The following is a 57,055-nucleotide window of genomic DNA, read 5'->3' as shown; positions in this document are numbered from 1 at the left end:
GGCCAAGCTCAGATCAGCTCCGCGTCGCGGTCACGCCCGCTTCGACGGTGGGCGGGCCCGGGCGGCGTAGTAGGCGCGCGCGGCCACCTGCAGGACCCGGCATATGGGCCCGACCCCGAGCGAGCGCCCGTCGACCAACACCAGCACGACGCTACGTGACCTGGCGGCGCTGCGCGCCGGACACAGCACGTCATACACATGGGTGAGCGGCAAACCCAGCCAACCGGCCGTCAAGGGCGAGCTGCCGACCTGCCGCTCACAAGGCCAACGATCGATGGTGATCATGCCGTCTACCAGCGGATCCGCCGCACACGGGACTGGCGGTGGTGCACTCTGTATTCCATGCCTGGCCTCGCCGCCCCTCGTCATCGGCTGCTCGATCCCGATCGTCGGCGATGTGACACCGCGGGCGGGCCGCCTGGCGGTTCGCCGCCCGCGGCACCGCCCGCGCCGCGCAATCCCGCTGCGATCGCGTGGACACTGGCTGTGCCGCGAGGGCGGGGGCTGACCGGCCGGGACGTGGACGGCGTGCGGCACGCCCGTGCAGAACTGGCTCTCCTGCGAGCAATCCGACGTAGTTGGGCGGATGCAACAGCGTACTGGCCGACGTCTTCGGCGTCGGTCGCGAGGAAGGCAGCTAGTCCTTCGAGCCGCCCCGTCGGGCGCCCGCAGGGCCGCGGGAAGCTGGAGCGGTTGTTCGGCTCGATCACCACCGAACTGCTCCCGGAACTACCCGGACACCTCGTCCATGGGAAGTCAGCCAGCGAGCCGCCGAACGGGACACCGGCCTGTGGCCAGCTCGCTCAGTAGCCGCGCCGGGCGAGGTGTCGATGCCTCGCGGATCGGCCATGCTCGATGTGGCCTCGCCACACGGTCAGCTTGAGCAGAAGCGTGCGGGCGACATCTGGAACGTCCACTTCGGGCTCCCCGGCCTGGACAGCACGTTCGCCCTGCTCCTGGACGCCGCGCACCGCGGCCACCTCGCCTACCGCGAGGGTCGGTCCTCGACACCGCCGCCGAGCCTGAGCGCTACCCACCCGGAAACGCTGCAGGACACAGTCACAGATCACGCGATGGCCGCCCTACGCCCCTCCGCCACGCCCCTCACCAGGGCCTGCCGCACACCACTCTGGTGGACGCCACTCAGGGGGCAGCCTGGTTTGGTGAACCGGCGCCGGATCCCGAGCGCGACACACACCGCGCGCCAGTCTTGGCCGATCCGGTAGACCTTGGCGTTGTCGGTGAGCACCCGTAGTACCTGCACGCCGCGTTCGCGGAACCAGGCCACGGCCGGGTGCAGGAACCCGGCGCAGGTGGTGTCGCGTTCGTCGGGCAACGCCTTGATGTAGGCCGGCCGGGAGTGGTCATCCACCGCGACGTGCAGGTAGTCGTAGCCGATCCCGCGCCCGCGGACATCCTCGCGGCGCCCGTGTAGCCGCCGCCAGCCGCCGCCGTCGGGACCCGGCCCAGCTTCTTCACATCCACGTGCAGCAGATCCCCCGGGTGGGGGCGTTCGTAGCGGATCCCGGAACGGCGGCGCCGGACCGGCTCGCCGGTGATCGGGTCGATCGCGGCCAGGGGCGGCACCTGGTGGCGGGCCAGGACCCGGCCGACGGTGGAGGCGACCAGCCCGAGTTCGCCGGCCAGCTACACCGCGCCGCGGTGTGCCCGCTCGCGCAGCGCCAGGATCTGGGCCTCGGTCGCCGGGTCGGTGCGGGTCGGGCTGGTGTGCGAGCGGGAGCAACGCTCTTCCAGCCCCGGCCTCGCCTTCGCCCCCGGTAGCGGCCGATCCACTTGCTCACCGTCGCCCGCGCGACTCCGAGCTGTTCGGCGATGCGGGCTCAGGGCCAACCGGCCAGGTGACGCTGCACCATCAGCCGGCGGGCATAGACGGTGGTGCGGGCGTTACGGTCCGCCATGGAGGGCCTCCTGGGTCCGGAGTAGGTGCCTCAGACACACCCACCTCGCCGGGAGGCCCTCCCCTCGTTCAAGCCGACACGCCGTTGAGCACTGTCAACAACGTCATGGGTCACTACATCTAGGTGCAGGGCCCCGCCGGGCGGTTCACCCTGCGGGCCGCGATCGATCCGCTGCTCGAACGCGCGCAGGCACTGTCGCGCGCCCTGTGACCCGCGATCCCGCCGCGCCGATCAGGCTGGCGGCCGCGGACCTGTGATCGGCGCCCGCAGCGATCTCATGATCGCAGGAACGTCGCCAATGAGTCGTCGGGCTCGTCCCACCACGGGGTGTGGTGCACGGGGCCGACCGAGCCCGTGCACGGCGAGGAGAACGACCTGTCGCGGTAGCCGGTGATGCTCTCCTCCTTGTGGTGCTCCCACGTGTTGAAGTGCTCCCGCACCAGGTCGAGGTCGAACGCCGGGTAGTCAACGCGGTCGAGCAGGTCGCGCACGTAGTCGGTCTGGAAGTCGATCTCGTCGGCGGGGCCGTTGAGGCCTTCCTGGCGCTCGCGCCACGCGGCGATGTCGCGCTCCATCTCCCCCCGGGCGGGCAGCGTGATCCGGCCGAGCACGACGTCGCGGGCGAACCACGCCTGCGCGTCGAACATGTTGAACGTGTAGTACTGGTCCTGCATGCCGAGGTACATCAGCTTCGGGTTGCCGGCCCAGACGACGCCCTTGTAGAGGTCGGGCGGGTAGAGGACGTTGTCGGTGCGCAGCCGCAGGCCGTCCTCGATGAACGGGAACCAGTGCCGGTACCCGGTGCACAGCACGATCGCGTCCACGTCGCGGGTGGTGCCGTCCACGAAGTGCGCGGTCCTGCCCTCCACGCGATCGAGCCGCGGCACCTCGGAGATCCCCTCCGGCCAGCCGAAGCCCATCGCCGCGTTCCGGTAGGAGATCGTGACCGAGCGCGCCCCGTACTTCTTCGACTGCAGAGCGATGTCCTCCGCCGAGTAGCTGCTGCCCACGACGAGCAGGTCCTTGCCGGCGAACTCCTGCGCGTCCCGGAAGTCGTGCGAGTGCAGCACCCGCCCGGGGAAGGTGGCGAACCCGGGGTACTCGGGCGTGTTCGGTGTGGAGAAGTGGCCGGTGGCGACGATGACGTGGTCGAACTCCTCGGTGCGGGTGGAGCCGGCGGGGCGCGACTCCACCGTGACCGCGAAGGTGTCGCGGCCGGGGTCGAAGGAGATCCACCGGACCGCCGAGTCGAACTGGATGTACTGGCGGACGTTGCTCTTCTTCGCCCGCCCGGTGATGTAGTCGAACAGCACCTCACGCGGCGGAAACGACGGGATCGACTTGCCGAAGTGTTCGTCGAACGTGTAATCGGCGAACTCCAGGCACTCCTTCGGCCCATTCGACCACAGGTAGCGGTACATGCTCCCGTGCACGGGATCGCCGTACTGGTCCAGCCCGGTGCGCCAGGTGTAGTTCCACAGGCCACCCCAGTCGCTCTGCTTGTCGAAACAGACGACCTCGGGGACGTCCACCCCACTGCGGCGTGCTTCCTCGAAGGCGTGCAGCTGGGCCAGGCCGCTCGGGCCGGCACCGACGACGGCCACTCGGGCCATGTCTCCTCCTGGTGTGGTCGGGTTCAGGATCGCTGATCTCAAGAGCGGGGACGGGTCTTGTCGGCGTCGTAGAACGGGAACCGGACGACCTGCGCCGGTATCCGCTTCTGGTGGCCGTCGAGCTTTCCGACCTCCACCGCCGTACCGAGCTGTGCGTGCTGCACGGCGATGCGGCACAGCGCGATGTTCTTCCGCAGCACTGGTGAGCGGGTCGCGCTCGTGATCACGCCTACTTGGGACCGTCCGACGTGGACGCAGTCGCCGTGCTGGGCGGGTTCGTTGCCCGCGAGCTCCAGGCCGACGAGCGTGCGCTGCGGGTGCGCCTTGCGCTCGAGCAGTGCCTCGCGGCCGACGAAGTCGTCCTCCTTCGTCTTCAACGGCACCGTGAAGCCGATCCCCGCCTCGAACGGGTCGGTCTGGTCGTCGAAGTCGTAGCCGGCGAACACCAGACCGGCCTCGATGCGCAGGATGTCCAGCGCCTCGAGCCCGAGCGGGGTGAGACCGTGGGGCAGGCCGACCTCCCACACCGCGTCCCAGAGCGCCGAGGCGTCCCGTGGGTGCACCCACAGCTCGTAGCCGAGCTCACCGGAGTACCCGGTGCGCGAGACGAGCAGGGGGACGCCGTTGTGGTCGCCGATGCGCCCGATCGCGAACCGGAACCAGGTCAGGTCGGTGAACGCCGGCTGGGTCGGAGGGGTCCAGACGATCGACGCGAGCAGGTCACGGCTGGCCGGGCCCTGCACGGCGATGTTGTGCAGCTGGTCGGTGGAGTGCTTGACCCACACCCGGTCCAGGCCGAGGCGCTGGGCCTGCTCACGCAGCCAGACACCGTCGTACTCGTCGCCGCCGACGAACCGGAAGTTCGTGTCGCCCAGCCGGAAGATCGTGCAGTCGTCGATCATGCCGCCGGTCTCGTTGCACATCGCCGAGTAGACGACCTGGCCGTGCGAGAGCTTGCGGACGTTGCGGGTGACGGTGGCCTGCAGCAGCGCCTCCGCGTCGGGGCCGAGCACCTCGAACTTGCGCAGCGGCGACAGGTCCATCACCGCGGCCCGCTCCCGGCAGGCCCAGTACTCCTCCTGCGCGCCGTGCCCGTCGAAGCTCCCCGGCAGCCAGTAGCCGCGGTACTCGACGAACTGCCGCGTCCGCGCGGAGGTCCGCTCGTGGAACGCCGTCTCCTTGGTCAGCGTCGCCTCGGACTCGGGCGTGACGCGATGGGCGATGGCCATCGAGAACTTCCTCCTCGCGTCGTAGACCCGCACGTGCACGTCGGTCGGCACCCAGGCGTTGGACGGGTCGATGTCGTCCGGGCAGGCCGAGGACGCGCAGACGAGGTCGGTGGCCGCCCGCATGAGCACGTAGTCGCCGGGTCGCGACCACGGCTCGTCGAACACGAGCAGGTTGTGGTCGTCGAACATCGTGTTGTAGAAGAGGTTCAGCGCCGGCCAGCCCTTCCGGGCCGCCACGCCGTAGCGCGCAAGCTGCGCGTTGAAGTTGTCGGTGCAGTTCACGTGGCCCGGGTAGCCCATGTCCTCGTAGTACCTCGCGTTGCACGCGAGCCCGAACGTGTCGTGCCGCCCGACCGTGTCCCGCACGATCTCCACCAGCGGCTGCGCGTCCTGGTCGTAGAACTTCCCGTACAGGCCGGGCTGCGGGTAGGCGTTGCCCATCAGGTAGCGCGTGGTGGTCGAGTCCAGCCCGCGCTCCGCGCCCTCCTGCAGGCGGCGGGCACCGAAGGCGAGGAAGTCCGAGCACTGCCTCCCCTCGACGTCGATGACCTGGATGTACTGGCCCTCGCCCACCTCGTAGCTGCACGCCGTCGCGGCGTCGATGCGCAGGTCGAGCACCGGCTCGGCCAGCGGCTCCGGCAACACCCGCTCCGCGGCGGGGCGCGCGGCCGCCCGCCGCACTTCCAGCAGCAGGTCCGAGGGCGGGTTGGCGGACTCGGCGTCGACCGGCATCGGTGCGGCAGGGGCGGCGACGAGGACGACGGCGCTGTCCGTCGCGGTGAACGACTCGCGCGCACCCGCGGGCGACCACTCGCCGAACAGCCGGGCGGCGGTCGCGGCCGAGTGGTCGGCCCCGTGCTCGGCCAGTGCGGCGAGCACGGCGCGCGCCCCGTCGCCCGCGCAGCGAGCCAACGCCCGCACCGTGGTGGCCGGCGCATCCTGCGCGACCCCGAGCGCGCGCTCCGGGCCGAGCACGGTCAGCTCGGCGGGCTGCATGCCCTGCCGGTCGACGACGTCTATGCGGTCCCCGGCGGCGAGCCGGACGGCGGTGACGCCGCCCGGCCGCACCCAGTACGTCTCGAGCCTGGGCTCGCGAGGAACGAGACCCGGCAGCAGCAGCCGGGGAGACACCTCCATGACGGGCTCAGAGCTTCTTGACGAACGTCCGCGCCTGGTAGAGCGCCAGCAGGGGCAGCCCGACCATGAGGATCACCATCAGCACCGGGCCTGCCGCATAGGCGAAGAACGTGCTCATCACTTCACCTCGCTGCGCTCGGCCGGCGCTCCAGTCGAGGGCTGTGACGCCGACTCGCTCACGGGCTCACTCGTGGACGCCGACTCACTCTCAGTCTCACCCACGGACGCCGACTCACTCTCAGACTCACCCACGGACGCCGACTCACTCTCAGACTCACTCGCCGGCTCACTCGTGGACGCCGACTCGTTCTCACCCTCACTCGTGGACGCCGACTCACTCTCAGTCTCACCCACGGACACCGACTCACTCTCAGACTCACTCGCCGGCTCACTCGTGGACGCCGACTCGTTCTCAGACTCACCCACGGACACCGACTCACTCTCAGACTCACTCGCCGGCTCACTCGTGGACGCCGACTCGTTCTCACCCTCACTCGTGGACGCCGACTCGCTCTCAGGCTCACCCGCGGCCGCCGACTCACTCGCCGACTCACTCACGGATATCGATTCGCTCGCGGGCGCGCTCATGCCCTCACCCATCAGTCCTGACTGCCGCATGCGGGTGCGCCCGAAATCGTTGAGGCCGAACTTGAACAGCAGCTTCTCGACCCCGCCGGACTTGGCCGGGTCCACGGCCGTCTCCACCTCGTCGAGCAGGCCGCTGGAAAACAGGTCGGTGAGCGTCAGCCGCACGGTGCCGAACCAGTAGTCGCCGGTCACCCCGTAGGCCTGCATCACCTCGTCGGCGATGTCGTAGTCCCACATCGGCCCGCGCTCCGCGAGCACCCGCAGCATGTGGCCCTTCATGTGCATGGTCGCCTCCGTCGATCAGGGGTTGGTCGCCGCACGGGCCCGAGCGCCCGGAACCGCCCGGACGACCTCCAGCACGTCGCGCTTCTCGGTGAAGAGCACGAAGCTGCCGCACACGGCGATCAGCCCGCCGACGACGAACTGGACACCCGGCGCCTCGAGCGTGAACAGGTACAGCCACACCAGCGCGAACGGCCCGTACAGCGCGGCGATCGCCTGGCCGCGGCCCACCCCGATGAGCGGGAAGGACTTGTACCAAGCCACGTAGCAGAACCCGAACGTCAGCCCGAGCAGGACGAGCAGCAACAGGTTGTTCGGATTGGCCAGTGCAGCCCCGGTGACCTCCCAGAGCCGGTTTCCGGCGAGCCCCCAGGCGATCGGCACGGCGACGACCAGCCACAGCGCTACCTCGGCCGTGAAGCGCAGTGTGAGGCCCACGTCGGGATCACTGACATCGAGCGCGCGCCCCGCGATGGCGCCCTCGATACCCCAGCCGACGAACGCGAGCGCACCGCCGACATAGCCGAGCAGGCCGCCCGTCCCCGCGCCGGCGAGCTCGCCGACGATGCCCGGCGCGAAGATGATCACACCACCCGCGACGATCACGATGATGCCCACCACGGCGCGACGGGTGATCCGCTCGTTGTACCAGAGCCTGGCCAGCAGCGCGCCGATGATCGGGTACAACAGCGCGGCGACCGCGGCGAACGCGGCACCCACGTACGCGATAGCGAGGATCGAACCGAAGATCGCGAGCATGCCGGCCAGCCCCGCCGGGGCGTACCAGCGCGAGATGCGGACCCGCCGCATAGTGCGGACGTACTCACCCGTCTTGCCCAGCACCGCCACCCAGAGATACATGGCCAGCAGCACCGCGACGGCGTTCAACGTGGTGATCACCATGGCGGCCAGCAGGTAGTCGCCGGTGGATCCGGCGAGGTCCGCGAACGGGGCCTCGGAGTAGATGACCGTGCCGGGTACGTACCAGGCTCCCCACAGCACGGCGCACCAGACCGCCCAGATGAAGCCCCACCGCACCTGCCGGTTGCGGTACTCCAGACGCAGTTGCTGCAACTTCTCGGTTTCTGGCATGGCGACTCCTTACACGGGACCAGGCGCCCGAAGTGCGCGACGAGGCGCACGGCGTCGAGAAACGATGGATCGGCCGGCGTCGGATGGGTAAGTGCGCATTGCGGGGAGGCCCCCGAGGCATCTCACTACTGCCCACTGCAAGACAGCATTGCCGAATGACTTCGGCTTGTACACCCTCCTGTGGAACGGGATGTGTCGGCGGACACGGGGTGCGCCAGCCAACGCGGCGTGTGCGAGCGCCGGTCAGCGCGGGTGCGCGGACTGCTGCGGGTGCGAGGACTGGTGCGGGTGCGCCCTCCGATGCGAGGCCTCTCCCAGGATGGCCGCGAGCTCCGCATCCGCGGCTTCCTCGCGGACCGGGCCGGTGAACCACTTGCGGGCGGACAAGAAGTACCAGCCGCCGAATAGGAGGAGCGCGCCGCCCACCGTCAGGGGGGCGTAGTTCACCGACTCGAAGGCGAACTCCTCCGCTCCTGGGATGCCGTTGGGCGAGATCGGCAGGAGGAACAGCACGCAGATGAACGCGATCCAGGCGACCGAGAGCGGGGAGATCCACTTGTAGTGCTTGCCGAGGCTCCAGGCGCCCGGCTCGAACCGGTCGCCGGCCTTGATGCGCAGGATGATCGGCAGCCCGAACGCGATGGAGAGGCCGATCACGGCGATCGAGGTGCCGACCGCGTACCCGACCACCCCGTTGACGAGCGTCGGGATCATCAAGGCCCACGCGCTGACGACGATCGCGATCACCGAGTTCACCGGCACCCGCCTGGCGTTGACCCGTCGCCACAGCCGGGACCCGGGCACCGCATGGTCGCGGGAGAACGCGAACATCATCCGCGACCCAGACGTCACACACGCCGTGCCGCAGAACAACTGCGCGCCCACGGTGATGAGCAGCATGAACTCCGCCCATGCTTCGTTGGTGGCCTCGGCCCAGATGTAGACCACGGCCTGGCCGCCCGCATCGAGGGTGCCCTGCACGTCCGACACCGCGAACGTCACCGACAACAGCAGGACGAACCCGAACACCACCGACGCGCCGACGGCCCACACCATGCCCAGTGCCGTGGCGCGGGACGCCGAGCGGGTTTCCTCACTCATGTGCGCCGAGGCGTCGTAGCCGACGAGGGAGTACACGTTCAGCAGCAGCCCGATGCCGAACACGTACCAGATGGCCGAGTCGGGGAACCCGGAGTTGTTGATCACCTCGCCGAACACGAACTCGACTGACTGGTGATCGGTGGGAACGATCAACAGGACGACGACGATGAGCCCGACACCGGCCATGTGCCACCACGACGAAAACACGTTGAGCCGGGACAGCACATTGACGTCGAGGAGGTTGAGGCTCAGCTGCACCGCCGCGATCACCGTCATGACGACGAAGATCGTGACGTTGTCGGTGCCGACGAGGCTCGGGAACCACAAGTTCAGCAGCGCCGTCGTGAAGGTTGCCGAGGCGTACTGGACGGCCGCACAGACCGCGATCAGGCCCACCAGGTTGAACCAGCCAGTGAACCAGCCCCACGCGGGCCCACCCAGCTTGGAGGCCCAGAAGTACAGCGCGCCCGCCGTGGGCATCGAGGAGGCGATCTCGGCCATGGCCATCGCGACGAGCACCGAGACGGGGCCGACGATCAGGCAACCCCACATGATGACGGCGGGGCCGCCGTTGTGGAAGCCGATGTAGTACGAGGGCAGGTATCCCGTGAAGATGGAGATGATCGTGAATGAGATGGCGAAGTTGGAGAACCCGCCCATCTTGCGGTATAGCACCTGCGAGTACCCCAGCCGCAGCAGGAGTGCCTCGTCGCTACGGGCGGTCTCGCGGTCTCTCGTCAGATAGGTGGATGGGCTCGACATTCTGCTGCCTCGGTTCTTCTGGTCTCGGGGGCTCGGGGGAGTCGGAGGGGCAGGGGAGCAACCCCTCGAGGGGCAGGCCGATGGCCGCGCTCAACGAGGGCGGTCCGGTGCGGGTGCCGCGGGGGGAGCGACTCGGCGTCCTGCATGGCCGCGCTGAGCAGGGAGGTGGCCGCCGCGAGGTCGCCTGCGGCCACCTGGGAGCGCGCCGTTCCCATCCGGACGTGGCAAGTCGACCCGATCGAGCGAGAGGGCCGCAAGCCGCCCTCCCCTACCACTCCAGCCACAGTTCGCGATCACGACCGTCCAGTCTCTCGACCTTGCGGCGAGAAAGACGATCTTGCGGCGCAGGTCGGTCGGTTGGACAGGTTGTTCGCGCGGGCAGCCGCGCGGTTCTTCCGGGTGGAGCCGCGGCGGCGGGCGCGGTCGTTGGTGTCGGGGTTGCTGGCGCCGTTGGCGGGCAAGAACGGGCGGCCGTTGGCCGAGGTCGCCGGGGACACGACGCCGGACGGGATGCAGCAGCTGCTCAACGGGCCAATTGGGATGTCGACGGGGCGCGCGACGACCTGCGCGGTCGGGTCGTCGAGCAGCTCGGCGAGCCTGGTTCGGTGCTCATCGTGGACGAGACCGGGTTCCCGAAGTAGGGGGTCACGTCCGCCGGTGTGCAGGAGTACTCCGACTGGGTCTTGTATCGAGCGGCGATTCACCGCGCGATGCTTCGTGGGTGACATCTGGTTCCTAGTTCCTGCTCATCGTTGTCGATCCTTGCGACGCTGCTCACCAGATCGAGGACAGACACAGCGAACGGGGCGTGCTTTTCGAACTCGCTCACCACACGCGCCCGAGAAGACCAGCCCGAATGGTGGACGGAGGTGGCGAGAAGAGCCACCGAGATCGGGTGTCACCGACCGAAGGCGTCCTCCTGGAGCAACCCGTGTGACACTCCGGAATCTATGAGAGCCAAGGTGTGGGAGTGCTTCGCCCCGAGGGTCGCCTCGGCGTCTTCCATCGTCGACGCGAGCATCCGGTGTGCGGAAGTGACGTCGCCAGCAGCGGCAAGGGCCAGCGCCAGGTTCATCCGCGCGCTAAGCGTGTTGCTGTGGGTGGAGCCGAGCGTGCGGGAGCACTGCACGACGACCTGCGTGGCCAGCGCAATTGCAGTATCGGCATCACCGGTCACCCGATGAGCCGCGGCGAGCGCGCCGCGGGCGACAAGGGTGTCCGGATGGTCGTCACCGAGCACTCGAGCCCGATCCGAGACGCTGGTGGTGATGAGTTTGAGACCCTTACGCCGCTGTCCCGCTGCGAAGACGGCGACGCTGAGGTTACCCGCTACCGTCATGGTGCAGGGATGTTCGGAACCGAGCGCGGAGCGGCAGCCGACCAAAGCCTGCTCGAACAACGGCACGGCTTCGTCGTAGTGGCCCGCTTCGAACATCTCAGCAGCGACTCCGTTGGCCTGCGCGGCGTCCCACACCATGGGTTGCACTCCTTGAGCCAACTGCGGTGCGCCGCGCATCTGGTGGTCGCGAGTCTGGTAGTAGGGCTCCGACTGATCGTGATCACTCGATCGCATCCGGCCGTCTAACCCCCCTCAGGTGACGTGCATGACGTTGACCCAAACCAGCCGCCCGTGCGAGGTGCCGGACGTTAGCACATCGTCAACTCTGCGTAGTTGAAGCTCCACAGCAAGTGCTCCATGCGGATGCATGCTCCCCCATCGAACGGGTGATATCCATCACGAGCTGCTCATGTCGGACCCAGTCCGCGACGAACACGGTCGCCGGCTGGTGGTGCGCAACGGCTTCCATCACCCGTGCGAGGTGCTGACCAGCGCCGGGGCGGTCGAGGTCATCGCGCCGCGGGTCAACGACCGCCGCACCGACCCCGACACCGGTGCGCGGCGCCGGTTCTCCTCGGCGATCCTGCCGCCGTGGTGCCGCAAGACCCCGAAGGTCACCGAGGTGCTGCCGCTGCTGCACCTGCACGGGCTCTCCTCCGGGGATTTCGTGCCCGCGCTCGGCCAGTTCCTGGGCAGCTCGGCCGGGCTGTCCGCACCAGTGATCACCAAGCTGACCGAAACCTGGAAGGCCGAGCAACGCGCGTTCGCCGCGCGGGATCTGTCCGGGGCGGACTACGTCTACCTGTGGGCCGACGGCATCCACGTCAACATCCGCCTGGAGGAGCACGAGCTGTGCCTGCTGGTCATGATCGGGGTGCGGGCCGACGGGCGGAAGGAGCTGGTCGCGCTCGGCGACGGCTACCGCGAGTCGGCCGAGTCCTGGGCGGCCCTGCTGCGCGACTGCGCCCGGCGCGGGATGTCCGCCCCGGTGCTCGCGGTCGGTGACCGGCGCGCTCGGGTTCTGGGGCGCGCTGCGGGAGGTGTTCCCCCAGACGCGGGAGCAGCGTTGCTGGTTCCACAAGATGGCCAATGTGCTCGGGGCGCTACCGAAGTCCGCGCATCCGGGGGCGAGGAAGGCCCTGGCGGAGATCTGGAACGCCGAGGACCGCCGCCACGCCCTCGACGCCGTGACCCGGTCGGGTTCGCGGGCGGCGTTCAAGCTCATCGAGGCCGCCCAGGACCGCTGGCGCGCGGTCAACGCCCCGCACCTCGTCGCTATCGTCCGCGCCGGCGCCACGTTCGAGGCCGGCGAGCTCGTCGAACGACCCGACGAACACCCCCAACCCGAAGCCGCCTAGAAGATCTTCACCCACATCTTGACAATTGCTCTCTTGATCACTTGACCGTGCACGCGTCGGACGGAGGGCCGAGCATGACGATGTCACCGCAGGAGATCTCTGATCGCCTGGAGATCGAGCAGTTGCTCATCCGGTACCGCCACGCCATCGACCAGCGCGACTGGGACGCCTACTGGACTACCTCGCGAACACCCTCGGAAGGTACGTGCTTACCCTTTTCGAACCCGCCAGAACGACTGATGTTCTGCTGCGAGGCGGGCGAGCTGCGGGATGCTGAGGCCGATCTCCTGCAACAGGATCAGGGTGATCACTGATGCCGTCAGCTCTGCAAGGGCGTAAATCTCCGGAGCGGCGGGGGTCGCCTCCGGTTCATCGACGTCGAAGCGATACACCAGCACATTGCGGGCGTTCGTTGCGGCCGTGCCCACCGGTTCGGCCGAGGCATGAACGGCTCGACAACGTCCGTACCGAGCCGGTCGACAAGCTGCATCAGTCGTTGCTTGAGACTCGGCTCGTTCCAGAGCCGGCTCGCGAGCCAGCCCGCGTGTTCGGGGGAGACGACCTCGATGAGCGCCGCCCCGCATCGCTTCGAACTCCTCGGGAGCCGCATACGCGCCGCCGGGCAACAGACGTCGGTGGAGGCCTTCAGCGGCCGCGACCGCGGTAATCAACCGGTTCTCCACAAAGGACTTACCCATGGAGACCGAGTGGCAGCTACGGGCGCGCATGGCCGAGCGCGGCTTGTTCGCCACTCGGAGCCTGGTACCGCTGCCGGCCGCACGGGGGTTCAACTGCGGCGACGGCGGTGCTCACCCGGAACCTGGCCGGCCCGACCGGGCATACCTGTCAGAAGTCGTAGGCGAACGCGCACGGTGCATTGCGTCCCGCCCGCTGCGGACAGCCAGGATGCGGGCACGAGTGCCCGAGCTCCTCAAGCGGCGACTGCAGAAACGCAGTGAGCTCGAACGCAACCTCGAACGTTGCTCCACGCCTGGCCTTGGGGCAGAAGCCGGCCCCTCGTCGCAGTCGCGTGCCTACCCATGCTACGGATAGGCACGCGACGGCCGAGCCCTCACATACTGGGGTCATGAGTTCCTTAGGATCAGCGTCAGCTCAGGCTCCGGGTTTCGCACGCACCCGAATCGGCGCAATCACCGTGACCACCATCTATGACGGGGCGCTGCCCATCTTCGCCACCGACATGCACGGTGAGCCGTCGGAGCGGATTACCGAGCTCTTGGCTGACGGATTTCTCCCACCGGAGGGCGACCTTCTGACGGCCGTGAACACCTTCCTATTTCAGTCCGGCGGACACACGGTGCTGGTCGATGCGGGCGCAGGCACCTCCCTCGGACCAGCCACCGGTCACCTGCTGGACAACCTCCGGGCCGCTGGAATCTCTCCAGAACAGGTCGGCGACGTACTCATTACTCACCTGCATCCCGATCACGTTTTTGGTCTTCTCACTGCGGACGGACAGGCGGCGTTCCCGTCTGCGACCGTGCATGTGTCAACTCTTGACGCCGGACACTGGCTGAATGACGCTGTCGCCGCGAACGCTGAGGGCGCACAAGCGCAGATCCACCGATGGGCCGTGCAGGCTCTGGTGCCATATCGTGCTGCCGGCCGGTTCTCCACTTTCGCCTATGGCGAGCAGCCGGTGCAGGGTGTGATCGCGGTCGATCTCCACGGCCACACCCCCGGCCATAGCGGGTATCTCGTGGGTGCTGAAGGGGAACAGCTGCTGTTGTGGGGTGACACCATGCACAGTCACACCGTTCAGCTGCGCGCCCCGCACGTTGCGATGGACATCGATAGTGATCGACCTGTTGCTCGCGCCGCCCGAATGCGCATCTTGGATGAGATCCGGACGCAGGGATGGGCGGTCGGCGGCGCGCATCTTCCCTTCCCTGGCATCGGGCGTATCCGCTTCCGTGGCGGTGAAGCCCGGTGGGTGCCGGCGCCGTACCGTCCGTTGGAGTCTGCCTGACCACAGATCCCGCGCCCGAGATTGCCGCCAGCGGAGGGCCGGGTGCCTGATCTCGCTCCTGAGCAGGTGGATGATCCCGGCCGGCGCGAGTCGATCGTCGACCGACCTATGCCCGACGAGCCGGTGCCGACGTGGCGGGCGGGCCTGGCAGCAGTGGAGTGACCCGCTCCCACAAACGAGTCCTGGACAAGCTCGTCGAGCTTCGACGCGGGAGCTGGCCGAGTCCAGCCACTGTCAACAGCAGACACGCCGAGATCCTTCTGAACCGAGCTGTTGCACGTCACTCTCCCGTACCTACCCATAGCATGGGCAGGTACCAGGGTTCGATCGCAGGGAAACTGGCCTCATGAGTTCCTTATTGCCACGGCCTGGGGCCCGGCCCGCTCGTGCCCCGGCCCACGTCTACTGCCGCGAGAACGCGCAACGGCATCCAGTCGCGTGCGTCACAAAGGATCATGAGCATCCGCGTTTTGCATCAAGACCAGTCGTTGAATCCGGCGTGGTTGACACGAACACCTGCGTGGCCAGGGGGCGCGCAGGCGACGAGAGATGATGGAGCCGTCATGGCTGGCAAATCGTCGGCGGGAGAGCTCGGTGAGTTCCTCCGGTCCCGCCGCGCCGCGGTCACCCCGCAGGAGCTCGGCATCATCCCCTCCTACGGCGAGCGGCGCCGAGTGCCGGGGCTTCGGCGCGAGGAGCTCGCCGAGCTGGTGGGGGTCAGCACGACGTACTACACCCGCTTGGAACAAGGCGAGAGCCATCAGGTTTCCGACGCGGTCCTGGACGCCATCGCACGGGCGCTCAAGCTGTCGCCCGACGAGCGCGCACACCTCTACCGGCTGGCACGGGCCCTCCCGCCCGTTCGCGGGACCGGGCACGAGGACCAGGTCCGCGGTCCCGTTCGTGACCTCGTCGCCGGCAGCCTCGGCGCCGCCGTGCTCGTCGGGCGACGGACCGACATCCTCGCCGGCAATGCGCTCGGATACGCGCTGTGGGGGCTCACCGCCGAGGAGATCGCGGCCATCGGGACGCCGCACGCACCGAACCAGGCCCGGCGGGTCTTCCTCAACCCGGCGGCCCGCTCGCTGTTCGTGGACTGGGAGCACCAGGCCGAGGATCTCGCCTCCTACCTGCGATTGGCCGCGGCGGAACGGCCCGATGACCTCGCCCTCCACCAGCTCGTCTCCGAACTCGCCACCGGCAGCGACGACTTCGCTCGGCTGTGGCGCGACCATCCAGTGCGGGACTGCCTGCACACCGTGCGCCGGTTCCGGCATCCCCTGGTCGGAGAGCTGGAGCTGAACGAGGAGATCCTCCGCCTGTCCGACGATCCGGGGCAGCGCCTGATCATCAGCGCGGCCGAGGCCGGCACGCGGTCGGCCGAGCGACTCGCCCTCCTCGGGGCCCTCGCCGCGGGCTGACCTCACCCACACCGCAGTTCACCGGGCAATCGCCCTGACTTCTCACAAGGAACACGCATGCTCGTCGTCTCCTCCGCCACCAGCAACACCGGCTCTGCAGTCGCCGAAGCACTCCTCGCCGCCGGGGCAGAAGATCCGGGTACTCGGCCGCAGTCGCGACCGTCTCCAGCGATTCGTGGACCACGGCGCCGAAGCGGTCGACGTCCGCATCGACGACCCCGAAAGCCTGCGCGACGCCTTCGCCGGCGCCACCGCGGCATTCGTCATGATCGCTCCCGGCCTCATCCCCGACAGCACCGACTACGCCGCCTACCAAGGGCGCGTGATCAGCGCCCACCGCGAGGCGCTCGCCGGGCTCCCCGGTCTCACCCGGGTCGTCAGCCTGAGCGGCTGGGCCGCCAACTACGACGGCGCATCTGGCCCGGTGTGGGGACTCCGTCGGCTCGAGGAGGCCCTCGACACCCTGCCCGGCCTGGAGGTCACCCACCTGCGGCCCGGGTGGTTCATGGAGAACGCTCTGCCGATGGTCGAGGAGATCCGCATCACAGGCACCGCACACGGGCTCATCCCCGCAGACCTGCCCCTCCCCGCCATCGCCACGGCCGACATCGGCGCGGTCGCCGCCGACCTCCTCACCGGACGGCGAGCCGCGCACACCCGCACACTCGAGCTGCAGGGACCCCGCGACGTCACGCTGCACGAGGTGACCGCGGCCATCGGCCGCGCGGTCGGGCGGCCCGACGCACGCTACGTACAGATCGACACCGCGACCATGCGCGATGGCCTCCTCGCCGCCGGCTTCTCCCCCCACATGGCCGACGGCACCACCACCATGACCTGCGACGTCGCCGAACGCCGCATCGCCATGACCCAGCCCAGGGACACCGAGACCGCCACGCCGACGACCTTCGAGGAGTTCCTCGCCCGCGTGATCAACTGACCCGCCGGATCGTGCCGGCGCGCAGGAGCTGACCGGCAGGGCTGCGGCCACCGGCGTCGGACGACGCCGGTGGCCGGACCGTCCTCGGCTCGGCGGGTCGCACGGCTGCGGTCACGACCGATCCGAGCGTTGCTCCACGAAGTCCAGGAACCGGCGTACGAGCTCCTCGGGCTGCTCCTCCGGTATCCAGTGCCCCGCATCGGGGACAACCCCGCCGGTGACGTCGTCGGCGAGGCGAGCGAGCGACTCCGCGACCTGCTCGCCACGCCCCCAACCGGTCGCACCACCGAGTGCGAGGACGGGGATCGCGACACGGTGCTCCTGCGCCCGCCTCGCGTTGTCGCGGGCGTCCTGGGGAAGGGCCCGGTAGTACTCGAATCCGGCGCGCAGGGCACCCGGTTGGGAGTACGTGCGCAGGTACTCGGCGCGCTCCTGCGGGCTGATCACGTCCGGACGGGCTCCGTAGTTGTCGTAGAACCAGCCCAGGTAGATCTCCTCACGTCCGGCGACGAGGGCCTCCGGGAGGCCCGCCGTCTGGTGGAACGCGTGGTGCCAGCGTCGCCCGCCCTGGCTGATGTCGGGGCTGCCGTCGCCGGGAACGGCGACGTCGACGACCGTGAGGCTGCGGACCGGACCGGGGAAGTGCGCCGCCAGCGCGTAGCCGACGATGCCGCCCCAGTCGTGCCCGATCACGTGGTACCGGTCGATCTCAAGCACGTCGCGCAGGAGGGCGCGGACGGCGCCGGCGACGGTGCGGGTGTCGTAGCTGCCGCGCGGCCGCGACGAGTCCCCCAACCCGCGGAGGTCGGGGGCCACGACGCGGAACCGGTCGGCCAGCAGGGGGATCACGCGCCGCCAGCAGTACCAGGTCTGCGGCCAGCCGTGCAGGAGCACCACCGGCTCGCCCCGGCCCGCGACCACGTAGTGCAGGCGGACGTCGCCCACGACGGCCTCGTGGTGTCGGACCGACGGCGGGGTGGCCGGCGCGGTGGCGGATGCCTCGTGCGGGTGCGGATCGGACATGGCACTCCCCTCATCGGCCGCCGGCCGCGGCGGCGTCCAGCTCGGCCGAGCGGGTCAGGGCGGTCTCCGGGGCCAGCCGGATGGCGACGAGCGAGACCACCGCGGTGAGCGCGACGAACGCCGCCACCGCCGTGCTCGTCCCGGCCGTCTCCAGCAGCGAGAGCGACACCAGCGGGACCAGGCCGCCGAGCGCGCCCGTCACCTGGTAGGCGAGGGAGGCGCCGGTGTAGCGCACCCGCGAGGCGAACAGCTCGGACAGGAACGCGCCCTGCGCGCCGTAGAGAACGCTCCAGATGACGACCCCCACGGCGATGGCGACCGCCACCTGCACGCCGCCGCCGGTGTCCAAGAGCGGGAAGAACACGAACGCCCAGGCACCCATCAGCACGGCGGAGAGCGCGTAGACCGGTCGCCTGCCGATCCGGTCGGAAAGCGCACCGGAGCCGAGGATGACAGGCACGGACACCGCGGCACCGATGACCGTGCCGTAGAGCCCGTAGGAGCTGGGCGCCTCCCGCAGGCTCAGGTAGGCCAGCCCGACTGTCGTGAAGACGTAGTACCCGCCGAAGGACACGACGGTGACGCCGATCGCGACCAGCAACCGCCGCCAGTGCAGCCGCAGCACCTCGGGCACTGGAGACGTCGCCGTCGCCTGCTCGGCCTGCATCCTGCGGAACACCGGCGACTCGTCCACGGCGCGGCGCAGGAACACCCCGACGGCGATCAGCACGACGCTGAGCAGGAACGGGAGCCGCCAGCCCCAGCTCTCGAAGGCGGGTGTCCCCACGGCCGCCACGACGCCGAGCACCACACCGTTGGCCAGCAGCAGCCCGACGGGCGAACCGAGCTGCGCGAAGCTCGTGGCCTTCCCCCGCCGCCCTTCGGCGGCGTGTTCGCCGATCAGCAGCACCGCACCTCCCCACTCGCCGCCGACGGCGGCACCCTGCAGGAGGCGGAGCACCACGAGGACCAACGGAGCCCAGAGCCCGGCGGACTCAAAGGTCGGCAGCACGCCGATCAGGACGGTCGCCCCGCCCATGACCACCAGCGTGAGCATCAGCGTCCGCTTGCGCCCGATGCGGTCGCCGAGGTGTCCGCAGACCGCCGCACCGACGGGCCGGGCGAGGAAGCCCACCGCGAACGTCGACAACGCCAGCAGCGTGCCGATGCCGGGCGCGGAGGCGGGGAAGAACAGCTTGTTGAACACCAGCGCCGCGACGGTGCCGTAGACGATGAAGTCGTAGAACTCCAACGTCGTCCCGATCATGCTGGCGAGGACGACCCGGCGCGGCGCCGCTCCGTCCGAGTGGTCCACTCCTGCGGCGGCGTCGGGTGTCCGCCGGTCGTCGAACCGATCGTGGTCCATGATGACTCCTCGTCGAGTGCTTTCCACGTCGCGTGCCTTCACGCAGTGCGAACTCCCGGCCTGCTCGGAGGTGGGCCGGTCGTGCCGTGGACGGGAAGCGGTCCGGCCGCTAAGGGCCGGGCGGCGTGGCGTAGCCGGTCGTCTCCCGGTCCGGGTCGTGCATGGCGGCGATCAACTGGGTGGCGGAGTGCGCCATCACCCGATCGATCGTGCGTTGGATGAACGCGGCGTCGCGCGAACGGATGGCGTCCACGAAGACCAGGTGGTCGTCCGCGGACATGAGGGGCAGCACCAGCGACTCCCCCAGCCCGGAGTGCACCGATACCATCTGGGTCATCAGGTGCTCCCAGCTCCGGGCCAGCGTCTCGTTGCCGGACAGGCGGCACATCGCGCGGTGGAAGTCGAGGTCGACCCGGATGCGCTCGAGGAAGGGTTCGTGGCGCGCCCGGTGCATCACGTCGACGAGGTGCTCGAGCCGGTCGGCGCGCTCCTCCCACTGCCGTGAGCGGGCGATCGCCATCGCGGCGCGTCCCTCGAGCGCCGCCCGGACGTCGTAGATCCCGGTGACCTCGTCGGCGCTGAGCTGGCGGACGAACGTGCCGGTGCGCGGCTGCTGAACGACAAGGCCCTGCTCGTGCAACTCGCGCAACGCCTCGCGAACAGTGCCGCGGCTCACCTGGAACCGTGCGCTCAGCGCGGTCTCCACGAGCGGTCGCCCCGCGCCGAGGGCGCCAGAGGCGATCTCCGCCCGCAGCATGTCGACCAGCTGCTCCCGCAGCGTGCGCCGTTCCAGTGCGCTCACGAGTCCTCCCGGGGTGGCGTGCCACCCCCGACTGCGCCGGTGCCGTTCGCGGCGGCGAAGTAGGCGCTGTTCGGGTTGAGGCTGTAGCTCTTCTCCGCCGACCAGCCGCCGTCGACCGGCAGGACCACACCGGTGACGAACCGGCTGCCGGGCCCGGTCAGGAACGCGACCGCGTCCGCCACGTCCTGCGCCGACCCACCTGCGCCCAGCGGGACGACCGCCGACAACGACGCGACGAACTCCTCGTCGGCGTAGTACCCCTCGGTCATCGGCGTGCGGATCGTGCCGGGCGCGACGACGTTGACCCGGACCCCGTACCGGGCGAGGTCCGTCGCGAGGTTCTTCGACAGCCCGATCACCCCGTGCTTGCTCGCCGAGTACGCGGGCCGGTTCGCGACACCGACCAGCCCGGCGACCGAGGCGATGTTCACGACGGAACGAGCGGCCCCGTCCGCTGCCGCGACCGCCCGTCGGGCGAATTCCCGGCAGGCCAGGAACGTGCCCGTGAGGTTGGTGGCGATGACGTCGGCCCACTCGGCGGTGCTGATCTCCACGATGCTGGTGATCTCACGCACCCCGCCGCTGTTGACCAGCACGTGCGAGGCTCCGAGCAGGTCGGCGACCTCGCCGAACACGGCCGCGACCGAATCCTCGTCCCGGAGGTCGCACCCCACCCCGAGGTGCCGCTGGTCGGCACGCCGGTCCGTCGGCAGTGCTGCCGCGACCGCGACGGCGCCCGCCGCGTCGAGGTCGACCACGACGACGCTGTCGCCGCGCTCGGCCAGGGTCGCGCTGATCGCGCGGCCGAAGCCACCCGCTCCGCCCGTGACGACCGCGACCAGCCTGTTCTCGGCCATCCGGCCTCCCCGTTCCGTCATCGTTCAGCGGACGAAGGCGTCGATGCCGAGGACGCGCTCGTACTCGGCGAGCGGCATCATCCGGTCGGCGACGGCGCGTGTGGACCCGTCCTGTCTGATCGCCCGGAGCACGGTGCGCGCGGCCTCCGCGTACGCGAGGGTCGTCGACAGGCACATGATCGCGACCTTGTAGCCCAGCTCCGCCAGCTCGGCCGTGTCCAGTACCGTCCACGGCCAGACCTCGAAGGCGTCGAACAGCAGCGGGATCCCGGGCAGCAGCTTCGGCAGGGCGCCCACCTGCTCCGGTGAGCGGACATCCTCCACCATCACGAGGTCCGCCCCGGCCTCGGCGAAGGCCTCCGCCCGCCGCACGGCCTCGTCGAGGTCGTCGAGGGCCAGTGCGTCGGTACGCGCGATGACCAGGAGATCCGGGTCCGTCCGGGCAGCCAGCGCCGTGCGGAGCCGCGCGACCGCGGTGTCGAAGGGCACGATGCGGACCCCGCCCATCGCCCCGCAGCGCTTGGGGAGTTCCTGGTCCTCGATGTGGATGCCGGCGACGCCGGCGTTCTCGAACTCGCGCACCGTCCGGGCGATCGCGTGCTCGTCGCCGTATCCGGTGTCGGCGTCGGCGATGACGGGGACGTCGAGGCACCCGGTAACCCATCGCGCCCGCTGCGTCATCTCGTGCATCGTGGCGAGCCCGACGTCCGGACGGCCGAGGAGCCCGCTCGACGCCGCGTTACCGGAGAGGTACACCGCCTCGAAGCCCTCGTCCTGGGCGATGCGCGCCGCCAGGGCGTCATGGCAACCGGGCGCGACGACACACCCCGGCCTCGCCAGCAACTCCCGCATCCGCCGTCGCAGCGCGTGGGCCTGACCTGCACCAACGCCACCGTAGGTCCTCGTCACGACGCTGAATGGTCCGCCGAGCCCCAACCACGGTCAACTGTCGATTGTCCGACGATAGCCATCCTGCCCGTCCGCTGTGCTCAGGGGCAGCGGCAACGCGCGGCGATGTCAGGCGTCGAACGGACCGAGGCCGCGGGAGGCGTCGGGGCGGGCGCCGGCTCGAGCGCCCCGGCCGCCGCCGGTCCGGAGGGTCCCCCCGGTGACGTGCACACCCTGGATTCCCCGACGGCGTCGAGGAGATGGCGACGCTGTTCCACGTCACCGGCGCCTACATCTGCGTCGACGAGAACGGCCACCTGGTGGGGATCGAGGACGTCTTCAGCAAGCTCGAACGCGCCCGCGTGCACCACGCGGCGCACGGCCTCGGCGCCGACTTCGTCGACCGCCTCATCCGCTGAGGCTGCGTCGGCCATCAGATCCCCCCGGCGCGGGGCCGACGAGCGAGGTCACCAGCGTCTCGGCGATGGCACGGAGCTCCGCAGGCCCGTGACCCACCCTCTCCATCACGGCGATGCCGCGGGTGGTGGTGACGACGAGGCGCGCCGCCGCGCGCAGGTCGACCTCCAGCACCACGCCGTCGTCGATGGCGGCCGGCCGGTCGTGCACCGCGGTCTCCAGCTCGTCGAGGAAGGCGCGGACAGCGGTCTCGACACGTGCGGAGTGGGTGGCCGCCTCGATCGCCGTGCCGGTCGAGAGGCATCCGGGGGGCGGCGAGCCGGCCGCGATCGTCTCGATGCAGAAGTCGAAGAAGGACAGCAGCGCCGATCGCTTGTCCGGGCGGTCCAACGCAGACCAGAGCGGCGAGATCAACAGCGACAGCACCCAAGATCACGACGCGGCCGGTATCCGCAGGTAGAAACGTCGACGGGCGGCTCCCCCGCCGAAGGGAACCGCCCGTCTGTGCCGTCGGGACGACAGGATTTGAACCTGCGACCCCTTGACCCCCAGTCAAGTGCGCTACCAAGCTGCGCCACGTCCCGGCCACCCCCCGTTGGGGGCGGAGTCAGCCTACCGCATGGCCGATCCGCCCCGACCGGCCGGTCGTGGCTCCCCCCAACGCGCTTGGCAGCCGCACCTGACCGTCCGCACGCCGGTGGACCGGCGCAGCGGAGGCATCAGTCTCCGCAATCAGAGCCGCGGACACCACCGTCGTCGGTAGCCCGGCGGGGGCGACTTTGGTGGGTACTGGGCAGTAGCGGTGGCGTTACGTCCTGTTTGCCCGATCAGGGGATGGCCGGCTCCTGCTCGCGAACGGGGGCGGGTGGGGCCGGGGGCGGCGGGTCGAGCGGGAAGGCCGCACGTACCGCGAAGCCACCGCTCGGTTGTGGGCCGGCGGTGAGCTCGCCACCTGCCGCCGACACCCGCTCGGCGAGGCCCGTCAGCCCGGCTCCGCCGCCCGCATCCGGCCGACGCGGTGCGGGGGCCGGCGCCCGGCCGTTGCGCACCTCCACGACCAGCTCGGTGGGCAGCCAGCACAGACCGACCGACACCCGCGCGCCCGCGGCGTGCCGGGCCGCGTTGGTGAGCGACTCCTGCACCACGCGGTACACCGCGCGGCCGGTGCCGGGTGCGACCTCGACGACGTCGCCGAGCTCGTCGAACTCGACGGCGACGCCCGCCGCGCGCGAGCCGGCCACGAGCGCGGGGATCTCGGTGAGGCCTGCGACGTGCTCGCTCCCGTCGAGCAGGCCGAGGGCGGCGCGCATCTCGGCGAGCGCCCGCTTGGCGAGCGTGCGCAGCTGCTCCGCGCCACGGCGGGTCTCCTCCTCGGCCGTGGAGGCGGCGATCGCGGCGGCGCCCACCGCGATCAACGTGGCGTGGTGGCCCACCGCGTCGTGGATCTCGCGGCCGATCCGGGCCCGCTCCTGCGCCCGCGCGGCGTCCCGGGACGCGGCGAGCGCCTCCTCGCGGGCACGCTCGAGCTGCCGCAGGCTCTCGGTGAGGCGGGCCCGGGTGCTCACGAGCAGGCCGAGCGCGGCCGGCGCCCCGGCGTACAGGGCGATGAACGCGATCGTCAGGACGATGCGGCCGACGGGGAGGTCCTGGGTGAGCAGCACCGGCACCACGGTCACGGCGACGGTGGCCACCAGCCAGGGCACCAGCGTCACCACGCGCCGGCAGCGCCGGCCTAGGGTGTACAGCGCGACGATCGCCGGCGGCCACCCCAGCCCGCCGGCGAGCGCCCAGAACGAACCGAGCAGCCCCAGCGGCGGCCAGACGTGCCGCAGCGGCAGCAGTGCGCACGCTACGAGCGCGGACACCACCGACCACTCGAACGGCGCGACCCCGAGCAGCACCGCGATCGCCGGGAGCACGACGGCGGCCGGCTCGACGAGCACGCGCCGCACCGGCAGCGGGAACATGGTCACGGCAACCCCCATCCCTGGGCGAGCAGTGCGGCCTGCACGCGGTTCTCCGCACCGAGCTTGACGAGCAGTGCCGACACGTACTTCTTGACGGTGGCCTCGGCGAGCCCCAGCCGCTCCCCGATCGTCGCGTTGGAGTCGCCCGCGGCGAGCCCGCGCAACACCTGCAGCTCGCGTGGCGTCAGGCCGCCGAGCCGGGACGGGCCCGACCGCGCGGACCCGGCGGCGAGGCGCGGCAGGAGCCGCGCGGTGATCCGCGGGTCGAGCACGGCACCGCCCGCGGCCAGGTCGAGCACGGCACGCACCAACGCGTCGGGCTCGGCGTCCTTGAGCAGGAACCCCTGCACGCCCAGCCGCAACGCCTCCGCAACGTAGTCGTCGAGGTCGAACGTGGTGAGCACGGCCGCGGGCGGCGCGTCGGGGCGGGCGCACAGCACGCGCAGCGCTTCCAGTCCCCCGACGCCGGGCATCTGCACATCGACCAGCACGACGTCCGGGCGGTGCGCGTCCACGGCCGCGAGCATCGCGGCGCCGTCCTCGGCCTGCCCGACCACCTCGACGGAGCCGCCGGCCTCCAGCACCGTGCGCAGACCGGCCCGCATCAGGGGCTCGTCGTCGGCGAGCACGACCCGGACAGTCACCCGACCAGCGTAACGCCCGGAGGCCGATCAGCCCTTCCTGTTGCGCTTCTCGCGGACGCGGACGGAGATGCGCACCGGCGAACCGGTGAACCCGAACTCCTCGCGCAACCGCCGCTCGATGAAGCGCCGGTACCCGGCCTCCAGGAACCCGGTGGTGAACAGGACGAAGGTCGGTGGCCGGGTCTGGGCCTGGGTGGCGAACAGGACCTTCGGCTGCTTCCCGCCGCGCACGGGCGGCGGGGTCGCGGCGATGACGTCCGACAGCCACCCGTTGAGCCGGCCGGTCGGGATCCGCTGGTCCCAGGACGCGAGGGCGGTGCGCAACGCCGGCGCGATCTTCGCGACGGCCCGGCCGGTGAGCGCCGAGACGTTGATGCGCTCCGCCCACTGCACGCGGCCGAGGTCGCGTTCCAGCTCGCGCTTCATCGCGTAGCGGCGGTCCTCGTCGACGAGGTCCCACTTGTTGAACACCAGCACGAGTGCCCGGCCTGCCTCCTCGACCATGGCGATCACGCGCTGGTCCTGCTCGGCGATCGGCTCGCTCGCGTCGATCAGCACGACGGCCACCTCGGCGGCCTCGATCGCGGCGCGCGTGCGGAGGCTGGCGTAGTACTCCATGCCGCTCGCGGTCTGGACGCGCTTGCGCAGGCCTGCGGTGTCGACGAACCGCCAGACCTCGCCGTCCAGCTCGACGAGCGAGTCGACCGGGTCGACGGTGGTGCCCGCGACGTCGTGCACGACGGAGCGCAGCTCCCCGGACACCCGGTTGAGCAGGCTCGACTTGCCGACGTTCGGCTTCCCGACGAGCGCGACGCGCCGCGGACCCGAACCGCCTGCGCCGAAGTCGTCGCGCGGGGTCTCCGGCAGCGCCTCGATGATCGCGTCGAGCAGGTCGCCCGAGCCGCGCCCGTGCAGGCCGCTCACCGGCCGCGGCTCCCCCAGCCCGAGGCGCCACAGCGCGGCGGTGTCGGCCACGAGCCGGTCGTCGTCCACCTTCGTGGCCGCGAGCAGGACCGGGCAGTCCGAGCGGCGCAGCACCCGCGCCACGGCCTCGTCGGTGGCGGTGGCGCCCACGCTCGCGTCGACGACGAGCAGCACCGCGTCCGCCGTCTTCATCGCGAGGTCGGCCTGGGCGGCGACGGCGGCCTGCAGGCCGGTGGCGTCGGGCTCCCAGCCGCCGGTGTCGACGAGCGTGAAGCGCCGCCCGTTCCACAGCGCGTCGTAGGCAACCCGGTCGCGGGTGACCCCGGGGATGTCCTGCACGACCGCCTCGCGGCGGCCCAGCAGCCGGTTGACCAATGTCGACTTGCCGACGTTCGGCCGGCCGACGACGGCGAGCACCGGAGCCGGCGGCGCCGCCTCGCCGTCATCGCCCGCCGGGGTGCCGGGGTCGTCTGCTGCCCCGAACTCGTCGGGGTCGAGCCCCAGCGCCGCCATGGCGGCGCGGTCGTCGGTTCCGTTCACGTCGTGCTCCGTAACTCGTCCAGTTCGCGGACCATGCCGGCCAGTCCGGCCCGCAGGGTCTCGGTGGCGGCGACCAGGCCGGCGCGCCCACCTCCGGCAGGGACGGTCAGCGGCTCCCCCACCACCACGTCGACGCGCGGTCGCCACCGGCGCCCCGACCCGTCGGGGCGCCGGGTGCCCCGGGACACGACGGGCAGCACCACGGCACCGCTGGTGCGCGCGAGCCATGCCGCTCCGTGTTGCGCCGCCGCGACGTCGCCGCTGCCGCGCGTGCCCTCCGGGAACACCCCGACGAGACCGCCGCCGCGCAGCACCGCTGTGGCCGCCGTCAACGGCCGCCGGTCGGCCTCGCCGCGGCGCACGGGCAGCTGCCCGATCCGCCGCAGACCCCAGCCGGCGACGCCGCTGAACATCTCCTGCTTCACCCAGAACACCGCGCGGCGCCCCAGTAGTCCGAAGAGCAGCGGTCCGTCGACGTTCGCGCTGTGGTTGGCGACGACGACCACCGGTCCGCGTGCCGGGATCCGGTCCAGGTGGTGGGTGTGCACCCGGTAGAAGGGCCGGAACATCCAGGACGCGAGCCAGCGCCCGCGATCGTGCAGCCACGGCCACGCGTCGGGCGGCAGGTCCGGAGAGCTCATCGCTCGGCCTCGCCGCGCTCGGCCGGCTCCGCCGGGCACCGTACTGATGGCGCGCTCGCAAGCTCGCTCACGTGACCAACCCGCGGTCCTCCACCAGCCGCAGCAGCTCGGTCAGCACGTCGTCGACGGACAGGTCGTCGGTGTCGAGCACGAGGGCGTCCGGCGCGGCGTGCAGCGGTGACGTCTTGCGGGTGGAGTCGAGCCGGTCGCGGCGGCGGACGTCGGCGAGCACCGCCCGGTGGTCGGCGGCCCGGCCTGCCTTGCGGTCCTGCGCCTCGCGGCGCGCGGCCCGGATCTCCTCGGACGCGGTGAGGTAGACCTTCAAGGGCGCGTCGGGGACGACGACGCTGCCGATGTCGCGCCCCTCGACCACGATGCCGCCGCAGGCCGCGACCGCCTTCTCGATGAGGACGCGCTGGCGTTCGACGAGCGCGGTGCGCACCGCCGGCACGGCGGAGACGGCGCTGACCGCACGGGTGACCGCGCCGCCGCGGATCTCGGCCTCGACGTCCTCGCCCGCGAGGAGGATCGCGGGGTGCGCCGGATCGGTGACCGACTCCAGGTCGGTGACGGCGTCCAACGCGACCTTCTCGGCGTCCGCCTCGGTGCCGTCCAGCCCGGCGCGCAGCACGGCGAGCGTGAGCGCCCGGTACATCGCCCCGGTGTCGAGGTAGGCGGCGTCACAGGCGGCGGCCAGCCGCCGGGACACGGTGGACTTCCCCGTGCCCGACGGCCCGTCCATCGCCACGACCCCGTGCAGCCGCCCGGTCACCCGCAAGCCCCCTCGTCGTCGGGCCACCGCGTCGTCATCCGGTGGCCCGTCCTGCCGCGCGCCGTCCGCGGGCCGCGAACCATCATGCCTTGTGGCCCGCCGCGGCCGGTGCCCGGCTACTGGGGCAGGTCGGTGCGCAGGGCGGCGGCGCCGCGCAGGTAGACGTGGCGCAGCTCGGACCGGGGCCGCGGGGTGTCGACGTGGGCGAGCAGTCGCAGCGTGCGCGGCAGCGCGCCGGGCACCGCGATCTCCGACGCGCACATCAGCGGCACGTCGGTGAGGCCGAGCAGCCGGGCGGCGTAGGCGGGGAACTCGGCGGTGAGGTCCGGCGTGGCCGTGAACAGGATGGAGATGACGTCGTCGCCGGTGAGCTCGTTGCGTTCCAGCACGGCGGTGACGAGCTCGGCCGAGCCCTTGAGGATCTCGTCGCGGGAGTCGCCGTCCACCTGGATGGCGCCCCGGATCGCGCGCACCGCCACTACATCCCCACCGATCGGTAGAGCGAACCGACCTCGGGCCGGGTGAGCGGCCGGAACCGCCCGGGACGCTGGTCGCCGAGGCGCACCTCGCCGATGGCGGTGCGCACGAGCCGCTGCACGGGGTGGCCCACCTCGTCGAGCAGCCTGCGGACGACGTGCTTGCGGCCCTCGTGGATCACCAGTTCCACCAGCGACCGCCCGGGAGTGGAGTCCACCAGCTTGAACGAGTGCACCCGCACCGGGCCGTCGTCCAGCTCCACGCCGTCGCGCAGCCGACGGCCCATCTCGCGCGGCACCTGCCCGATGACCTCGGCGAGGTAGGTCTTCTCGATCTCGTAGGACGGGTGCATCAGCCGGTGGCCGAGCTCGCCGTCGTTGGTGAGCAGCAACAGGCCCTCGGTGTCGGCGTCGAGCCGACCGACGTGGAACAGCCGCGCCCGGGGCGCCCCGGTGAAGTGCTCGTCGACGATCCCCCGCTCCACGACCAGGTCGCCGACGCAGGGCCGGCCCCGGTCGTCGTGCATCGTGGAGAGGATGCCGCGGGGCTTGTTCAGGGCGAGGTGCACGAGGTCGTCCTGCAGGACGATGCGGGAGCCGTCGACGTGCACGACGGCGGTCTCGGGATCGACGCGGCGGCCCATCTCCCGCACGACCTTGCCGTCGACGGTCACGCGGCCGGCCGCGATCAGCTCCTCGGCGCCCCGCCGGGACGCGACGCCGGCCTGGGCCAGCACCTTCTGCAGCCGGACCCCGTCGGGTCGCGTGCCTGTGGTCATATCGTTCATCTGGGGTGTACTCACGTCTGTGGTTTCACGTCTTCGGTCTCACAGTTCGTCGATCGCGTCGACGTCGGGAAGCAGCGGAGCCAGCGGGGGCAGCTCGTCGAGGGACGAGAGCCCCAGCCGCTCCAGGAACAGTTCGGTGGTCCGGAACAGCGTGCCCTGTGTGGCCGGGTCGACGCCCGCCTCCTGCACGAGGCCGCGGGTGAGCAGGGTACGCAGCACGCCGTCGCAGTTGACGCCGCGGACGGCCGACACGCGGGCCCGCGTGACCGGCTGCCGGTAGGCCACCACGGCGAGGGTCTCGAGCGCGGCGCGGGTGAGCCGGGCCCGTTGACCGTCGAGCAGGAGCCGCTCGACGTAGTGCGCGTACGCGTCACGGGTGTAGAACCGCCATCCGCCGCCCGACTGCCGCAGGTCGATGCCCCGCTGGTGCGCCGTGTACTCGGCGGACAGGCGGCGCGCCGCCTCCCGCACGCGCGCCACCGGCTGGTCGAGGACCTGCGCCAGCGTCTCCTCGTCGGTGGGGGCGTCGACGACGAGCAGCAGCGCCTCCAGCGCAGCGTCGAGCGCGGCGTCGTCGCCGAGCTCGCCCGTGTCGGGCTCGACCTCGAGCTCTCCGGGGACCGGCGCGTCGGGCACGAGGCCGAGGACGGCGGCGGCGAACTCTGAGGAGGTTTCAGTCATCGGGTGACACATGCTGCTCGGGCTGATCGTGGGCGGATGGGGTCCAGCGTACTGTCAGCTCCCCGAACGGCTCCGGCTGCTGCAGGTCGACGACGGCGCTGCGGAACAGGTCGAGCACCGCGAGGAAGCGGGCGACGACCTCGAGCGGGTTCGCGCAGTCGGCCGTCAGCTCGGCGAACGTCGCCGAACCCAGCTCGGCCAGCCGCTCCCGCAGGATCGCCGCGTGCTCGGCCACCGACACCGCCACGGCGTGCAGGTGGTCGATCCCGACCGTCGGCGGCGGCTTGGGGCGGAACACCGAGGCCGCGAGCTGGGCGAACGCCTCCGGGTCGACGCCGAGCAGCACCTCCGGCAGCAGCGCCGAGAACCGCTCCTCCAGTGCCACCGAGCGGGGGAACCGACGCTGCGCACCGGCCTCCAGCTCGACGAAGAGCCCGGCCACCTGCTTGTAGGCCCGGTACTGCAGCAGGCGGGCGAACAGCAGGTCGCGGGCCTCCAGCAGCGCGAGGTCCTCGGCGTCCTCCACCTCGGCGTCCGGCAGGAGGCGGGCCGCCTTCAGGTCCAGCAGGGTGGCCGCGATCACCAGGAACTCGGTGGTCTCGTCCAGGTCGGCGTCGTCACCCAGCTCGGCGAGGTGCGCGATGAAGTCGTCGGTGACGGTGTGCAGCGCCATCTCGGTGATGTCGAGCTCGTGCTTGCCGATGAGCTGCAGCAACAGGTCGAACGGGCCCTCGAAGTTGTGCAGCCGCACCTGGAAGCGCGGGCGCGCCGGTGCGATGTCGCCCGCCGCAACCGGCGCGTCGTCATCGACGACCGTCACTCGCCCGGACCTCGCTGCGCTCGGAAGGGCTCGCTCGCACGCTCGCTCACCGGGCGAGGACCTCACGGGCCAGCAGCCGGTACGCGTTCGCCCCGTTCGACGCCGGTGCCCACGTCGTGATCGGCTCGCCGGCCACGGTGGTCTCGGGGAAGCGCACCGTCCGGTTGATCACGGCCTCGAACACGAGCTCACCGAACGCCTCGATCACGCGCTGGCGCACCTCCTTGGTGTGCAGCGTGCGCGGGTCGAACATCGTGGCGAGGATGCCGAGGATCTCGAGGTCCGGGTTGAGCCGCTGCTGGACCTTGTCGATGGTGTCCATCAGCAGCGCGACCCCGCGCAGCGAGAAGAACTCGCAGGCCAGCGGGATGAGGATGGAGTCGGCGCAGGCCAGCGCGTTGATCGTGAGCAGGCCGAGCGACGGCTGGCAGTCGATCAGGATGACGTCGTAGCGGTCGAGCACCGGCTTGATCGCGCGCCCGAGCGCCTGCTCGCGCCCCACCTCGGTGACGAGCTGCACCTCGGCGGCGGACAGGTCGATGTTGCTGGGCAGCAGGTCCATGCCCTCGACGCCGGTGGGCCGGATGACCTCGTCGATCTCCGCTCCCCGCTCCATCAGCAGGTTGTAGATCGTGGTCTCCAGCTCGTGCGCCTGCACGCCGAGGCCGACGGACAGGGCCCCCTGCGGGTCGAAGTCGACCAGCAGCACCCTGCGGCCGTACTCCGCGAGCGCCGCGCCGAGGTTTATCGTCGACGTCGTCTTGCCGACGCCACCCTTCTGGTTCGCCACCGCGATGACCCGCGCCGGGCCGTGGTCGGTCAGCGGAGTCGGTTCCGGAACCATCAAGCGGTGTCTCCCCACGGAGTCGGCGGCATCCAGCTCGCCACCCTCGTCGTCGCCATACGGTTCCTCGCCATACGGTTCCTGGTCGAGCGGCTCCGGACGGGGAGTGAAGGGCCGCGGCGTGTCCATGCGGTCTCCGGTCTCTGGCGGTTGACCCGGGAGGGGCCGATCCGCGCAGCGTAAGAGTCCGGGTGGACGACCGGCAACGCACCCCGCCGCGTGTCGGCCGACCTGTCGGCCGGATGTGTCCGACCTGGCCGCAACGTTACCGGCCGATGACGGAGAGCCTGCGGCCACCACCGTCCGTGGGCGTGTCGCACCTTGGAGCGCCCTGAACAACTCGGGCCTACTGCGCGACGCTCGGCTAGGGCCGGGGTTGTTCAGGACCCTCCTAGCGCGCTCCTCCGCGCAGGGCGCGCGGGTGGGACGTGGCGTAGACCTCGCGCAGGGTGTCCACCGTGACGTGCGTGTAGATCTGCGTCGTGCTCACCGAGGCGTGGCCGAGGAGCTCCTGCACGACCCGCACGTCCGCGCCGCCCGCGAGCAGGTGCGTGGCGAAGCAGTGCCGCAGCGTGTGCGGGGAGACCTCGGCGGTGAGCCCGGACGCCTCGGCGGCGCCGCGCAGGACGTGCCACGCGCTCTGCCGCGACAGCCGTGCCCCGCGCGCGTTGAGCAGCAGCGCGGGGCTGCCTCGCCCGCGGGTGGCCAACCCGGGACGGGCGCGCACCAGGTAGGCGTCGACGGCGGCGAGCGCCGGCCGCCCGACGGGCACCAGCCGCTGCTTGCCGCCCTTGCCGCGCAGCAACACGGTGCGCGCCTCGGTGTCGAGGTCGTCGATGTCGATCCCGACGGCCTCGGAGATCCGGGCGCCCGTCGAGTACAGCAGCTCCAGCAACGCCCGGTCCCGGAGCGCGACCGGCCCGCTGCCGATGCAGCCGGCCAGCAGCTGCTCGACCTGGTCCACCGACAGCGCCCGCGGCAGCTTCGCCGGCAGCGCGGGCGGCGCGACGTCGCGCGCGACGTCCACGGGCACGAGGTCGTCCCGCAGCGCGAACCGGTGCAGCCCGCGCACCGCGGCGAGCGCCCGCGCCGCCGATGACGCGGCGAGGTCCAGCGGCGGGCTGCGCAACGCCGGGACGAACGCCGCGACGTCGGCCTCCCGGACCGCGGCGAGGTCGTCGACGCCACGGGTGTTCAGGTGGTCGACGTAGCGGGCGAGGTCGGCGCGGTACGCGGCGAGCGTGTTGGCCGCGCTCCCCCGCTCGACCGCGAGGTGGTGCAGGAACGCCTCGACGACGTCGCCGGGCCGAACTCCCACGAGAACCATCCTCCCGGACCGAGTACCCGACCAGGTGGCGGCACGCCGCTCCCCAACGTCAGCAAAGCCACTTTCACGTCACGTGAGGTCATGAAAGTGGCTTTTGCTGACATCGGGTCACCGCAGCGCCGGGATCACCTCCCGCTCGAAGAGCTCGATGCCCGACTGGTCGTACGCCGACTCGTGGAAGTTGACGATGGCGTAGCTCAGGCCCAGGTCGCGGAACTTCCCGAGCTTCTCCACGATCTGGGCGGGCGTGCCGACGGTGGGGCTGTCGCCGTTCAGCGTCCAGTTCGCGATCGAGGTCTCGGCCTTCTCGGCGCCCACGTAGGGCTCCAGCCGGGCCTTGGCGGCGTCGATCCGCTTCTGCACGTCCGCCTCGGTCTCGCCGATGAGGACGTTGAAGTTGGCGGTACGGGTGATCGCGTCGTAGTCGGTGCCGACGGTCTCGCAGTGCCCCTTGAGGATCTCCGACTTGCGGGTGAAGACCTCGGTGGTGCCGATGAAGTTGGTGTACTGCGCGTGCTTGGCCGCGATCTTGAGGGTGACCTGCTCCCCACCACCGGCGATCCAGAGCGGGATGCCGCCCTCCTGCAGCGGCAGGGGACGGACGATCGCGCCGTCGACCTGGTAGTGCTTGCCGTCGAGGGACGCCGTGCCCTCGGTCCAGGCCTGCCGCATGATCTGCACGCCCTCGTCGAGCATCCGCAGGCGCTCCCGCGCCGCCGGGAAGCCGTAGCCGTAGGCACGCCACTCGTGCTCGTACCAGCCGGCGCCGATGCCCATCTCGATGCGGCCGCCGGAGACGTGGTCGCAGGTGGCGGCGACCTTGGCGAGGTAGGCGGGGTTGCGGTAGCTCATGCACGTGCACATCTGGCCGAGCCGGACCCGCTCGGTGACGGCCCCGAGGGCCGACATCAGCGTCCAGGCCTCGTGCGTGGCCTCGTCGGTGGGCGCGGGGACGGTGTGGAAGTGGTCGTAGACCCAGATCGACTCCCACGGGCCGGCGTCGGCCCGCTGGGCGAGGGACTTCATCGTGGGCCACTGGTCCTTGGCGTCGATCCCGACGAGGTCGAGGCGCCATCCTTGGGGAACGAAGACTCCGAAGCGCATTCCGGTCACGGACTCCCAGCGTAGACCACTTGTATGACGAGTACGCCACAGTGCACTGTGCCCAACCGTGCCGCCCGGATCGGGCAGTTCGCCTAGTGACGCGCCTCTGACCAGCGATTACCGTTCCGCCAACGCCCGAGGAGGTCGCCATGGCAGCACATGTCGGGGTCGACGACTACGCGCTCACCCGCGTCCCAGCCGCAGCGCGCTACTCCTGGTGGACCGTCGCCGTGCAGCGATTCGGGCAGGTCTCCGCGCTGAGCCAGTTCCTGCTGGGCTCCACGCTCGGGTTCGGGATGGGGTTCTGGGACGCGTTCCTCGCGTTCACGTTCGGCGCGGTGATCCTCGAGCTGGTCTCGATCGGCGTCGGGATCATCGGCAGCCGCGAGGGCCTCCAGACCTCGATGCTCACCCGCTGGACCGGCTTCGGCCAGGGCGGCAGCGCCGTGGTCGGCGTCGCGATCGGGATCTCGCTGATCGGCTGGTTCGGCATCCAGTCCGGCGTCTCGGCGGAGGGCCTCGTCAGCCTGATCGGTGTGCTGCCGCTGTGGGTGTGGTCGCTCCTGTTCGGGCTCGCCGTCACCTTCATCGTGCTGTGGGGTTTCGCCTCGATGAAGTGGGTCGCCTACCTGACGGTGCCGTCGTTCCTCGTGCTGGTGGCCTGGTCGATCGGCAGCGAGCTCATCGGCCGCGACGTCGGCGCGCTCGTCACGTCCGCGCCGCCCGGGCCGGGCCTCTCGTTGCTGGAGGGCACGACGCTCGTCGCGGGCGGCTTCATCGTCGGCGCCGTGATCACGCCGGACATGACGCGGTTCAACCGCAGCGCGGCCGACGTCGTCAAGCAGACGGTCGTCGGCTTCACGGTCGGCGAGTACCTGATCGGCATGTCCGGCGTGCTGCTCGCCCACGCCATCCGGTCCGACGACATCATCACGATCGTGACGTCCTCGGTCGGCTGGGTCGGCACGCTCGTGATCATCCTCGGGACACTGAAGATCAACGACTGGAACCTCTACAGCTCCGGGCTCGGCGTCGTGAACTTCGTCGGCACGGTGTTCGGCAAGCACGTCAACCGCGCCGTGGTCACCCTGGTGCTCGGCGTGGTCGGCAGCGTGCTCGCCGCGGGCGGCATCCTCGACACCTTCATCGGCTTCCTCACCGTGCTCGGCGTCGCGTTCCCGCCGATCGCCGGGATCATGGTCGCGGAGTACTTCGTGGTGAAGCAGTGGCGGCCGGACCTGGAGCGCTCCCGCGCCAACGGCACCGTGCCGGAGACCGCGCCGACGTGGGTGCCCGCCACGCTCGTCATCTGGCTGGTCGCCGCGCTGATCGGGCACTTCGTCAGCTGGGGGCTGCCCAGCATCAACTCGCTCGTCGCCGCGTTCGTGCTCTACGTCGTGGCCGGCAAGCTCGGCATGGTCCGCGGCGTCGGGGTCAGCCGCACGGTCGACAGCTTCGACCCCCTCGACCAGAAGGAGAGCGTCTGAATGCGGATCGGGATCGACGTCGGGGGCACCAACACCGATGCGGTGCTCATGGACGGCGACCGGGTGCTCGCCGCGGTCAAGGCGGCCACCACGCCCGACGTCACCTCCGGGATCGTCACCGCGCTGGACGGGCTGCAGGCCCAGCACCCGTTCCCGCCGGCCGACGTCCAGGCGGTGATGATCGGCACCACGCACTTCATCAACGCCCTGGTGCAGGCCCGTGACCTGGCCCCGACGGCGGCCCTGCGGCTCGGGCTCCCGGCCACGGCGTCGCTCCCGCCGACGGTCGACTGGCCGGGCCGCCTCGTCGAGGCGATCGCCGGGCGCGCCTACCTCGCCCACGGCGGCCACGAGTTCGACGGGCGCCCGATCTCCCCCCTCGACGAGGACGAGCTGCGCCGCCACGCCGCCGACATGGCCGCGAACGGCGTCCGCTCGGTGGCGATCTCGTCGGTGTTCTCCCCCGTCAACACCGAGTTCGAGGCGCGCGCCGCCGAGCTGCTCTCCGAGGTGCTCGGGCCGGACGTTCCCGTGTCGCTCTCGCACGAGATCGGCCGCGTCGGGCTCCTCGAACGCGAGAACGCGACGATCATCAACGCCGCCCTGCGCGAGCTGGCCGCCGGCATCGTCGACGGGCTCGCCGCGTCCATCGCCGGGCACGGCATCACCGCACCGCTGTACCTCAGCCAGAACGACGGCACGCTGATGGACGTCGAGTTCGCCCGGCGCTACCCGGTGGCGACGTTCGCGTCGGGCCCCACCAACTCGATGCGCGGCGCCGCGGTGCTGTCCGGGCTCGGCACCTGCGCCGTCGTGGACGTCGGCGGCACCACCACGGACGTCGGCGTGCTCACCGGCGGCTTCCCGCGCGAGGCCACGGTCGAGGTCAGCGTGGCCGGCATCCGCACCAACTTCCGCATGCCCGACGTGCTGTCGGTGGGCCTCGGCGGCGGCAGCCTGGTCCGGGGTACCGGCACCGACACGACCGTCGGGCCCGACTCGGTCGGCTACCGCCTCACGGAGCAGGCGCTCGTGTTCGGCGGCGACGTGCTGACCGCCACGGACGTCGCCGTCGCGGCGGGCCGGGTGCAGATCGGCGACGGCTCCCTGGTTGCCGGTCTCGCCCCGGCCGACGTCGCGGCGGCCCTCGAACGGATCGCCACGGACGTCGCCGACGTCGTCGACCGGATGCGGATCTCCGCGGACCCGCTGCCGGTCGTCGCCGTCGGCGGCGGCTCCGTGCTGCTGCCGGACTCCTTCCCCGGCCTCGGCACGGTGCACCGGCCGGAGCACTTCGCCGTGGCCAACGCCATCGGCGCAGCGATCGCGCAGGTGGGCGGGGAGGTCGACCGGGTGTTCGCGATCGCCCCCGGGCAACGCGACGCCGCCGTCGACGAGGCCCGCCAGGAGGCGGTCGACCGTGCGGTCGTGGCAGGCGCGGACCCGGCCACCGTCGAGATCGTCGACTTCGACGAGGTGCCGATCCCCTACCTACCGGGCAACGCCACCCGCATCCGCTGCAAGGCGGTCGGAGACCTGCGGATCGAGCAGGCGGCGGGGCGGCGGGCATGACCGGCGTGCTGTCCGAACGGCTCGTCACGATCGGTGAGGACGACCTCGAGGCGCTCGCCCGCGGCGCCGCCGTGCTCGGCACCGGTGGCGGCGGCGACCCCTACATCGGGCGACTGCTCGCCACGCAGGCGCTGCGCGAGCACGGGCCCGTCGCGCTCGTCGCGCCGGAGGACCTGCCCGGGGACGCCACCGTGTTCCCGGTCGCGATGATGGGCGCGCCCACCGTGATGGTGGAGAAGACGCCGTCGACGGAGCGGATCGGCGCCACGGTCGCCGCGCTGGCGGAGTACCTCGGCGTCACCCCGACGCACATCGCCTGCATCGAGGCGGGCGGGGTCAACTCCACGTTCCCGCTGGTGGCGGCCGCGCAGCTCGGCCTCCCACTCGTCGACGGCGACGGGATGGGCCGGGCGTTCCCCGAGCTGCAGATGGTGCTGCCGACCCTCTCCGGCATCGCGTGCGCGCCGATGTCGATCGCCGACGAGAAGGGCAACGTCGGCGTCCTCACGACGGTGGACAACCACGCGGCCGAGGCGCTCGCCCGCTCCCTGACGATCACGATGGGCTGCGCGGCGATCATCTCCAACTACGTGATGAGCGGCGCCCAGGCCCGCGAGGCCCTCGTGCCCGGCACGCTGAGCCTCTGCGCCCGCATCGGTCACCGCGTCGAGCGGGCGCGCGCCGAGCACGGCGACGCCGTGGCCGCCGTGGCCGCCGAGCTGGGAGGGCGGGTGCTGCACACGGGCAAGGTCACCGACGTCGCGCGCCGCACCGTCACCGGCTTCGCCCGCGGTACGGCGATCGTCTCCGGCGGGGCGGGCGAGCTCACGCTGGAGTTCCAGAACGAGCACCTGATGGCCGTGCGCGACGGCGTCGTGCAGGTCACCACGCCGGACCTGATCATCGTGCTCGACACCGACACCGGTGAGCCCGTCACCACCGAGGCGCTGCGCTTCGGCCACCGGGTCACCGTGCTCGCGGCCCCGACCGACGAGCGCTGGCACTCCCCCGGCGGGATCGCGCTGGTCGGCCCGCGCTACTTCGGCTACGACACCGACCCCGTCCGCTTCGACGCCCGGGACCTCGAGTGAGCTGGATCCTGACCCCCGAGGACCTGCCCGACCTCGCCCGCGGTGCCGCTCTGCTGGGCACCGGGGGCGGCGGTGACCCGCACATCGGCCGGCTGATGGTCGAGGCCGCCATGCGCAGGTACGGGCCGGTCGCGGTGCTCGACCCCGACGAGGTGGCGGACGACGCGTTCGTGATCCCCACCGCGATGATGGGCGCGCCCACCGTGATGGTGGAGAAGATCCCCCGCGGCGACGAGGCGGTGCGGGCGCTGCACACCCTCGAAACCCGGCTCGGCCGGCAGGCCGACGCCACGATGCCGATCGAGTGCGGCGGGATCAACTCGATGATCCCCCTGGTGGTGGCCGCCACCGCCGGGCTGCCGGTGGTCGACGCCGACGGGATGGGCCGCGCGTTCCCCGAGCTGCAGATGGAGACGTTCGGGGTCTACGGGGTGCCCGGTTCGCCGATGGTGGTGTCGGGCGACCACGGCGAGACCGTCACCATCGACGCCGGCTCGGACAACAGGCGCATGGAGTGGCTCGCGCGCGGCGCGACGATCCGGATGGGCGGGGCGGCGCTCATCGCCGAGTACGCGATGTCCGGCGCCGACGTCAAGCGCACGGCGATCCCCCGCACCCTCTCCCTCGGGCTCGCGGTGGGCCGCGCGCTCCGGGAGGCCAGGGAGCAGCTGCGGGACCCGATCTCGGCGCTCACGGACGTGCTCGCCCCCACCCTGTACCCGCACCTGCGGGTGCTGTTCGCGGGCAAGGTCGCCGACGTGGAGCGCCGCACGGTGGACGGGTTCGCCCGCGGCAGCGCCCGCTTCGTCTCCTTCGACGGTGCGTCGACGCTGCGCACCGCCTTCCAGAACGAGACGCTGGTCGCCGAGGTCGACGGCGAGGTGCGGTGCATCGTCCCCGACCTGATCTGCGTGCTGGAGGCCGAGTCGGGCGAGCCGATCACCACCGAGACCCTGCGGTACGGCCAGCGCGTCGTCGTGGTCGGCATCTCGACGCCGGAGATGATGCGCACACCCGAGGCACTCGCCGTGTTCGGGCCGGCCTGCTTCGGGCTCGCCGAGGAGTTCCGCCCGGTGGAGGACAACGTTCCGGTCCCGTGAGCGGGAACGGCGCGCTCACGCCCCGCCGTTCCAGATCGCCCACCCGTGCGGGGCCACGCTGCCGTTCCCGTAGCTCGACGTGTCGTCGTCCGCCGCCAGTGGCTGCCCGTCGGTGCCGGCGGGCGCGAACGGGTGGTCGCCGAGGTTGAGCGCCACGAGGAGGCGGTGCCCGTCGCCGACGGCCTCGTAGACGTACTGCTCGTTGCGCAGCTCGACCGGTGCCGTGGTGGCCAGGTGGAGCCAGGCGTGGCGGCGGCGGAGCCCGATGAGCCGCTGGTGGAGCCGGTAGATGGCGGCATCGCCACCGCCGTCCGGCGCGCCGGCGGGGCCGGTGGCGGCGAACTCGGTGCGGATGGCGTCGTCGCCACCGGAACGGTCCTCCTTGACGCCGTGCATGCCGTACTCGTCGCCTGCGTAGATCGTCGGGGTGCCGCCGAGGGTGGCGAGGAGAACGAGCGCGTGGGCCAGGTGCCGGGGGTCGGTGATGCGTGTGGCGATGCGGGTGACGTCGTGGTTGCCGACGAAGGTGGCCGGCACGAAGGACTCGAGCATCCGGCCGTGCCGGCTGAGCGCCCAGTCGAGCTCGAAGAAGTTGCGGTCGTTGATGCTCGACCAGATCGCCTTCCACAGCTCGTACTGGGTGACGCTGTCCACGCCTGCGTGTTCGACGAAGGCCTGGTAGTCGCCGTGGATGACCTCGGCGACGTACCAGGCGTCGGGATGCCGGGCACGCACGCGGGGAAGGACGCGGGCCCAGAACTCCGGTGGGACGGCGTAGGCGGCGTCGAGTCGCCACGCGTCCGCGCCCCGGTCGAGCCAGTGCACCATGACCCGGACGACGAGGTCCTCGACGCCGGGATCGGCCTGGTTCAGCGCGAGCAGGGCGTCGTGTCCTTCGAAGGTCGCGAAGCGCAGGCCCTCCGGGCCGTGTTCGGTGGCCAGCCAGCTCGCGCCCGGGCTGCCGGGACCGGCCGCGATGGCGGCCTGCGCGCGGGGGTGCTCGCGGCCGACGTGGTTGAACACGCCGTCGAGCTGCACCCGGAGGCCGCGGCCGTGGGCCTCGGCGACGAGCAGGTCGAAGTCGGCGTCGTCGCCGAGTCGTGGGTCGATCCGGAAGTGGTCGACGGTGTCGTAGCCGTGGCTGGACGACGCGAAGATCGGTCCCAGCGCGATACCCGATGCGCCGAGCTCGACGGCGTGGTCCAGCCACGCCACGATCCGGCGGAGGCGGTGCTCACCGGGCGTCGCCGCGGTGCCCGGATGGGCGCCGACGAAGCCGAGCGGGTAGACCTGCCACCAGATCGCGTGGTGCACCCAGGCCGGTTCAGCGGGCATCGGTCGCCGTTCCGCTCATGGTTGGTGAGTATCGATCAGGGTTGCTGTGCCGGCCAGCTGCGGCGGCCTGGTTCGTCCTCGCCGTCCGCGCTGGGGCGCGTCCACCGCCCGCACGTCTGGGACCATTCCCGGATGACGGGAGTCCGGCTCGGGGTCACCGACGTCGACCCGCTCGTCGTCGGGCTGCAGCTGCTCGGCTCCGGCGGTGGCGGCGATCCGCTGCCGTTCCGCCAGGTGCTGCGCCGGGTGCTCACCGACGGCGGGGTGGAGCTGCACGACCCGGCCGACCTGGGCGACGCGCCGGTCGTCGCGGTCGGGATGCTCGGTGCCACCCGCGTGTTCGCCGAGAAGCTGCCGAGCGGGCAGGAGATCACGCGGGCGGTGCGCGCACTGGCCCGCTGGACCGGGGTCGCTCCGGCCGCGCTGATGCCGTACGAGGCGGCCGGGTTGAACGGCACCCTCGCCGTGGCCGCAGCGGGCGAGCTCGGGCTCCCCCTGGTGGATGCGGACCTCATGGGCCGTGCCCTACCCCGGCTCGACCAGCTCACCCGCGCCGTCGCGGGCGGCACGCTCACCCCGTACGCGCTCGCCGAGGCGAACGGCCAGGTCGTGCTCGTCGACGACGCCGACCCGGTCGCGCTGGAGCGGGTGGCCCGCACGGTGGTGGCGCAGGGCGGCGGCTGGGCGGGTGGGGCGCTCGCGCCGGTGCCGGCCCGGCTCGTCGGCACCGACGCCTGCACCGGCACCCTGGCGAGGGCGTTGCGGCTGGGGCGCGCGCACGCCGGGCTCGTCCGCCCAAGCCAGGCGGAGGTGGCCGACGCCCTCGGCGGCCGGGTGCTCGCCGCGGGCCGCACCGTGGAGATCGCCCGGCATCCCTCGCGGTCCTTCGGCCGCGCGGGCGTCACGATCGTCGCCGAGGCCGGTGGCGTCCTGCGCGTCGAGGCCGAGAACGAGTACCTGCTCGCGATCCTCGACGGCGAGCCGGTCGCCAGCTGCCCCGACCTGCTGTGCCTGCTCGACCGGCGCACCGCCGCCCCGATCGCGGTGGACGCGCTGCGCCTCGGCGACGACGTCCTCACGGTGGCGCTCCCGGGCCCGCCGTGGTGGCGCGCCACGCCGGAGCGGCTGCGGCACGTCGACCCGCATGCCTTCGGACTCGGCTGCGACGCCGTTCTCCTCCCGGCCGGGAGCCCCTCGTGACCGACGCCCCGCTCGCCCTGCGGGCGCTGCTGCACCACCCCGACTGGGCCGCCGTCACCGTGCTGGCCACGCCCGTCGGCGAGCCGGGCGGGGTGCCCGTCCGGGACGTGGTCACCGTCGCCGACCTGCGGGCGGACGTCACGTCGGCCCGCGGAGCGCTGCTGGCCGTCGCGCTGTCCGGCGACCGCGAGGACTGGCACCTGGACGCGCTGCTGCGGCGGGCCGCCGCGGCGGAGGCCGCCGCGGTGCTCCTGCCGGGTGCGGAGCCGCTGCGGGTGGCGAGCCGGCTGCTCGCGGAGCGGGTGGGGCTCACCGTGCTGGGCGCCCGCGACCCGCTCGCCGCCGCGATGGCCGCCACCCGCCTCCTGCGGGAGTCCGACCAGGTCGTGGCCCAGCTGGTCGCGACGACGGCGGCGGTGTGCTCGGCCACCGGCGGCGGCGTCGACGAGCTGGTGGCGGCGCTGGCCGCGGCGTGGCGCCGGCCGATCTGGCTGCTCGACGGCGCAGGTGACCGGCTGGCCGGCCCCGATCCCGGCCCGTCGGACCCGAGCGCATTGCTCACCCGCGCGGTGGGAGCGGGCCGCCGGCCCACGGTGCTCGCGGCCGCGGTGCCGCCGGGCATCCCCGCCGAGCTGGCCGCCGTGCGCGCCGCGCTCGGGGTGGCGGCCGGCGCCGTCGGGCAGCGGCTGGCCGAGAACCGGCTGGCCGTCGAGCGGGACGCCCGGCTGCGCATGTCGCTGCTGGCCGAGCTCGTGCAGGCCGGGGCCGAGCCGGAGCCCGGCGTCCGCCGCCGCGCCCTCGACGCGGGCTGGCAGCTGGACGGCTGGCACGTGGGCATCCGCATCGACGTCCCGGACAGCGTCGACCCGGTGACCGTGCGCCCCGAGGTACTGCGCGCGTTCGAGGCGGCGCACCTGCACGCGCTGGTGGTCGAGCAGGGCCGCGGGTGGGGTGCCTGGACGACCTTCGGCGAGGAGCCGTCGGCCACCGAGCTGCACCGCCACGCCGCCGCGGCCCGCCGGGCGCAGTGGCTGCTGCGCTCCACCCTGCCCAGCGCGATGGGCGTCGGGCGGCTCTACCGCGAGGCCACCGGTCTCGCCCGCACGCTCGGCGAGGCGGGCGACGCGGCCCGGCTGGCCGCCACCCGCTCGGCCGGCGGCTACTTCGTGCACGTCGACCGGCTCGGCCTCGGCCAGCTCCTGCTCGCCTGGACCCGCACCGACACGTTCCTCCTCGCCGCCCGCTCACTGCTCGAACCGCTGCGCGACCAGCCCGGCGACCTGCTCGCCACCCTCACCGCGTACCTCGACGCGGAGTCCTCCCTCACCGAGACCGCCGCCGTGCTCGGGGTGCACCGCAACACCGTCGCGACCCGCATGGCCAAGGCCCAGGAGCTGCTCGGCGTGGAGCTCACCGACCCCGACGAGCGGCTGGCCCTGCACCTGGCGTGCCGCAGCGTCCTGTTCCACAGCTGAAGCCCCGCCGCACACCAACCGTGGCGCCGGCACACGAACTGCAGTTGGTGTGCCGGCGCCACAATTGGTGTGCGAGCGACCGGCCGACGCGGGCTGACAGCGGTACCGTCGACACCGTGAGCATGCAGCCCCTGCTCCGCATCGGCCACGCCGAGCGCGAGGCGGCTGTGCGCGAGCTCGGCGAGCACTACGCCGCGGGCCGGCTCGACGCCGCCGAGTACGAGGAGCGCACCTCCGCCGCGTACGCCGCGCGCACCGCCGAGGACCTGGAGCCGATCTTCGCCGACCTGCCCCGCGAGCAGCCCACGGTCGCGCTCCGGGCGCCGGCGGCCACCGTCGCCGTGCCCGCGGGGCACGACCCCGACGCGCCCTACGGCCGCGACCCGGTGACGGGCCGCCCGTACTCCGACCGCATCAAGGTGATCGCGGCCCTGCTGCAGCTGTTCCTCCCGTTCGGCACCGGGCGCTTCTACACCGGGCACACCGGCATCGCGATCGCACAGCTGGTACTGGTCGCCTTCGGGGTCGGGGTGGTCTGGTCGTTCATCGACGGGATCGTGCTGCTCGCCGGCGACCCCACCGACCCGGAGGGGCGTCCGCTGCGTCCTTGAGCACCCGGGGACATCCCGCGCAGGACGAGGCCGGGTTGTGGTCGGTCGGTCAGCGGCGTGGTGGCGTCGGGCAGTCCTGCAGCACCCGGTCCTTCTCGTTGGGCCCGCCGCCCTTGAAATAGGTCTCCGGAACCCAGCCACTCCCCGCCGCGCCATCGGCATCGGTGAGGGCCCACCAGTCGTTCACGAACTCGCCCAGCCGGTGGGTCTTCCCCCTCGTCTGGCAGAAGTAGAAGTCGTCACCCGCCGGGTCGATGTGGCCGATCACCTTGGAGCCCGGGTCCCGGCTCTCGAACACCTCGATGCTGCCGTTCGGTGACCAGTCCGGGCAGACCAGCGCCTCGCCCCCCGTGGTCTCGACCTTCTGGCCGCACGGCTCGTCGTCGCCCTTCTGATCGTCGTTGTCCGGCAGGGGCTTGGTGACCATGGCCGGTGACGCGGGCGCTGTCGGCTCTCCCGCCGCCGCCGTGCTCGCCGCACCGGTCACACCCACAACCGTCAGGACCAGGACCGTGAAGAGGCGGCGAGCGCCGGCGGACCGGCGCGTCTCCATCGGATCGTCGTGTGCCGTGTAGTCGTGCATCGCTGCTCCCCCGAGCTATGCGTGGTGATTGCACGTGCTTCTCGCTCCTCCCGACACGGCCCGGTCCGGAGCGCGGTTCACGACCTCCACGACATGGCAAGATCCTGGCGGGACCTGGCAGGAGCAGCGGCGTTCCCGGAGTGCCGACGGCCGGCCACCGACGCGCCGACGACTGCCCCGCATCGGTCGCCGGGTACCCGCGACCCGATCGACGAGCTCACGCACCGGATCGAGGGGCTCACCGCGGCAGCTGCGTCCCGGCCCCCGAAGGAGAGAACGCGATGAACGAGTACCGGACCCTGCCTCCCGACCTGCCCGTCCCCGAGGACGACGGCGCGGCCGCCCACCTGCCCGGCACGAGGATGCCGGGCCTGGAGCTGCGGGCCACCGGCGGCGGAACCGTCCGCCTCGACGCGCTCGGCGCCGGCCGCACGGTGATCTACGTCTACCCGCTCACCGCCCGACCGGGCACCGACCCGCCCGACGGCTGGGACGCGATCCCGGGGGCACGCGGCTGCACCCCCGAGGCCTGCGGCTTCCGCGACCACTACCAGGACCTGCGTGCCGCGGGCGCGGACGAGGTGTACGGCCTGTCGAGCCAGGACACCGACTACCAGCGCGAGGCCGTCGAGCGGCTCCACCTGCCGTTCCAGATGCTCTCCGACCCCGCGCACGACCTGGCCCGGGCGGTCGGCCTGCCCACCTTCGAGGCCGGCGGCCGCACGCTCTACAAGCGGCTGACGCTGGTGATCCGCGACGGCGCGGTCGAGCACGCGTTCTACCCGGTGTTCCCGCCGGACGAGCACGCGGAGCGGGTGCTGACCTGGCTGCGGGGTCAGCGCGCCTGATCGGCGATCCGGTCGGCGAACCGCGTGGGCCGGTCCGGCCACGGTGCGTCCGCCGGGCGGGCCGCCGTCGGGGCGATCGCGAGGGCGTGCGCCGCGAGCACCCCCGCCACCGTGGTGCTGTTGACGATCGTGCCCGAGAGCACCATCCGCACCGCGACGGGCAGCGACACCCATCGGGTGGTGAGGTCGGCCTCCTCGTCGCCCTCCACCGGGGGGCGCCCCACCTCGGTGAGCCCGCGGGCCAGGTACACCCGCACGGCCTCCTCCGTGAAGCCCGGCGAGGGCGCCAGGTCGACCAGGGAGGACCACTCGCTCGCCGCCAGGCCGGTCTCCTCGGTCAGCTCGCGCTGCGCGGTGACCAGTGGGTCCTCGCCCCGCACGTCGAGCAGCCCGGCCGGGAGCTCCCACAGCCGCCTGCGCAGGGCGTGCCGGTACTGGTGGATCATCATGAGCCGGTCGTCGGCGTCCAAAGCGGCGACGGCGACCGCCCCCGGGTGCTCGACGATCTCGCGCACGGCCACCCCGCCCCCGGGCATGACCACCTCGTCGGCCCGCAGGGCCATGACCTTGCCGACGTAGACGTCCTTCGACGAGCGGATCGCGAACTCGTGCCGGGGAGCGGTCACGACGCCGCCCCGTTCACGCCCGCCTTCGCCCCGGCGGTGGCCGGCTCGCGGGCGGGCAGCTCCACCGGCAGCCGGTCGGCTGCGCGGTAGGCCAGCGCGGCCTTGACGAACGCGGCGAACAGCGGGTGCGGACGGGTGGGGCGGCTCTTGAGCTCCGGGTGCGCCTGCGTCCCGACGAAGAACGGGTGCGCGTCGGTGGGCAGCTCGATGAACTCGACCAGCTTGCCGTCCGGGGACGTGCCGCCGAACACGAGCCCGACCCCTTCCAGGCGCTCCCGGTAGGAGTTGTTCACCTCGTAGCGGTGCCGGTGCCGCTCCGACACCTCGCGCGCGCCGTAGGCGCCCGCCACCACCGACCCCTTCTTCAGCACGGCCGGGTACGCGCCCAGGCGCATCGTGCCGCCCATGTCGCGCTCGCCGGCCACGACGTCGCGCTGGTCGGCCATCGTGGAGATCACCGGGTGCGGGGTGCGCTCGTCGAACTCGGAGGAGTTGGCGTCGGCGAGGCCCCCGAGCGACCGGGCCGCCTCGATCACCATGCACTGCAGGCCCAGGCAGAGCCCCAACGTCGGGATGCCGCGCGTGCGCGCGTGGCGGATCGCGCCGAGCTTGCCCTCGATCCCGCGCACACCGAAGCCGCCGGGGATCAGCACGCCGTCCATCCCCTCCAGGTGCGCGGCGGCGCCGGCGGGGGTGCGGCACTCGTCCGACTGCACCCACACGATCTCCACCCGCGCGCGGTGGGCGAACCCGCCCGCCCGCAGCGCCTCGGTGACCGACAGGTAGGCGTCGGGCAGGTCGACGTACTTGCCGACGAGCGCGATCCGCACCGTCTCGTCCGGGTGGTGCACGCGGTCGAGCAGGTCGCCCCACACCGTCCAGTCGACGTCGCGGAACGGCAGTCCCAGCCGGCGCACCACGTACGCGTCGAGGCCCTCGCGGTGCAGCACGCGGGGGATGTCGTAGATCGACGGGGCGTCCGGGGCGGCGACGACGCCGTCGGTGTCGACGTCGCACATCAGGCTGATCTTGCGCTTGAGGCCGTCGGGGATCTCCCGGTCGGCGCGCAGCACGAGCGCGTCGGGCTGGATGCCGATGTTGCGCAGCGCGGCGACCGAGTGCTGCGTCGGTTTCGTCTTCAGCTCGCCGGACGGGGCGAGGTAGGGCACCAGCGAGACGTGCAGGAAGAAGCAGTTGTCGCGGCCCACGTCGTGGCGGACCTGGCGCACAGCCTCCAGGAACGGCAGCGACTCGATGTCGCCCACCGTGCCGCCGACCTCGGTGATCACGACGTCCGGGACGATCCCGTCGTCGTCCGGCTCCGCCATCGCGCGGATCCGGTCCTTGATCTCGTTCGTGATGTGCGGGATGACCTGGACCGTGTCGCCGAGGTACTCGCCGCGCCGCTCCTTCGCGATCACCGAGGAGTACACCTGGCCGGTGGTGACGTTGGCGCGGCCGTGCAGGTTCCGGTCGAGGAACCGCTCGTAGTGTCCGATGTCGAGGTCGGTCTCGGCCCCGTCCTCGGTGACGAACACCTCGCCGTGCTGGAAGGGGTTCATCGTGCCCGGATCCACGTTCAGGTACGGATCCAGCTTCTGCATGATGACCCGCAGGCCGCGGGCGGTGAGGAGTTGGCCGAGGCTCGAGGCCGTCAGACCCTTGCCCAGCGAGGACGCTACCCCGCCGGTGACGAACAGATGACGCGTCGCGCGAGGCTGCACGGGTCTTCAGGGTACATACGAGCCAGGTCCGTCGGCCAACTCCCCCGCGTGTCGTGCCCCGCCGCACCCGATCAGGCGGCCGGCGCGGCACCCCCGGTCGCGGTCGCGGACGTTCCGTAGCTGCCGGAGCGCCCGTCGAGCTGCTCCCGCAGCGCCAGCACCGCCGACACCTGTCCGGCACCGGTCTGCACGTCGTCCACGGTGGACACGCGCTGCACGACGCCCGGGTCGGCGCGTGCCACGCCCACGGCCCCCGTGGCGTCCGCGGAGCCGGTGCGGCCGGCCAGCACGGTCCCGCCACCCGCGTGGTCGAGCTGGGCGGCCAGCCGGGCGACGACGGCGGCGGCGTCACCGGCGTCGAGGCCCTGCAGGGCCCCACCCGTGAGCACGAGCACGACGTTCCCGGGCTGCGGCCGCGTCCCCGGCGCGACGAACCCGGCTGCCGCGAGCCCGGCGAGCACCGCGTCGGCCTGCTGGGCCGTGATCGGCTGGCCGGGCTGCTGCCCGGTCGGGGCGAGCACGACGCCGCTGAGCAGGCCACCGACGAGGCTGCCGGTGTCGGTCGCCGCGGGCAGCTGGGCGCCGGTGGGCAGCAGCTGCGCGGTGAGCTCGCGCAGCTGGTCACCGCGCGCCGGGTCGCCGACGGCGGGGGTGAGCGCCACCTCGCCGCCCACGGTGGCGCCTGCCTGCTGCAGGAGCGCCACCACGGCGTCCCGGTCGGCGGGGTCGGCGCCCGTGGTCACCAGCGTGACGCTGCTGCCCTGGAGCAGCCCGCGCACGGCGGCGGGCCCGACGCGGCGCGCGAACTCGTCGGACGCGCGCTGGCCCGCGGCGAGGTCGTCCCGCTCCGCGCGCAGCGTCTGCACCTGGCCCGCGAGGTCGTCGGCCTGGTCGGAGACGGCCGACAGCAGCCGGTCCGACACACCGGCCGACCCGAGCACGACGCCGACGGCGAGTGCCAGGAACACCGCGGCGATCGACACGACGTGGTAGCGGAACGAGATCACGCGAAGAATCCCCCGGTTACATCCCTGATCTGCTGCACGAGCCCCACCCACACCTGGGAGATCCACGCCAGCACGGCCTCGCCCGCGTCCGACACGAGCAGCGCGGCCACCACCGCCACCAGCGCGGACGCCGCCATCAGCACGATCGCGCCGATCGAGATCCGGCTGCGGTACAGCGAGGCGATCACCCGCCCGTCCACAAGCAGCCCTCCCAGCTGCAGCCGGGTGAGGAAGGTCGAGGCGCTGCTGCCCGACCGACCGCGGTCGAGGAACTCCACCATGCTCGCCGAGAGGCCCACCGTGACCACGAGCGACGCCCCGCCGTGCGCGGCGATGAGCAGCGCCAGGTCCTCCGGGTTGGCCGAGCTCGGGAACGTCACGGCGCCCACGCCGAGGTCCTGCACCCGGTGCAGGCCCGGGGCGTGCCCGTCGGCGAAGGCCGGTACCACGACGTCGGCGCCGCAGGTGAGCGCCTCGCTGGAGATCTCGCTCGGGTCGCCGACGATGAGCTGCGGCGTGTGCCCCGCCTTCATCAGCGCGTCGGCGCCCGCCCCCACGCCGACCAGCACCGGCCGGTACTCGCTGATGTAGTGGGCGAGCCGCTTCAGCTCGGCGTCGTGGTCGTAGCCCGTGCCGACCACCAGCACCTGGCGGTCGGCGAGCCGCACCTCCACCTCGGGCACGCCCGCGCCGTCGAGCAGCATCGACCGTTCCCGGCGCATGAACTCGATGGTGTTGGCGGCGAACGCCTCGAGCTGGTGGGTGAGGCCCGACTTCGCCTCGACCATCGCGTCGGCCACCGAGTCGGCGTCCTGCTCGACCCCCTTGGCCAGCTCCAGCTCACCGGCGTAGATCACGCCCTCGTGGATCCGGATCCGGCTCCCGTCCTTGATCACCCGGAGGGCCTCGTCACCGACGTCGTCCACCAGCAGGATGCCGGCGGCGACGAGCACCTCGGGTCCCAGGTTCGGGTACCGGCCGGAGATGGACGGCGCCGCGTTGACGACGGCCGCCACCTGCGCCGAGACGAGTGCCTCGGCGGTGGCTCGGTCCAGGTCGACGTGATCGATGACCGCGATCTCGCCCGCCTTGACGCGGCGGAGCAGGCCGTCGGTGCGCCGGTCGACCCGGGCAACGCCAGCCAGCCCGGGCAGCGCCGTACGCGAGCGGTGCAACAGGCCGGACAGCTTCATGCACGCACTGTGACACCCGAGACGCGGGATGCCGGGAAGGCACGCCGGACGGTGACGGTGGGTTCACCTGGCCGGCCGGGCGCTCGCACACCGACATCCGCGCTCGCACACCAACTGCAGTCGGTGTGCGAGCGCCACAGTTGGTGTGTGGCCGCCGGGCGTGGCGTCAGCCGGCCGCAGCCGGCGCCTTCCGGCCCTTCCGCCGGGGGGCCGCGCCGGGTGCGCGGTCGGCCTCCCGGTGGGCTCGGGCGGCGGCGAGGAGCTCCTCGGCGTGGGCGCGTCCGGTGTCGGTGTGGTCGAGGCCGGCCAGCATCCTGGCGAGCTCGACGATGCGGTCCGACTCGGGCAACGTGCGCACGCTGCTGCGCGTGGCGCCGTTCTGCCCGTCGTTGGACTTGTCCACCACCAGGTGCCGGTCGGCGTAGGCGGCGACCTGCGGCAGGTGGGTCACCACGATCACCTGGTGGCGGGCGGCCAGCCGGGCGAGCCGCCTGCCGATCTCGACGGCGGCGCGGCCGCCGACCCCGGCGTCGACCTCGTCGAACACCATCGTGGGCACCGGGTCGGCCCCGGCGAGCGCCACCTCGAGGGCGAGCATCACGCGCGACAGCTCGCCGCCGGAGGCGCCCTTGTGCAGCGGCTGCGGCGCGGCGCCGGCGTGGGCCACCAGGCGCAGCTCGACCTCGTCGACGCCGTCGGTGCCCGCCGCCAGCAGCGCGCCGCCGACCGGCAGCGCGTCGGGGGCGTCGCGGCCCGCCTCGCGCGGCGTGACCGTCACCTGCAGGCGCGCGTCGCGCATCGCGAGCCCGGCCAGCTCGGCGGTGGCCCCGGCGGCGAGGCGCGTCGACGCCTCGGTGCGCGCCGCGGTGACCGCCTGCGCGTGGCCTGCCAGCTCCGCGGCGAGCTCGTCGCGGCGGGCGGCCAGGGCCGAGAGGGCCTCGTCGGAGGTGTCGAGGCCGGCCAGTCGCTCCCGCGCGGCGTCGGCCCACGCGAGCACGCCGTCGATGTCTGCGGCGTACTTGCGCGTGAGCGCCTTCAGCTCGGCCTGCCGGGCGAGCACCTGGGCGAGCCGCTCCGGGTCGGCGTCGAGCCGGTCGAGGTAGGCGGTGAGCTCGGTGCCGACGTCCCCGAGCAGCGCGAGCGCCTCGCCGAGCCGCGCGTCCAGCGCGGAGAGCTCGGGGTCGCCCGCCGCGGCGAGCCGGTGCCGTGCGTCGCCGATGAGCGCGAGCGCGGCGGGCGCGTCCGGGTCGGGCTCGTCGGCCCCCACGAGCGCCGCCTGCGCCGCCGCGGCGGCCTCGCGCAGGTCGTCGGCGGCGGCCAGCCGACGCGCGAGGTCGACCAGCTCGGTGTCCTCGGCCGGCTGCGGGTCCACCGCCTCGATCTCGGTGAGGCCGTGACGCAGCATGTCGGCCTCCTGCGCGAGCCGCCGGGCGCCGTCGCGGCGCTCCAGCAGCTCGGCGGCCACCCGCTGCCACTCCGCCCGCACGGCCCGGTAGCGCTCCAGCGGCCCGGCGACGGCGTCGCCGGCGAACCGGTCCAGCAGCGCGCGCTGCTCGGCCGGGCGCAGCAGGCGCAGCTGGTCGTTCTGCCCGTGCACGGCGAGCGTGGCCTCGGCGAGCCGGGACAGCACCCCGACGGGCACCGACCGCCCCCCGAGGTGGGCCCGCGACCGCCCGTCGGCCGACACGGTGCGGACGGCGATGAGGGTGCCGTCCTCGTCGGCGTCGGCGCCCACCTCGTCGGCGACGGCGAGGGCCGCGGCGTCGGCGCTGAACCTGCCCTCGACGACCGCGCGGCGGGCGCCACCGGCCACCCGGGACGCCTCGGCCCGGCCGCCGCCGAGCAGCGAGAGGCCCGTGACGACCATGGTCTTGCCCGCACCGGTCTCCCCGGTGAGCACCGTGAGGCCCGGGTCCAGCTCGAGGGTCGCGTCGTCGATCACGCCGAGGCCCTGGATCCGCATCTCGGCCAGCATGGGCGTGAGCGTACGGCGCCGGGCGGACAAGGGTTCCTAGCGCTCCCGGTGCGCGTCGGGCGCGCCGCGCCAGCCCCGCACCGGGAGGTCGAACTTGCGGACGAGCCGGTCGGCGAACGGCTGGCCGTCGAGGCGCACCATCCGCACCGAGGTGCCGCCACGGGCCAGCTCCACGCGCGCTCCGGGCGGCAACGCGAACGTGCGGCGCCCGTCGCACTCCAGCACGGCCGGCGGCCCGCCCGGGTCGACCTCGATCGCCACCTCGCTGTCCGGGGCGATCACCATGGGCCGCGCGAACAGCGCGTGCGCGTTGCTCGGCACCAGCAGCATGGCCTCGACCTGCGGCCACACCAGCGGCCCTCCCGCGGAGAACGCGTACGCGGTGGAACCGGTCGGCGTGGCGCACAGCACGCCGTCGCAGCCGAAGGCCGACACCGGCCGCGCGTCCACCTCGAGCACCACCTCGAGGATCCGCTCCCGGCTGCTCTTCTCGACCGTGACCTCGTTGAGCGCCCAGCTGCGCGCGACGACGTCCCCGTTGGTGCGGGCGACGGCGTCGATCGTCATCCGTTCCTCGACCGAGTAGCCGCCCTCGACCACGGCGTCCAGCGCGTCGTTCAGGGACTCCTGCTCGGCCTCGGCGAGGAAGCCGACCCGCCCGAGGTTCACCCCGAGCAGCGGCACCCCGACCGGCCGCGCCATCTCCGCGGCGCGCAGCAGCGTGCCGTCGCCGCCGAGCACCAGCACGACCTCCGCGCCCTCGGCGCACCCCGGACGGCCCTCGACGGTGCGCGGGGTGAGCCCCGCGGGCAGGCCGTCGCACTCCACCTCCGCCCATTCCTCACCGATCACCCGCAGCCGGACGCCGGACGCCGCCAAGCGCTGGGCGACCGCCGCCGCGGTGCGCAGGTTGGTGGCCCGGCCGGAGTGCAGGACGACGAGGACCTCTCGTGTCACGGGCTCCCCCTACCCACGGCGCCGGCCTCCACCGCGCCGGCCAGCACGTCGTCACCCGCGTCGGCACCCGAGCGGGCGAGCCGCAGGAAGAACTCCACGTTGCCCGACGGGCCGGGCAGCGGGCTCGCGACGGCGTCGCGCACGACGAGTCCCAGCTCCCGCGCCGCGGCGGCCACCTCGGTGAGCGCCGCGAGCCGCAGCTCGGGGCTGCGCACCACGCCTCCCGCGCCCAGCCGCGCCTTGCCCACCTCGAACTGCGGCTTGACCATCGGCAGGAGCTCCCCGTCGGCGGCGGTGCACGCCAGCAGCGCGGGCAGCACCGTGCGCAGCGAGATGAACGACAGGTCGGCGACGGTGAGCGCCACCGGGCCCCCGATCGTCGCCGGCTCGAGCGCGCGGACGTTCGTGCGGTCGTGCACCCGCACGCGTTCGTCGCTGCGCAGGCGCCACACGAGCTGCCCGTACCCGACGTCGACGGCCACCACCTCGGCCGCCCCGCGGTCGAGCAGCACGTCGGTGAACCCACCGGTGGAGGCCCCCGCGTCCAGGCACCGCAGGCCGGTGACGTCCATCTCGAACGCGTCGAGCGCACCGATGAGCTTGTGCGCTCCCCGGGACGCCCACTCGCGCTCGTCCGTGCGCTGCACGGTGACCGGCGTGTCCCGGTCGACCACGGTGGCGGGCTTCCCGGCCGGGACGCCGCGGACGGCGACCCGGCCCTGCGCGATCAGCTCGGCCGCCTGCTGCCGGGAACGGGCGAGCCCACGGCGGACGAGCTCGGCGTCGAGACGGGCCCGGGTGACCACCGCGGTCACGCGCCGCCCGAGGAGCCCGCGCTGAGCGCCTCGGACAGCGCGGCGTGCACCCGCTCGTACGCCTCGACGTGCTCGCCGAGCGGCCGCCCGGCCAGCCCGTCGAGGGCGGCCACGGCCTGGTCGACCACCTCGAGGTGGTCGACCGGGCGTGGTGGCGGCCCGGGGGTGGGGACGGTCATCGATGCGCTCCCGGCTTCTGGTCGTGCTCCCCGACCTCCGCCACGGTAGCCGAGCCGCCGAGCCGGAGGTGCCGCAGCGCGGCGGCCGCGTCGTCCCCGTCGGCGCTGACCTCTGCCGGGCCGCCTCCGGACGCCCAGTGTGCGGCGCACAGGGCCCGTAGGGCGTCGACCGGGGCGCCGTCGCCGGCCAGCACCAGCGTGCCGGGCTCCGGCACGCGGACGTCCCAGCCGGGCCGCGGGCCGAACGCGAGGTCCTCGGGGCGGGCGGTGAGGCCGTCCAGGTCGGCCGCCACGTAGTCGGGCCGCAGCTCGGCGGGTGCGGCCAGCAGCTCGGCGGCATCGGAGATGCCGGTGAGCACGAGCATCGTGGCCATGCCCGCGGCGCGGCCGCCCTCGATGTCGGTGTCGAGGCGGTCGCCGATCATGAGCGGCCGCCGCGCCCCGGTGCGCCGAGCAGCCTCCTGCAGCAGCGCGGGGCCCGGCTTGCCCGCGACCTGCGGCTCCTTTCCGGTGGAGACGCGCACGACACCCACCATGGCCCCGTTCCCGGGCAGGGGCCCGCGTTCGGTGGGCAGCGTCGGGTCGAGGTTGCACGCGACCCACAGCGCACCCGCGCGTACCGCGACCGTGGCCTCGGCGAGCTGCGGCCACCCGGTGTCGGGGCTGTGCCCCTGCACGACGGCGTCGGCCTCGGCGGCCGTCGTGACGACCCGCAGCCCGCGCCCGGTCACCTCCGCGGCGAGGGCGTCGGCACCGACGACCAGCACCCGGGCGCCGGCCGGGAGCTGGTCCGCGAGCAGGCCGGCAGCGGCCTGGGAGCTCGCGACGACGTCCTCGGTGCGCGCCGCGAACCCCAGCTCGGCGAGGTGCTCGGCCACCTCGGACGGCCTGCGGGACGCGTTGTTGGTGACGTACGCGGTGCGTACACCCCGCTCCGCCGCGCCGCGCACCGCCTCCACGGCTCCCGGCACCGCCGACGGGCCCCGGTACAGGGTGCCGTCCAGGTCTGCGAGCAGCACGTCGTGGCGGCTCAGCAGGTCGTCACTCACCCGGACTCCTCGGGCCCCGCTCCTCGTCGGTGTCGCCGTCGATGTCGCCGTGCTCCGCGGCGGACGACGGCGGCGGATCACCCACCGCGGCGTCGCCGGTGCCGCTCGCGGCATCGACCTCCGCGGTGACGTCCCCGCCCGCGGAACCGGCGTCGGCCGGATGGGCGGGCTGCTCGTCGGAGCCGTCCGGGTCCGCCGCGGGCTCGGGCTCCGGGTCGGCCCCGGCCGGGTCGACGCCCCCCGCGTCGGGAGCGCCGGCGTCCGCTGCGGGCTCGGCGCCCGAGCTCGTACCTTCCGCGTCCGGGCCGGCCGCAGCTCCGTCCTCCACCCCGAAGGCGAAGTCGTCGTCCGGGAGCGGCTCGCCGGTGAGCTCGGCGATCCGCCGATCGGCGTCGGTCTCGCCGCCCTCGTCGGCGTCCGCGGCGTGCACGAACCACTGCAGGGCGTCCGCCTCGCGCCCGGCGGCGAGCAGGTTGTCGGCGTAGGCGTAGAAGAGGCGCGCGCTCCACGGCTCCCGGCGGGCCGGTTCGAGCTCGGGGATCTGCAGGCTGACGACTGCGGCGTCCAGCTCGCCGAGGTCCCTCCGGGCACCCGCAGCGACGATGGCGAGCTCGATGGCCTCCGCCCGGTCCAGCTCACGCACCTCGGGGCCGCGGCTGAGCTCAAGGGCACGCTCGGGCCGCCCGAGGGCACGCTCGATGTCGGCCATGACCGCCAGGTGTCCCGGTCCGCCCCCCATGCGCCGTGCGGCGCGCAGCTCACCGAGCGCCTCGGCCCATTCCCCGGCGTGGTAGGCGGCGATGCCCGCGGCCTCGCGCACCACGGCGATCCGGGATGCCCTCGCCCGCGCGAAGCGGGCGTGCTCGAGCGCGAGTCCCGGGTCCTCGTCCACCAGCCTGCCCGCGGCCACCAGGTGCCGGGCGACCGAGTCCGCCGTGTCCCGCTGCAGGCCGCGCAGGTCGCGGCGCACCTCGGAGTCGAGCCCCGACGCCGTGATGTCGTCGGTCAGGGCCGGCTCGGGCACACGCGGCTGCGCGGGAGCACCCTCGGGCCGCTCCCCGCGCCCGACGTCCTCCCGACGGTCCCGCCGCCGATCGCCCCGGAACCCACCGTCGTCGCGCCTGCGACCGTCCGGCCCGCCGGCGGTGCGCCGCCCACGTTCGGGTGCGCCCTGCCGCGCGCCGCGATCTGGCCTTCCCCGCGCCCCCTCGCGATCGTCCCGGCGCCGGTCGCCGCCACGGTCATCGCGGCCACCTCGCGGGTCCGTCCACGGCCGCCGGTCTCCACCGGAACGGTCGTCCCGGCCGCCACGGCTGTCCCCGCGCTCCGCCGACGACCGGCGCTCACCGCTGGAGCGCTCGTCCCGACGGCCGCGGGTGTCATCCCGGTCGGCCCACGGTCGCCGGTCTCCACCGGAACGGTTCTCGCGGCCGCCACGGCTGTCCCCGCGCTCCGCCGACGACCGGCGCTCACCGCTGGAGCGCTCGTCCCGACGGCCGCGGGTGTCATCCCGGTCGGCCCACGGTCGCCGGTCTCCACCGGAACGGTTCTCGCGGCCGCCACGGCTGTCCCCGCGCTCCGCCGACGACCGACGCTCACCGCTGGAGCGCTCGTCCCGACGGCCGCGGGTGTCATCCCGGTCGGCCCACGGTCGCCGGTCTCCACCGGAACGGTCCTCGCGGCCGCCTCGGCTGTCCCCGCGCTCCGCCCACGGGCGGCGCTCACCACCGGAGCGCTCGTCCCGACGACCGCGCGCGTCGTCGCGATCCCAGGGACGCCGCTCCCGGCCGGCACGGTCGTCGCGGCCGACCCCTCCGGCGCCCCGGTCCGCCCAAGGCCGCCGGGCGCCCCCGGGCCGCTCGTCGCGGCCACCGCGCTCGGATCCGCGGTCCGAGCGCTCGCGGCGCTGCCCGCCGAACCGGTCCTCCCGGCCGCCCCGCGAGGCCCCGCGGTCCACCCAGGGCCGCCGCTCGCGCCCGGGACCGTCCTCCCGGCCCCGCCCGGCGCTCCTGTCGTCCCGCCCGCGTGCGGCGCCGGGGCGGTCGTCGCGGCCGCGGTAGTTCCCTCGCGGCCCGTCGCCCTGCCGACCGCGGTCGGATCCGCGACCACCGCCGTGCCCGCGGTCGTCCCGGCCCGACCATTGCCGCTTCTCGGAGCGGTCGCGGTCGGCACCGCCCCGGCGCTCCTCGCCGCCGCGCCGCTCCGGATCGCCGGACGGCCGTCGGCCGCCGCGCTCCCGGCCGCCGTCCGCGCCGCGATCGCCGCCCCACCCGGACCCGAGGCGCGGCGCGCTCTTCCTGCCGCCACGCTCGTCGCCCTGCCTGCCGCCCGCCGGTGCGCGGCGAGGGCCGGATTTCCGATCATCGGTTCGGCGGCCGCTGTCGCGATCTTCTCGCGGGCGGTCATCGCCGGAACCATCCGCGATACTCACCTCAAGAGGATACAAAAAAGTGGGCCCCCGCCTGTTGGCGGGGGCCCACAACACGTTGAATGTCGGCGGCGACCTACTCTCCCACACCCTGGCGAGTGCAGTACCATCGGCGCTGGAGGGCTTAGCTTCCGGGTTCGGGATGGGA

General features: G+C 72.7%; 51 protein-coding genes, 1 tRNA gene, 1 rRNA gene and 2 pseudogenes. 14 read left to right on the top strand and 41 right to left on the bottom strand.

Annotated elements, in window-relative coordinates:
* Window positions 1-1,066: 1,066 nt before the first annotated feature.
* From ABEA81_RS19900 to ABEA81_RS19875, 6 genes are all read right to left on the bottom strand, one after another.
* The gene (locus ABEA81_RS19900; protein WP_345606711.1) at window positions 1,067-1,744 is read right to left on the bottom strand and encodes a DDE-type integrase/transposase/recombinase; all 678 of its coding nucleotides are present in this window, start codon (window positions 1,742-1,744) and stop codon (window positions 1,067-1,069) included.
* Between the two features lie 450 nt (window positions 1,745-2,194).
* Complete coding sequence (locus ABEA81_RS19895) at window positions 2,195-3,532, bottom strand: flavin-containing monooxygenase (RefSeq protein WP_345606710.1); 1,338 nt, start codon at window positions 3,530-3,532, stop codon at window positions 2,195-2,197.
* A 38-nt stretch (window positions 3,533-3,570) separates the two neighbouring features.
* Entirely contained in the window at window positions 3,571-5,898 is a 2,328-nt protein-coding gene (locus ABEA81_RS19890) for a DUF1989 domain-containing protein (protein WP_345606709.1), read from the bottom strand.
* A gap of 117 nt (window positions 5,899-6,015) precedes the next feature.
* Window positions 6,016-6,771 (bottom strand): hypothetical protein, encoded by a 756-nt coding sequence (locus tag ABEA81_RS19885; protein WP_345606708.1) that lies wholly within the window; start codon window positions 6,769-6,771, stop codon window positions 6,016-6,018.
* A 15-nt stretch (window positions 6,772-6,786) separates the two neighbouring features.
* Window positions 6,787-7,860, bottom strand: a complete 1,074-nt coding sequence (locus ABEA81_RS19880; RefSeq protein ID WP_345606707.1) for a hypothetical protein — start codon at window positions 7,858-7,860, stop codon at window positions 6,787-6,789.
* A 243-nt stretch (window positions 7,861-8,103) separates the two neighbouring features.
* On the bottom strand, window positions 8,104-9,723 hold the full coding sequence (locus tag ABEA81_RS19875; protein ID WP_345606706.1) for an amino acid permease: 1,620 nt from the start codon (window positions 9,721-9,723) through the stop codon (window positions 8,104-8,106).
* Between the two features lie 357 nt (window positions 9,724-10,080).
* Here ABEA81_RS19875 and ABEA81_RS19870 point away from each other — a divergent pair.
* Window positions 10,081-10,361, top strand: a pseudogene (locus tag ABEA81_RS19870) (transposase); the annotation flags it as partial.
* Window positions 10,362-10,621: 260 nt separating this feature from the next.
* Here ABEA81_RS19870 and ABEA81_RS19865 read toward each other — a convergent pair.
* Window positions 10,622-11,200 (bottom strand): tetratricopeptide repeat protein, encoded by a 579-nt coding sequence (locus ABEA81_RS19865; RefSeq protein ID WP_345606705.1) that lies wholly within the window; start codon window positions 11,198-11,200, stop codon window positions 10,622-10,624.
* Window positions 11,201-11,489: 289 nt separating this feature from the next.
* Here ABEA81_RS19865 and ABEA81_RS19860 point away from each other — a divergent pair.
* A pseudogene (locus ABEA81_RS19860) lies at window positions 11,490-12,420 on the top strand (IS256 family transposase); the annotation flags it as partial.
* 209 nt (window positions 12,421-12,629) lie between these two features.
* Here ABEA81_RS19860 and ABEA81_RS19855 read toward each other — a convergent pair.
* On the bottom strand, window positions 12,630-13,172 hold the full coding sequence (locus tag ABEA81_RS19855; protein WP_345606704.1) for a hypothetical protein: 543 nt from the start codon (window positions 13,170-13,172) through the stop codon (window positions 12,630-12,632).
* Window positions 13,173-13,576: 404 nt separating this feature from the next.
* Between ABEA81_RS19855 and ABEA81_RS19850 the strand changes: the two genes are divergently transcribed.
* The 3 genes from ABEA81_RS19850 to ABEA81_RS19840 all read left to right on the top strand — a co-directional run bounded on the left by ABEA81_RS19850 (window position 13,577) and on the right by ABEA81_RS19840 (window position 16,771).
* On the top strand, window positions 13,577-14,410 hold the full coding sequence (locus tag ABEA81_RS19850) for an MBL fold metallo-hydrolase (RefSeq protein ID WP_345606703.1): 834 nt from the start codon (window positions 13,577-13,579) through the stop codon (window positions 14,408-14,410).
* Between the two features lie 563 nt (window positions 14,411-14,973).
* A complete protein-coding gene (locus ABEA81_RS19845) occupies window positions 14,974-15,831 on the top strand; it encodes a helix-turn-helix domain-containing protein (protein WP_345606702.1) in 858 nt (285 codons plus the stop codon).
* 28 nt (window positions 15,832-15,859) lie between these two features.
* Window positions 15,860-16,771: an NmrA family NAD(P)-binding protein gene (locus ABEA81_RS19840; RefSeq protein ID WP_345606830.1), complete on the top strand. Its 912-nt coding sequence runs from the start codon at window positions 15,860-15,862 to the stop codon at window positions 16,769-16,771.
* Between the two features lie 111 nt (window positions 16,772-16,882).
* On the opposite strand, the gene ABEA81_RS19835 is transcribed toward ABEA81_RS19840, so the two are convergent.
* The 5 genes from ABEA81_RS19835 to ABEA81_RS19815 form a co-directional block, all read right to left on the bottom strand.
* The gene (locus ABEA81_RS19835) at window positions 16,883-17,794 is read right to left on the bottom strand and encodes an alpha/beta fold hydrolase (RefSeq protein ID WP_345606700.1); all 912 of its coding nucleotides are present in this window, start codon (window positions 17,792-17,794) and stop codon (window positions 16,883-16,885) included.
* 10 nt (window positions 17,795-17,804) lie between these two features.
* The gene (locus ABEA81_RS19830; protein WP_345606699.1) at window positions 17,805-19,160 is read right to left on the bottom strand and encodes an MFS transporter; all 1,356 of its coding nucleotides are present in this window, start codon (window positions 19,158-19,160) and stop codon (window positions 17,805-17,807) included.
* Between the two features lie 109 nt (window positions 19,161-19,269).
* A complete protein-coding gene (locus ABEA81_RS19825) occupies window positions 19,270-19,962 on the bottom strand; it encodes a GntR family transcriptional regulator (RefSeq protein WP_345606698.1) in 693 nt (230 codons plus the stop codon).
* Window positions 19,959-20,819: an SDR family NAD(P)-dependent oxidoreductase gene (locus ABEA81_RS19820; RefSeq protein ID WP_345606697.1), complete on the bottom strand. Its 861-nt coding sequence runs from the start codon at window positions 20,817-20,819 to the stop codon at window positions 19,959-19,961. Before ABEA81_RS19820 ends, ABEA81_RS19825 begins: the two co-directional genes overlap by 4 nt.
* A gap of 24 nt (window positions 20,820-20,843) precedes the next feature.
* The gene (locus tag ABEA81_RS19815) at window positions 20,844-21,728 is read right to left on the bottom strand and encodes an isocitrate lyase/PEP mutase family protein (RefSeq protein WP_345606696.1); all 885 of its coding nucleotides are present in this window, start codon (window positions 21,726-21,728) and stop codon (window positions 20,844-20,846) included.
* A 239-nt stretch (window positions 21,729-21,967) separates the two neighbouring features.
* Between ABEA81_RS19815 and ABEA81_RS19810 the strand changes: the two genes are divergently transcribed.
* Window positions 21,968-22,126 carry a cupin domain-containing protein gene (locus ABEA81_RS19810; protein ID WP_345606695.1) on the top strand — a complete coding sequence of 53 codons (159 nt, stop codon included), beginning with the start codon at window positions 21,968-21,970 and terminating at the stop codon, window positions 22,124-22,126.
* Here the strand turns inward: ABEA81_RS19810 and ABEA81_RS19805 are convergent.
* From ABEA81_RS19805 to ABEA81_RS19740, 14 genes are all read right to left on the bottom strand, one after another.
* Window positions 22,116-22,550: a hypothetical protein gene (locus ABEA81_RS19805; protein ID WP_345606694.1), complete on the bottom strand. Its 435-nt coding sequence runs from the start codon at window positions 22,548-22,550 to the stop codon at window positions 22,116-22,118. The two genes, ABEA81_RS19810 and ABEA81_RS19805, sit on opposite strands and share 11 nt — an antisense overlap.
* 84 nt (window positions 22,551-22,634) lie before the next feature.
* Window positions 22,635-22,708 (bottom strand) — tRNA-Pro (locus tag ABEA81_RS19800).
* A gap of 243 nt (window positions 22,709-22,951) precedes the next feature.
* Entirely contained in the window at window positions 22,952-24,091 is a 1,140-nt protein-coding gene (locus ABEA81_RS19795; protein WP_345606829.1) for a sensor histidine kinase, read from the bottom strand.
* Window positions 24,092-24,093: 2 nt separating this feature from the next.
* Window positions 24,094-24,735 carry a response regulator transcription factor gene (locus ABEA81_RS19790; RefSeq protein WP_345606693.1) on the bottom strand — a complete coding sequence of 214 codons (642 nt, stop codon included), beginning with the start codon at window positions 24,733-24,735 and terminating at the stop codon, window positions 24,094-24,096.
* A 27-nt stretch (window positions 24,736-24,762) separates the two neighbouring features.
* Complete coding sequence (gene der / locus ABEA81_RS19785; protein WP_425570615.1) at window positions 24,763-26,172, bottom strand: ribosome biogenesis GTPase Der; 1,410 nt, start codon at window positions 26,170-26,172, stop codon at window positions 24,763-24,765.
* Between the two features lie 23 nt (window positions 26,173-26,195).
* On the bottom strand, window positions 26,196-26,840 hold the full coding sequence (locus ABEA81_RS19780) for a lysophospholipid acyltransferase family protein (protein WP_345606691.1): 645 nt from the start codon (window positions 26,838-26,840) through the stop codon (window positions 26,196-26,198).
* Window positions 26,841-26,907: 67 nt separating this feature from the next.
* On the bottom strand, window positions 26,908-27,612 hold the full coding sequence (gene cmk, locus ABEA81_RS19775) for a (d)CMP kinase (RefSeq protein ID WP_345606689.1): 705 nt from the start codon (window positions 27,610-27,612) through the stop codon (window positions 26,908-26,910).
* Window positions 27,613-27,728: 116 nt separating this feature from the next.
* Complete coding sequence (gene aroH, locus ABEA81_RS19770; protein WP_345606688.1) at window positions 27,729-28,085, bottom strand: chorismate mutase; 357 nt, start codon at window positions 28,083-28,085, stop codon at window positions 27,729-27,731.
* Between the two features lie 5 nt (window positions 28,086-28,090).
* The gene (locus tag ABEA81_RS19765) at window positions 28,091-28,867 is read right to left on the bottom strand and encodes a pseudouridine synthase (RefSeq protein WP_345606687.1); all 777 of its coding nucleotides are present in this window, start codon (window positions 28,865-28,867) and stop codon (window positions 28,091-28,093) included.
* Window positions 28,868-28,915: 48 nt separating this feature from the next.
* Window positions 28,916-29,557: an SMC-Scp complex subunit ScpB gene (gene scpB, locus ABEA81_RS19760; RefSeq protein ID WP_345606685.1), complete on the bottom strand. Its 642-nt coding sequence runs from the start codon at window positions 29,555-29,557 to the stop codon at window positions 28,916-28,918.
* Window positions 29,550-30,377, bottom strand: coding sequence for a segregation and condensation protein A (locus tag ABEA81_RS19755; protein WP_345606684.1), 828 nt, complete (start codon window positions 30,375-30,377; stop codon window positions 29,550-29,552). The genes scpB and ABEA81_RS19755 overlap by 8 nt, the downstream gene beginning before the upstream one ends.
* 46 nt (window positions 30,378-30,423) lie before the next feature.
* Window positions 30,424-31,350, bottom strand: coding sequence for a ParA family protein (locus ABEA81_RS19750; protein WP_345606683.1), 927 nt, complete (start codon window positions 31,348-31,350; stop codon window positions 30,424-30,426).
* Between the two features lie 262 nt (window positions 31,351-31,612).
* Window positions 31,613-32,539: a site-specific tyrosine recombinase XerD gene (gene xerD / locus ABEA81_RS19745; RefSeq protein ID WP_425570610.1), complete on the bottom strand. Its 927-nt coding sequence runs from the start codon at window positions 32,537-32,539 to the stop codon at window positions 31,613-31,615.
* A 117-nt stretch (window positions 32,540-32,656) separates the two neighbouring features.
* Window positions 32,657-33,652 (bottom strand): LLM class F420-dependent oxidoreductase, encoded by a 996-nt coding sequence (locus tag ABEA81_RS19740; protein ID WP_345606828.1) that lies wholly within the window; start codon window positions 33,650-33,652, stop codon window positions 32,657-32,659.
* 149 nt (window positions 33,653-33,801) lie between these two features.
* On the opposite strand from ABEA81_RS19740, the gene ABEA81_RS19735 reads away from it, so the two are divergent.
* Genes ABEA81_RS19735 through ABEA81_RS19720 form a run of 4 tightly spaced genes read left to right on the top strand, consistent with a single transcriptional unit; the run spans window position 33,802 to window position 38,902 of the window.
* Entirely contained in the window at window positions 33,802-35,139 is a 1,338-nt protein-coding gene (locus ABEA81_RS19735; RefSeq protein WP_345606681.1) for a purine-cytosine permease family protein, read from the top strand.
* Window positions 35,140-36,711 carry a hydantoinase/oxoprolinase family protein gene (locus ABEA81_RS19730; RefSeq protein WP_345606680.1) on the top strand — a complete coding sequence of 524 codons (1,572 nt, stop codon included), beginning with the start codon at window positions 35,140-35,142 and terminating at the stop codon, window positions 36,709-36,711.
* On the top strand, window positions 36,708-37,802 hold the full coding sequence (locus ABEA81_RS19725; protein WP_345606679.1) for a DUF917 domain-containing protein: 1,095 nt from the start codon (window positions 36,708-36,710) through the stop codon (window positions 37,800-37,802). Before ABEA81_RS19730 ends, ABEA81_RS19725 begins: the two co-directional genes overlap by 4 nt.
* Window positions 37,799-38,902 (top strand): DUF917 domain-containing protein, encoded by a 1,104-nt coding sequence (locus ABEA81_RS19720; RefSeq protein ID WP_345606678.1) that lies wholly within the window; start codon window positions 37,799-37,801, stop codon window positions 38,900-38,902. The genes ABEA81_RS19725 and ABEA81_RS19720 overlap by 4 nt, the downstream gene beginning before the upstream one ends.
* Before the next feature lie 15 nt (window positions 38,903-38,917).
* On the opposite strand, the gene ABEA81_RS19715 is transcribed toward ABEA81_RS19720, so the two are convergent.
* Window positions 38,918-40,237 (bottom strand): alpha-amylase family glycosyl hydrolase, encoded by a 1,320-nt coding sequence (locus tag ABEA81_RS19715; RefSeq protein WP_345606677.1) that lies wholly within the window; start codon window positions 40,235-40,237, stop codon window positions 38,918-38,920.
* 132 nt (window positions 40,238-40,369) lie between these two features.
* Here ABEA81_RS19715 and ABEA81_RS19710 point away from each other — a divergent pair, with 132 nt between their 5' ends.
* The 3 genes from ABEA81_RS19710 (at window position 40,370) to ABEA81_RS19700 (ending at window position 43,523) form a co-directional block, all read left to right on the top strand.
* Complete coding sequence (locus ABEA81_RS19710; RefSeq protein ID WP_345606676.1) at window positions 40,370-41,437, top strand: DUF917 domain-containing protein; 1,068 nt, start codon at window positions 40,370-40,372, stop codon at window positions 41,435-41,437.
* Entirely contained in the window at window positions 41,434-42,912 is a 1,479-nt protein-coding gene (locus ABEA81_RS19705; RefSeq protein ID WP_345606675.1) for a helix-turn-helix domain-containing protein, read from the top strand. Before ABEA81_RS19710 ends, ABEA81_RS19705 begins: the two co-directional genes overlap by 4 nt.
* A 122-nt stretch (window positions 42,913-43,034) precedes the next feature.
* Window positions 43,035-43,523, top strand: a complete 489-nt coding sequence (locus tag ABEA81_RS19700; RefSeq protein ID WP_345606827.1) for a DUF1707 domain-containing protein — start codon at window positions 43,035-43,037, stop codon at window positions 43,521-43,523.
* A 49-nt stretch (window positions 43,524-43,572) separates the two neighbouring features.
* Here ABEA81_RS19700 and ABEA81_RS19695 read toward each other — a convergent pair whose 3' ends face one another.
* Window positions 43,573-44,106, bottom strand: a complete 534-nt coding sequence (locus tag ABEA81_RS19695; RefSeq protein WP_345606674.1) for a hypothetical protein — start codon at window positions 44,104-44,106, stop codon at window positions 43,573-43,575.
* A gap of 281 nt (window positions 44,107-44,387) precedes the next feature.
* Here ABEA81_RS19695 and ABEA81_RS19690 point away from each other — a divergent pair, with 281 nt between their 5' ends.
* On the top strand, window positions 44,388-44,954 hold the full coding sequence (locus ABEA81_RS19690) for a peroxiredoxin (protein ID WP_345606673.1): 567 nt from the start codon (window positions 44,388-44,390) through the stop codon (window positions 44,952-44,954).
* On the opposite strand, the gene ABEA81_RS19685 is transcribed toward ABEA81_RS19690, so the two are convergent.
* The 12 genes from ABEA81_RS19685 to rrf all read right to left on the bottom strand — a co-directional run.
* A complete protein-coding gene (locus ABEA81_RS19685; protein WP_345606672.1) occupies window positions 44,942-45,580 on the bottom strand; it encodes an NUDIX hydrolase in 639 nt (212 codons plus the stop codon). The genes ABEA81_RS19690 and ABEA81_RS19685 overlap by 13 nt on opposite strands.
* Window positions 45,577-47,304 carry a CTP synthase gene (locus ABEA81_RS19680; RefSeq protein ID WP_345606671.1) on the bottom strand — a complete coding sequence of 576 codons (1,728 nt, stop codon included), beginning with the start codon at window positions 47,302-47,304 and terminating at the stop codon, window positions 45,577-45,579. Before ABEA81_RS19680 ends, ABEA81_RS19685 begins: the two co-directional genes overlap by 4 nt.
* A gap of 71 nt (window positions 47,305-47,375) precedes the next feature.
* Window positions 47,376-48,311 (bottom strand): copper transporter, encoded by a 936-nt coding sequence (locus tag ABEA81_RS19675; RefSeq protein WP_345606670.1) that lies wholly within the window; start codon window positions 48,309-48,311, stop codon window positions 47,376-47,378.
* Window positions 48,308-49,504, bottom strand: coding sequence for a putative cytokinetic ring protein SteA (steA, locus tag ABEA81_RS19670; RefSeq protein WP_345606669.1), 1,197 nt, complete (start codon window positions 49,502-49,504; stop codon window positions 48,308-48,310). Before steA ends, ABEA81_RS19675 begins: the two co-directional genes overlap by 4 nt.
* Before the next feature lie 166 nt (window positions 49,505-49,670).
* Window positions 49,671-51,479, bottom strand: coding sequence for a DNA repair protein RecN (gene recN / locus ABEA81_RS19665; RefSeq protein WP_345606668.1), 1,809 nt, complete (start codon window positions 51,477-51,479; stop codon window positions 49,671-49,673).
* Window positions 51,480-51,515: 36 nt separating this feature from the next.
* Window positions 51,516-52,436: an NAD kinase gene (locus tag ABEA81_RS19660; RefSeq protein WP_345606667.1), complete on the bottom strand. Its 921-nt coding sequence runs from the start codon at window positions 52,434-52,436 to the stop codon at window positions 51,516-51,518.
* Window positions 52,433-53,242: a TlyA family RNA methyltransferase gene (locus ABEA81_RS19655; RefSeq protein WP_345606826.1), complete on the bottom strand. Its 810-nt coding sequence runs from the start codon at window positions 53,240-53,242 to the stop codon at window positions 52,433-52,435. The genes ABEA81_RS19660 and ABEA81_RS19655 overlap by 4 nt, the downstream gene beginning before the upstream one ends.
* Window positions 53,243-53,247: 5 nt before the next feature.
* A complete protein-coding gene (locus ABEA81_RS19650) occupies window positions 53,248-53,430 on the bottom strand; it encodes a hypothetical protein (RefSeq protein WP_345606666.1) in 183 nt (60 codons plus the stop codon).
* Window positions 53,427-54,479: an HAD-IIA family hydrolase gene (locus tag ABEA81_RS19645; RefSeq protein ID WP_345606665.1), complete on the bottom strand. Its 1,053-nt coding sequence runs from the start codon at window positions 54,477-54,479 to the stop codon at window positions 53,427-53,429. The genes ABEA81_RS19650 and ABEA81_RS19645 overlap by 4 nt, the downstream gene beginning before the upstream one ends.
* Window positions 54,472-55,503 carry a tetratricopeptide repeat protein gene (locus ABEA81_RS19640; RefSeq protein ID WP_345606664.1) on the bottom strand — a complete coding sequence of 344 codons (1,032 nt, stop codon included), beginning with the start codon at window positions 55,501-55,503 and terminating at the stop codon, window positions 54,472-54,474. Before ABEA81_RS19640 ends, ABEA81_RS19645 begins: the two co-directional genes overlap by 8 nt.
* Window positions 55,485-55,724, bottom strand: coding sequence for a hypothetical protein (locus ABEA81_RS19635; protein ID WP_345606663.1), 240 nt, complete (start codon window positions 55,722-55,724; stop codon window positions 55,485-55,487). Before ABEA81_RS19635 ends, ABEA81_RS19640 begins: the two co-directional genes overlap by 19 nt.
* Window positions 55,725-56,970: 1,246 nt before the next feature.
* Window positions 56,971-57,055, bottom strand: a 5S ribosomal RNA gene (gene rrf, locus ABEA81_RS19630); the annotation flags it as partial.

It is taken from the genome of Pseudonocardia adelaidensis (assembly GCF_039543345.1).
Classification (GTDB): domain Bacteria; phylum Actinomycetota; class Actinomycetes; order Mycobacteriales; family Pseudonocardiaceae; genus Pseudonocardia; species Pseudonocardia adelaidensis.
This window is presented reverse-complemented; position numbering and strand designations above follow the sequence as displayed.

Excerpts from the sequence above, each read along its gene's own strand:
- ABEA81_RS19895 (WP_345606710.1), bottom strand. The coding sequence starts at position 3,532 with ATGGCCCGAGTGGCCGTCGTCGGTGCCGGCCCGAGCGGCCTGGCCCAG.
- ABEA81_RS19890 (WP_345606709.1), bottom strand. The coding sequence starts at position 5,898 with ATGGAGGTGTCTCCCCGGCTGCTGCTGCCGGGTCTCGTTCCTCGCGAG.
- ABEA81_RS19885 (WP_345606708.1), bottom strand. The coding sequence starts at position 6,771 with ATGCACATGAAGGGCCACATGCTGCGGGTGCTCGCGGAGCGCGGGCCG.
- ABEA81_RS19880 (WP_345606707.1), bottom strand. The coding sequence starts at position 7,860 with ATGCCAGAAACCGAGAAGTTGCAGCAACTGCGTCTGGAGTACCGCAAC.
- ABEA81_RS19875 (WP_345606706.1), bottom strand. The coding sequence starts at position 9,723 with ATGTCGAGCCCATCCACCTATCTGACGAGAGACCGCGAGACCGCCCGT.
- ABEA81_RS19865 (WP_345606705.1), bottom strand. The coding sequence starts at position 11,200 with ATGGTGTGGGACGCCGCGCAGGCCAACGGAGTCGCTGCTGAGATGTTC.
- ABEA81_RS19845 (WP_345606702.1), top strand. The coding sequence starts at position 14,974 with ATGGCTGGCAAATCGTCGGCGGGAGAGCTCGGTGAGTTCCTCCGGTCC.
- ABEA81_RS19835 (WP_345606700.1), bottom strand. The coding sequence starts at position 17,794 with ATGTCCGATCCGCACCCGCACGAGGCATCCGCCACCGCGCCGGCCACC.
- ABEA81_RS19830 (WP_345606699.1), bottom strand. The coding sequence starts at position 19,160 with ATGGACCACGATCGGTTCGACGACCGGCGGACACCCGACGCCGCCGCA.
- ABEA81_RS19820 (WP_345606697.1), bottom strand. The coding sequence starts at position 20,819 with ATGGCCGAGAACAGGCTGGTCGCGGTCGTCACGGGCGGAGCGGGTGGC.
- ABEA81_RS19810 (WP_345606695.1), top strand. The coding sequence starts at position 21,968 with ATGGCGACGCTGTTCCACGTCACCGGCGCCTACATCTGCGTCGACGAG.
- ABEA81_RS19795 (WP_345606829.1), bottom strand. The coding sequence starts at position 24,091 with ATGTTCCCGCTGCCGGTGCGGCGCGTGCTCGTCGAGCCGGCCGCCGTC.
- der (WP_425570615.1), bottom strand. The coding sequence starts at position 26,172 with ATGGCGGCGCTGGGGCTCGACCCCGACGAGTTCGGGGCAGCAGACGAC.
- ABEA81_RS19780 (WP_345606691.1), bottom strand. The coding sequence starts at position 26,840 with ATGAGCTCTCCGGACCTGCCGCCCGACGCGTGGCCGTGGCTGCACGAT.
- ABEA81_RS19765 (WP_345606687.1), bottom strand. The coding sequence starts at position 28,867 with ATGACCACAGGCACGCGACCCGACGGGGTCCGGCTGCAGAAGGTGCTG.
- scpB (WP_345606685.1), bottom strand. The coding sequence starts at position 29,557 with ATGACTGAAACCTCCTCAGAGTTCGCCGCCGCCGTCCTCGGCCTCGTG.
- ABEA81_RS19750 (WP_345606683.1), bottom strand. The coding sequence starts at position 31,350 with ATGGACACGCCGCGGCCCTTCACTCCCCGTCCGGAGCCGCTCGACCAG.
- ABEA81_RS19740 (WP_345606828.1), bottom strand. The coding sequence starts at position 33,652 with ATGCGCTTCGGAGTCTTCGTTCCCCAAGGATGGCGCCTCGACCTCGTC.
- ABEA81_RS19735 (WP_345606681.1), top strand. The coding sequence starts at position 33,802 with ATGGCAGCACATGTCGGGGTCGACGACTACGCGCTCACCCGCGTCCCA.
- ABEA81_RS19730 (WP_345606680.1), top strand. The coding sequence starts at position 35,140 with ATGCGGATCGGGATCGACGTCGGGGGCACCAACACCGATGCGGTGCTC.
- ABEA81_RS19725 (WP_345606679.1), top strand. The coding sequence starts at position 36,708 with ATGACCGGCGTGCTGTCCGAACGGCTCGTCACGATCGGTGAGGACGAC.
- ABEA81_RS19715 (WP_345606677.1), bottom strand. The coding sequence starts at position 40,237 with ATGCCCGCTGAACCGGCCTGGGTGCACCACGCGATCTGGTGGCAGGTC.
- ABEA81_RS19710 (WP_345606676.1), top strand. The coding sequence starts at position 40,370 with ATGACGGGAGTCCGGCTCGGGGTCACCGACGTCGACCCGCTCGTCGTC.
- ABEA81_RS19700 (WP_345606827.1), top strand. The coding sequence starts at position 43,035 with ATGCAGCCCCTGCTCCGCATCGGCCACGCCGAGCGCGAGGCGGCTGTG.
- ABEA81_RS19695 (WP_345606674.1), bottom strand. The coding sequence starts at position 44,106 with ATGCACGACTACACGGCACACGACGATCCGATGGAGACGCGCCGGTCC.
- ABEA81_RS19690 (WP_345606673.1), top strand. The coding sequence starts at position 44,388 with ATGAACGAGTACCGGACCCTGCCTCCCGACCTGCCCGTCCCCGAGGAC.
- steA (WP_345606669.1), bottom strand. The coding sequence starts at position 49,504 with ATGAAGCTGTCCGGCCTGTTGCACCGCTCGCGTACGGCGCTGCCCGGG.
- recN (WP_345606668.1), bottom strand. The coding sequence starts at position 51,479 with ATGCTGGCCGAGATGCGGATCCAGGGCCTCGGCGTGATCGACGACGCG.
- ABEA81_RS19650 (WP_345606666.1), bottom strand. The coding sequence starts at position 53,430 with ATGACCGTCCCCACCCCCGGGCCGCCACCACGCCCGGTCGACCACCTC.
- ABEA81_RS19635 (WP_345606663.1), bottom strand. The coding sequence starts at position 55,724 with ATGACCGTGGCGGCGACCGGCGCCGGGACGATCGCGAGGGGGCGCGGG.